The sequence below is a fragment of the Danxiaibacter flavus genome (assembly GCF_041060425.1).
Taxonomy (GTDB): domain Bacteria; phylum Bacteroidota; class Bacteroidia; order Chitinophagales; family Chitinophagaceae; genus Danxiaibacter; species Danxiaibacter flavus.
Genome location: NZ_JAULBC010000002.1, coordinates 682,044 through 739,714, shown reverse-complemented (window position 1 = coordinate 739,714; position 57,671 = coordinate 682,044). Strand labels below are relative to the sequence as shown.

44 protein-coding genes (2 of these 44 cut by a window edge) are annotated in these 57,671 nt (G+C 40.7%); 26 read left to right on the top strand and 18 right to left on the bottom strand.

What is annotated here, in order from left to right; genetic code table 11:
* The 3 genes from purQ to QTN47_RS08695 form a co-directional block, all read left to right on the top strand.
* Window positions 1-535, top strand: partial view of a phosphoribosylformylglycinamidine synthase subunit PurQ gene (gene purQ / locus QTN47_RS08705; protein ID WP_369328963.1) — the 3' portion only. The gene continues 125 nt to the left of window position 1, outside the view; the window shows 535 of its 660 coding nt (coding positions 126-660); its start codon lies off the left edge, out of view; it ends in the stop codon at window positions 533-535.
* A 33-nt stretch (window positions 536-568) separates the two neighbouring features.
* Window positions 569-1,015: a protein-disulfide reductase DsbD domain-containing protein gene (locus tag QTN47_RS08700; protein WP_369328962.1), complete on the top strand. Its 447-nt coding sequence runs from the start codon at window positions 569-571 to the stop codon at window positions 1,013-1,015.
* A 110-nt stretch (window positions 1,016-1,125) separates the two neighbouring features.
* Window positions 1,126-3,105, top strand: a complete 1,980-nt coding sequence (locus QTN47_RS08695; RefSeq protein ID WP_369328961.1) for a protein-disulfide reductase DsbD family protein — start codon at window positions 1,126-1,128, stop codon at window positions 3,103-3,105.
* A gap of 209 nt (window positions 3,106-3,314) precedes the next feature.
* Here the strand turns inward: QTN47_RS08695 and QTN47_RS08690 are convergent, their stop codons facing one another.
* Window positions 3,315-3,896, bottom strand: a complete 582-nt coding sequence (locus tag QTN47_RS08690) for a sigma-70 family RNA polymerase sigma factor (protein WP_369328960.1) — start codon at window positions 3,894-3,896, stop codon at window positions 3,315-3,317.
* A 555-nt stretch (window positions 3,897-4,451) separates the two neighbouring features.
* Here QTN47_RS08690 and uvrA point away from each other — a divergent pair.
* Together uvrA and QTN47_RS08680 are read left to right on the top strand one after the other, a co-directional pair.
* Window positions 4,452-7,277 carry an excinuclease ABC subunit UvrA gene (gene uvrA, locus QTN47_RS08685; RefSeq protein WP_369328959.1) on the top strand — a complete coding sequence of 942 codons (2,826 nt, stop codon included), beginning with the start codon at window positions 4,452-4,454 and terminating at the stop codon, window positions 7,275-7,277.
* 243 nt (window positions 7,278-7,520) lie between these two features.
* Complete coding sequence (locus QTN47_RS08680; protein ID WP_369328958.1) at window positions 7,521-8,267, top strand: tetratricopeptide repeat protein; 747 nt, start codon at window positions 7,521-7,523, stop codon at window positions 8,265-8,267.
* Between the two features lie 272 nt (window positions 8,268-8,539).
* Here the strand turns inward: QTN47_RS08680 and QTN47_RS08675 are convergent, their stop codons facing one another.
* Complete coding sequence (locus QTN47_RS08675) at window positions 8,540-8,953, bottom strand: DUF4293 domain-containing protein (protein ID WP_369328957.1); 414 nt, start codon at window positions 8,951-8,953, stop codon at window positions 8,540-8,542.
* 458 nt (window positions 8,954-9,411) lie between these two features.
* Between QTN47_RS08675 and ffh the strand changes: the two genes are divergently transcribed.
* Window positions 9,412-10,740, top strand: a complete 1,329-nt coding sequence (gene ffh, locus QTN47_RS08670) for a signal recognition particle protein (protein WP_369328956.1) — start codon at window positions 9,412-9,414, stop codon at window positions 10,738-10,740.
* Window positions 10,741-11,063: 323 nt separating this feature from the next.
* On the opposite strand, the gene QTN47_RS08665 is transcribed toward ffh, so the two are convergent.
* The 3 genes from QTN47_RS08665 to QTN47_RS08655 form a co-directional block, all read right to left on the bottom strand.
* The gene (locus QTN47_RS08665) at window positions 11,064-12,173 is read right to left on the bottom strand and encodes a S1C family serine protease (protein ID WP_369328955.1); all 1,110 of its coding nucleotides are present in this window, start codon (window positions 12,171-12,173) and stop codon (window positions 11,064-11,066) included.
* Between the two features lie 2 nt (window positions 12,174-12,175).
* Window positions 12,176-12,742, bottom strand: a complete 567-nt coding sequence (locus QTN47_RS08660) for an RNA polymerase sigma factor (protein WP_369328954.1) — start codon at window positions 12,740-12,742, stop codon at window positions 12,176-12,178.
* 122 nt (window positions 12,743-12,864) lie between these two features.
* The gene (locus tag QTN47_RS08655) at window positions 12,865-13,224 is read right to left on the bottom strand and encodes a hypothetical protein (protein ID WP_369328953.1); all 360 of its coding nucleotides are present in this window, start codon (window positions 13,222-13,224) and stop codon (window positions 12,865-12,867) included.
* A gap of 39 nt (window positions 13,225-13,263) precedes the next feature.
* Between QTN47_RS08655 and QTN47_RS08650 the strand changes: the two genes are divergently transcribed.
* The gene (locus tag QTN47_RS08650) at window positions 13,264-13,575 is read left to right on the top strand and encodes a DUF3467 domain-containing protein (RefSeq protein ID WP_369328952.1); all 312 of its coding nucleotides are present in this window, start codon (window positions 13,264-13,266) and stop codon (window positions 13,573-13,575) included.
* Between the two features lie 181 nt (window positions 13,576-13,756).
* Here QTN47_RS08650 and mutS read toward each other — a convergent pair whose 3' ends face one another.
* Both mutS and QTN47_RS08640 read right to left on the bottom strand, forming a co-directional pair.
* Window positions 13,757-16,402, bottom strand: a complete 2,646-nt coding sequence (gene mutS, locus QTN47_RS08645) for a DNA mismatch repair protein MutS (protein WP_369328951.1) — start codon at window positions 16,400-16,402, stop codon at window positions 13,757-13,759.
* A 458-nt stretch (window positions 16,403-16,860) separates the two neighbouring features.
* Window positions 16,861-18,420 carry a M28 family metallopeptidase gene (locus tag QTN47_RS08640; protein WP_369328950.1) on the bottom strand — a complete coding sequence of 520 codons (1,560 nt, stop codon included), beginning with the start codon at window positions 18,418-18,420 and terminating at the stop codon, window positions 16,861-16,863.
* Window positions 18,421-18,764: 344 nt separating this feature from the next.
* On the opposite strand from QTN47_RS08640, the gene QTN47_RS08635 reads away from it, so the two are divergent.
* The 4 genes from QTN47_RS08635 to ruvX all read left to right on the top strand — a co-directional run bounded on the left by QTN47_RS08635 (window position 18,765) and on the right by ruvX (window position 21,886).
* Window positions 18,765-19,289 (top strand): RNA methyltransferase, encoded by a 525-nt coding sequence (locus tag QTN47_RS08635; protein WP_369328949.1) that lies wholly within the window; start codon window positions 18,765-18,767, stop codon window positions 19,287-19,289.
* A 43-nt stretch (window positions 19,290-19,332) separates the two neighbouring features.
* The gene (locus tag QTN47_RS08630; protein WP_369328948.1) at window positions 19,333-20,265 is read left to right on the top strand and encodes a hypothetical protein; all 933 of its coding nucleotides are present in this window, start codon (window positions 19,333-19,335) and stop codon (window positions 20,263-20,265) included.
* A 24-nt stretch (window positions 20,266-20,289) separates the two neighbouring features.
* Entirely contained in the window at window positions 20,290-21,204 is a 915-nt protein-coding gene (locus QTN47_RS08625) for a UbiA-like polyprenyltransferase (RefSeq protein WP_369328947.1), read from the top strand.
* 265 nt (window positions 21,205-21,469) lie between these two features.
* Entirely contained in the window at window positions 21,470-21,886 is a 417-nt protein-coding gene (gene ruvX / locus QTN47_RS08620) for a Holliday junction resolvase RuvX (protein ID WP_369328946.1), read from the top strand.
* 561 nt (window positions 21,887-22,447) lie between these two features.
* Here the strand turns inward: ruvX and QTN47_RS08615 are convergent.
* The 4 genes from QTN47_RS08615 to QTN47_RS08600 all read right to left on the bottom strand — a co-directional run bounded on the left by QTN47_RS08615 (window position 22,448) and on the right by QTN47_RS08600 (window position 28,858).
* On the bottom strand, window positions 22,448-25,540 hold the full coding sequence (locus QTN47_RS08615; protein ID WP_369328945.1) for an efflux RND transporter permease subunit: 3,093 nt from the start codon (window positions 25,538-25,540) through the stop codon (window positions 22,448-22,450).
* Between the two features lie 161 nt (window positions 25,541-25,701).
* Window positions 25,702-26,748 carry an efflux RND transporter periplasmic adaptor subunit gene (locus QTN47_RS08610; RefSeq protein ID WP_369328944.1) on the bottom strand — a complete coding sequence of 349 codons (1,047 nt, stop codon included), beginning with the start codon at window positions 26,746-26,748 and terminating at the stop codon, window positions 25,702-25,704.
* A gap of 9 nt (window positions 26,749-26,757) precedes the next feature.
* The gene (locus tag QTN47_RS08605) at window positions 26,758-28,140 is read right to left on the bottom strand and encodes a TolC family protein (RefSeq protein ID WP_369328943.1); all 1,383 of its coding nucleotides are present in this window, start codon (window positions 28,138-28,140) and stop codon (window positions 26,758-26,760) included.
* Between the two features lie 82 nt (window positions 28,141-28,222).
* Window positions 28,223-28,858, bottom strand: coding sequence for a TetR/AcrR family transcriptional regulator (locus QTN47_RS08600; RefSeq protein WP_369328942.1), 636 nt, complete (start codon window positions 28,856-28,858; stop codon window positions 28,223-28,225).
* 361 nt (window positions 28,859-29,219) lie between these two features.
* Here QTN47_RS08600 and def point away from each other — a divergent pair, with 361 nt between their 5' ends.
* The 4 genes from def to QTN47_RS08580 all read left to right on the top strand — a co-directional run bounded on the left by def (window position 29,220) and on the right by QTN47_RS08580 (window position 32,669).
* Window positions 29,220-29,798: a peptide deformylase gene (gene def, locus QTN47_RS08595; protein ID WP_369328941.1), complete on the top strand. Its 579-nt coding sequence runs from the start codon at window positions 29,220-29,222 to the stop codon at window positions 29,796-29,798.
* A 146-nt stretch (window positions 29,799-29,944) separates the two neighbouring features.
* Complete coding sequence (locus QTN47_RS08590) at window positions 29,945-30,871, top strand: hypothetical protein (RefSeq protein WP_369328940.1); 927 nt, start codon at window positions 29,945-29,947, stop codon at window positions 30,869-30,871.
* A 319-nt stretch (window positions 30,872-31,190) separates the two neighbouring features.
* A complete protein-coding gene (locus QTN47_RS08585; protein WP_369328939.1) occupies window positions 31,191-31,607 on the top strand; it encodes a MarR family winged helix-turn-helix transcriptional regulator in 417 nt (138 codons plus the stop codon).
* 21 nt (window positions 31,608-31,628) lie between these two features.
* Window positions 31,629-32,669, top strand: a complete 1,041-nt coding sequence (locus QTN47_RS08580) for a phosphotransferase (RefSeq protein ID WP_369328938.1) — start codon at window positions 31,629-31,631, stop codon at window positions 32,667-32,669.
* Between the two features lie 47 nt (window positions 32,670-32,716).
* Here QTN47_RS08580 and QTN47_RS08575 read toward each other — a convergent pair whose 3' ends face one another.
* From QTN47_RS08575 to QTN47_RS08555, 5 genes are all read right to left on the bottom strand, one after another.
* Complete coding sequence (locus tag QTN47_RS08575) at window positions 32,717-33,934, bottom strand: tetratricopeptide repeat protein (RefSeq protein WP_369328937.1); 1,218 nt, start codon at window positions 33,932-33,934, stop codon at window positions 32,717-32,719.
* Window positions 33,935-34,149: 215 nt separating this feature from the next.
* Window positions 34,150-34,965 (bottom strand): hypothetical protein, encoded by an 816-nt coding sequence (locus QTN47_RS08570; RefSeq protein WP_369328936.1) that lies wholly within the window; start codon window positions 34,963-34,965, stop codon window positions 34,150-34,152.
* A 10-nt stretch (window positions 34,966-34,975) separates the two neighbouring features.
* Window positions 34,976-35,497 (bottom strand): hypothetical protein, encoded by a 522-nt coding sequence (locus QTN47_RS08565; protein ID WP_369328935.1) that lies wholly within the window; start codon window positions 35,495-35,497, stop codon window positions 34,976-34,978.
* Between the two features lie 715 nt (window positions 35,498-36,212).
* Window positions 36,213-38,687, bottom strand: coding sequence for a T9SS type A sorting domain-containing protein (locus tag QTN47_RS08560; protein ID WP_369328934.1), 2,475 nt, complete (start codon window positions 38,685-38,687; stop codon window positions 36,213-36,215).
* 314 nt (window positions 38,688-39,001) lie between these two features.
* On the bottom strand, window positions 39,002-40,357 hold the full coding sequence (locus QTN47_RS08555; RefSeq protein ID WP_369328933.1) for an MFS transporter: 1,356 nt from the start codon (window positions 40,355-40,357) through the stop codon (window positions 39,002-39,004).
* A gap of 154 nt (window positions 40,358-40,511) precedes the next feature.
* Here QTN47_RS08555 and QTN47_RS08550 point away from each other — a divergent pair, with 154 nt between their 5' ends.
* On the top strand, window positions 40,512-41,462 hold the full coding sequence (locus QTN47_RS08550; protein WP_369328932.1) for a hypothetical protein: 951 nt from the start codon (window positions 40,512-40,514) through the stop codon (window positions 41,460-41,462).
* 394 nt (window positions 41,463-41,856) lie between these two features.
* Window positions 41,857-42,792, top strand: coding sequence for a hypothetical protein (locus tag QTN47_RS08545; protein WP_369328931.1), 936 nt, complete (start codon window positions 41,857-41,859; stop codon window positions 42,790-42,792).
* A 38-nt stretch (window positions 42,793-42,830) separates the two neighbouring features.
* On the opposite strand, the gene QTN47_RS08540 is transcribed toward QTN47_RS08545, so the two are convergent.
* On the bottom strand, window positions 42,831-43,502 hold the full coding sequence (locus tag QTN47_RS08540) for an FAD-binding oxidoreductase (RefSeq protein WP_369328930.1): 672 nt from the start codon (window positions 43,500-43,502) through the stop codon (window positions 42,831-42,833).
* Window positions 43,503-43,780: 278 nt separating this feature from the next.
* On the opposite strand from QTN47_RS08540, the gene rplK reads away from it, so the two are divergent.
* The 7 genes from rplK to QTN47_RS08505 all read left to right on the top strand — a co-directional run bounded on the left by rplK (window position 43,781) and on the right by QTN47_RS08505 (window position 53,818).
* The gene (gene rplK / locus QTN47_RS08535; RefSeq protein WP_369328929.1) at window positions 43,781-44,224 is read left to right on the top strand and encodes a 50S ribosomal protein L11; all 444 of its coding nucleotides are present in this window, start codon (window positions 43,781-43,783) and stop codon (window positions 44,222-44,224) included.
* Between the two features lie 24 nt (window positions 44,225-44,248).
* Complete coding sequence (gene rplA / locus QTN47_RS08530; RefSeq protein ID WP_369328928.1) at window positions 44,249-44,944, top strand: 50S ribosomal protein L1; 696 nt, start codon at window positions 44,249-44,251, stop codon at window positions 44,942-44,944.
* Between the two features lie 48 nt (window positions 44,945-44,992).
* Complete coding sequence (rplJ, locus tag QTN47_RS08525) at window positions 44,993-45,520, top strand: 50S ribosomal protein L10 (RefSeq protein ID WP_369328927.1); 528 nt, start codon at window positions 44,993-44,995, stop codon at window positions 45,518-45,520.
* A 131-nt stretch (window positions 45,521-45,651) separates the two neighbouring features.
* Window positions 45,652-46,023 (top strand): 50S ribosomal protein L7/L12, encoded by a 372-nt coding sequence (gene rplL, locus QTN47_RS08520; protein WP_369328926.1) that lies wholly within the window; start codon window positions 45,652-45,654, stop codon window positions 46,021-46,023.
* A 652-nt stretch (window positions 46,024-46,675) separates the two neighbouring features.
* The gene (locus QTN47_RS08515; RefSeq protein WP_369328925.1) at window positions 46,676-48,361 is read left to right on the top strand and encodes a hypothetical protein; all 1,686 of its coding nucleotides are present in this window, start codon (window positions 46,676-46,678) and stop codon (window positions 48,359-48,361) included.
* Between the two features lie 384 nt (window positions 48,362-48,745).
* Window positions 48,746-52,549: a DNA-directed RNA polymerase subunit beta gene (gene rpoB, locus QTN47_RS08510; protein WP_369328924.1), complete on the top strand. Its 3,804-nt coding sequence runs from the start codon at window positions 48,746-48,748 to the stop codon at window positions 52,547-52,549.
* Between the two features lie 669 nt (window positions 52,550-53,218).
* Window positions 53,219-53,818, top strand: a complete 600-nt coding sequence (locus QTN47_RS08505; RefSeq protein WP_369328923.1) for a GrpB family protein — start codon at window positions 53,219-53,221, stop codon at window positions 53,816-53,818.
* Window positions 53,819-53,965: 147 nt separating this feature from the next.
* On the opposite strand, the gene QTN47_RS08500 is transcribed toward QTN47_RS08505, so the two are convergent.
* A complete protein-coding gene (locus QTN47_RS08500; RefSeq protein WP_369328922.1) occupies window positions 53,966-55,171 on the bottom strand; it encodes a glycosyltransferase in 1,206 nt (401 codons plus the stop codon).
* A 246-nt stretch (window positions 55,172-55,417) separates the two neighbouring features.
* Between QTN47_RS08500 and QTN47_RS08495 the strand changes: the two genes are divergently transcribed.
* Together QTN47_RS08495 and QTN47_RS08490 are read left to right on the top strand one after the other, a co-directional pair.
* Window positions 55,418-56,608 (top strand): glycosyltransferase family 2 protein, encoded by a 1,191-nt coding sequence (locus QTN47_RS08495; protein WP_369328921.1) that lies wholly within the window; start codon window positions 55,418-55,420, stop codon window positions 56,606-56,608.
* Between the two features lie 51 nt (window positions 56,609-56,659).
* Window positions 56,660-57,671 carry the 5' portion of an acyltransferase family protein gene (locus tag QTN47_RS08490; RefSeq protein ID WP_369328920.1) on the top strand. The gene runs 131 nt beyond the window's last position, so only the first 1,012 of its 1,143 coding nucleotides appear in the window; it begins with the start codon at window positions 56,660-56,662; the stop codon falls past the right edge of the window.

Genomic DNA, 57,671 nt, shown 5'->3' with positions numbered 1-57,671 from the left:
TTCTACCGATGATTGCATTATCCTTCCAGGTGGTTTTTCTTATGGTGACTATCTGCGTTGCGGCGCAATTGCCCGTTTTAGCCCAATGATGCAGAGCGTTATAGATTTTGCCAACAGGGGAGGAAAAGTATTGGGGGTTTGCAACGGGTTCCAGATTTTATGTGAAAGCGGTTTATTGCCTGGTGTTTTACTTCAAAATGCCAACCAGCAATTTATCTGTAAAAATGTTCACATTAGCAATGGTAATGGGAAAGCATATAAAATTCCTGTTGCACATGGTGAAGGACGCTATTATGCAGATGAAAAAACACTGGATGAACTGGAAGCCAACGGACAGGTTATTTTCCGTTACACGCACGAGGATGGCACTGTTGATGAAATCTACAATCCAAACGGTGCAATAAGAAGCATTGCCGGTATAAAAAACAAAGCAGGAAATGTTTTTGGCATGATGCCGCATCCTGAAAGAGCTACTTCTGAAGAACTAAGCAATTTAGACGGCAGGGAAATTTTCAGAATACTTGGCTTGAATTGATATCCTGTCGCGTCAAAAAATTTTACAAGCGTTATGAAATATTTGTTTTCTCTTATTTTAAGCTGCATCGGCCTTACTGCAATGGCGCAAATTAAAGACCCGGTTCAGTGGAGCTACGCCGCTAAGAAAAAGACAGCCAACGAATATGACCTGGTGATAACGGCAACTATTCCGTCGCCCTGGCATATATATTCTCAAAACACTGGCAAAGGGCCAGTACCTACAAGCATTAATTTTAAAGCGAATCCGTTGGTTACCTTAAACGGAAAAGCAAAAGAAAATGGAAAGCTGGAAAAGACTTACGATGAGAACTTTAAAACAAATGTGCTGTACTACTCCAACAAAGTAGAATTTGTACAAACATTAAAACTGAAAAGTGCTGTAAAAACAAATATCAGCGGCACAGTTGAATATATGGTATGTGACGATCACCAGTGTTTGCCGCCCACTAAAAAAGCATTTGACGTAAAACTTGACTAGGGACAACAGATGCTGAAAGGCACTTTATCGTAAATCGTGCACAGTTGGTTTATCGGGTCAAATTGTTGAAGTTTTTAACGAGGGCTGGTATTTATCTTTAATTTTTGGGCATGAAGCGATTTATACTTGTATTAGTACTTCTTACAGGAATTTTTAAAATAGTAGCTGCACAGGATGGTTCAAAACCTGTGCAGTTTTCTTTTTCTACAGAACGGGCGAACGATTCGGTTGTTTTCCTGAACATTAAAGCGATAATTGAAAAAGGTGCGCAACTCTTTTCCACTAAAAAAGTCAACCCAGACGATGCATTTGTGTCTTCTGTTCAGTTTGATTCGACTACCTCTACATTATCTGCAAACAATGATACTGTAGTAGAAAAGGGCGTTTTAAAAACAGCGAAAGATGCAGGAAATCCAGCCTCTGAATACAGGTTTTATGAGGACAGCGTGATATTTAGTTATCCATTACACATAAAAGCTGAAGACAGTGCAACTGTGAAGGGAAGTGTTGCATGGCTGGCGAAAAAGAATGATGAATTTCCTAATGACGAAGCGAAGTTTAATGTGAAGGTCGCCGCTACAGCTGCCAAAGCAACACCTGCCACAACCAACGATCTTGAAGGAAAATCACTCAGCAGCGTTTTCTGGTTGTGTTTTGTTACCGGCCTTGTGGCTATGTTCACACCTTGTGTGTTCCCTTTAATACCTGTTACAGTAAGTTTCTTTCTTAAAAGAAGCAAGACCAAACAACAAGGGATCCGCAATGCCTCATGGTATTCGTTGAGCATTATTCTTATCTACACCATCCCTACAATTATCATCACCAAAATATTTGGTGACCAGGCATTGTATAAGCTCTCTATACATCCTGTAACAAACCTGCTGTTCTTTGCAATCTTTATATTGTTTGGTATTTCATTGCTGGGCGCTTACGAGCTCGCACTCCCCAGTAAATGGGCCAACTCATCGGACCAGCAGGCAGGTAAAGGAGGTTTCAGAGGTATATTCTTTATGGCACTTACGCTGGTGATTGTTTCGTTCTCCTGTACAGGTCCAATCGTAGGATTATTGTTAGGCAGTACTTCGCAAAGCGGTACTACCTTAGCTCCTATACTGGGAATGCTTGGCTTTGGTGTTGGCCTGGCTTTGCCTTTCACCATTTTTGCGTTGTTCCCATCTGTGATGCAGTCATTACCCAAAAGCGGCGGTTGGCTTAACAGTGTGAAAGTTGTTTTCGGGTTTGTTGAACTGGCACTGGCATTGAAGTTTTTGAGCAATGTAGATCTTATCTATCACTGGCAGTTATTAAACAGGGATGTATTCCTTGCCATCTGGATTGCCATTGCATTGTTGCTTACATTATACTTGCTTGGTAAGATCAAATTCTCTCACGACAGCGATTTAAAACATGTAAGTGTAACAAGGTTGTTCTTTGCTATAGCCTCATTTACTTTTGCAATTTATCTCGTTCCGGGATTGTGGGGAGCGCCGTTAAAACCATTAAGCGGATTGATTCCGCCGGCTTCAACACAAAGCTTTAACCTGGACGAATTGCAGTATAAGATTGGTAGTGCTCGGGCTCAGGCAACTTCATCTTCTGACGCTCAGGCAAAGCCGCCGGTTAAACTTACAGATAAGTTGAAAGTACCATTTGGCCTGACAGCATACTTTGATCTTGACGAAGGGCTGGCTGCTGCCAAAGCGCTGAACAAGCCTGTAATGCTTGATTTTACAGGACATTCCTGCGCTAACTGCCGTAAGATGGAAGAGCAGGTCTGGAAAAATCCGGAAGTATTGCAAAGAATGAAAGAAGATTTTGTATTAATTAGTCTTTACGTAGACGAATCTACAGAGTTAACCGATGCTGAAAAATATAAGAACAGTAAGGGCGAATTAATAGAAACTGTGGGTGATAAAAACCTTGATTACGAAAAGCAGACTTTTGGCTTTAACGCACAACCATTGTATATGTTTCTCGATCTTGATGGGAAGCCGTTAAGCGACGTGAAATATGGATACGATTCCGATGTTCAAAAATTCATTGATCACCTGGAAGCAGTAAAGGCAGAGTTTAAAAAAAGACAGAAATAAACAATCGAAATCAAAATCAATCGACCGATAAAACGAAAAAATCCCCTCCTGAAAAAAGGGGATTTTTTTATAGCGGTATTTTCATAAAAAACTGGTTGTTACATTGAGAGAACCAGGCTATTGAATAAACAGGGGGAAACATTAAACCTGCCCGGCTTTCCATGTAACAATGATTTATGTCCAATAACCAAATAAGATTTGAGGTTGAGTTATAATGAAATTTGCTTTTCCATCATCATTTTACGCAAGTTGATCAATCCGTATCTCATTCTTCCCAAAGCAGTATTGATGCTGCAATTAGTAACCTTGGCAATATCCTTAAAGCTTAGGTCTCCAAAATGGCGCAGTACAATTACTTCTCTTTGTTCTTCAGGAAGCAGCTCCAGCATGCGGTGAACCCTCTCATGGCTTTGAGCTTTCATCAACTTTTGTTCCGGCGTTTCATCAGCGAAATACAATACCTCAAATATGTCCTTGTCGTCGCTGGTTACAATCGCCGGTGTGCGCTTAATTTTTCTAAAATAATCTACACACAGGTTGTGCGCTATTCGCATGGCCCATTGTAAAAACTTTCCCTCTTCATTATACCTGCCGGTGCGCAGCGTATCAATGATTTTTATAAAAGTCTCCTGGAACAGATCTTCTGCCAGGTACTTGTCTTTTACAAGGAAAAATATTGATGTATATAGCTTGTCTTTATATCTACTGATCAACTCTTCAAAAGCGGGGATACTACCGTTCTGAAATGCATTAACCAGTTGAGTGTCGGTGGTCTGGCTGAAACTTCTCATATTACGGGGCATTAGATTTTTAATTGTTAAATAATTAAAGCCGGGTAAATGTGTTTGAGTAAAGTTTCAACCTATAGGCAAAAAATTGTTTTGAACTATGTGAAGATAATGTGAATTCCACATATTCCAAATAGGAGCGCTGCATTAAGGTTGCAAAAATTTTGTGAAAGAAATGGGAATGAAATAAGAAATTCTTTTTCATGGTGATATTGGTTTTGTTAAAAGTAAAGCTTGTTAAACCTTCAGATACTTTCTTTGGGCGTTTTTAATTATTTTATAATATGTGCAGGCCTTAACTCCGATCATAATTGGTCCCTATAAATTCAAAACCCTAAAAGCGAACAGTTTGCAGCGGAATCCGACTTCAGAGATAATATATATCAGCTTTAATTCTCCTGAATTCCTGAAGCCTTAAGCCTCATTCCTTTTTTTTCATTTTAACGCCCGTTTTAACATCGTACACCTTACATCGTACATCTAAAATCGTACATCGTACACTCCCTCATTATTTCTCATTTTGCTAAAAAAATTAGATTTATTAATTTGCCTCCTGTTATGGCAGAAAAAACTTCGGTAAAGAATAAAAGGAGTGTTGTTCAGAAGAAGGAAAGCCTCCACGGTTTGGATTCAATAACAGTAAAGGGTGCCAGGGTTCACAATCTCAAGAATGTAACAGTCGATTTTCCAAGAAACAAACTTATTGTAGTAACAGGTGTGTCGGGAAGTGGGAAGTCTTCGCTTACAATTGATACCCTTTTTGCAGAAGGGCAACGCCGCTATGCAGAAAGTTTGAGTGCCTATGCACGCCAGTTCATGGCGCGCATGGTAAAGCCCGATGTGGACTATATCAAAGGCCTTTGTCCCGCAATCGCAATCGAGCAAAAAGTTATTACGCGTACGCCGAGAAGTACGGTTGGTAGTATGACTGAAATATATGACTACCTGCGTCTTTTATATGCGCGGGTAGGAAAGACTATTTCACCGGTAAGCGGGAAAGAAGTGCGCAAAGATGATGTAGCCGATGTTATTAACTATATAAAGGAAGTTCCGCACGGCGGCCGCATTGTTATTATCGTCCGGTTTAAACAGCATGCAAAAAGAGATGCGAAAGAGGAACTGAATATTTTGGTACAAAAGGGTTTTTCCCGCTTGTATATTGACCGGCAACCTGAACGCATTGAAGACCTTCTTGAGCTGACAGATAAAGAACTGAAGAAAAAACTGACAGCCGGTGCGTATGTGTTGGTAGACCGTATTGTTGCCAAAGACTTTGATGAGGACGACATACATCGTTTAAGCGACTCTGTGGGTACCGCGTTTTATGAAGGTGAAGGAGAAATGTTCCTCGAAGTAAACGGAGAAGAACTGCATCATTTCAGCAATAAATTTGAGCTGGACGGAATGCAGTTTGAGGAACCTGTTCCTAATCTTTTTTCATTTAATAATCCCTTTGGCGCCTGCCCAACATGCGAGGGCTTTAGCCAGGTGCTTGGACTTGACGAGGACCTGATCATTCCGGATAAAAGACTTAGCGTGTATGAAAGTGCGGTTGCTCCATGGAAAGGAGAGAAGCTCGGCTGGTGGCGTGATCAGTTTGTGAAAGGTGCAAGATCTATCGATTTTCCCATTCATAAACCTGTAATGGATCTGACGCCGTCTCAATACAATCTTTTGTGGAAGGGACAGGGAAATGTGTATGGCATCGACGATTTCTTTAAAGAGGTTGAACAGAACCTTTACAAAGTTCAATACAGGGTATTGTTAAGCCGTTATCGCGGCAGAACAACATGTCATGATTGTAATGGCTATCGCTTAAGAAAAGAAGCACTGTATGTGAAAGTTAGCGATAAACATATTGGTGAGTTGTGTGAAATGCCGGTAAAGGATCTGAAAAAATGGTTTGATGATATTGCTCTTTCAGCGCATCAGCAACAGGTGGCGAAAAGGATATTGCTGGAGATCAACCAACGCTTGCAAACACTGCTGGATGTTGGTTTGGGTTATCTTACATTAAGCCGTCTTGCCAATTCTTTAAGTGGTGGAGAAAGCCAGAGAATACAGCTTACACGCAGCCTGGGAAGTAATCTTACCAATTCCTTATACATTTTGGATGAACCATCAATTGGACTTCATTCACGCGATACTGAACGATTGATTCATGTGCTGAAACAATTGCGTGATGCGGGCAATACAGTCGTTGTTGTTGAGCATGATGAGATGATGATGCGTGAAGCTGATCATATTATCGATATGGGGCCGCTTGCTTCACATCTTGGTGGTGAAGTGATAGCTGCAGGAAACTATGACGAGATCATTCATAACCCTGAAAGTCTGACGGGTAAGTACTTAAGTGGAGAGCTTTCCGTAAGTACTCCTTCGCGTAGCAGAAGATGGAACCGCAGTGTAAGTATTGAGGGCGCGAGACAAAATAATCTGAAGGATATCTCAGTGGAATTTCCGCTGAATGTGCTTTGTGTTGTAAGTGGTGTAAGCGGTAGCGGAAAAACAACATTGGTTAAGCAGATCTTGTATCCGGGACTAAAGAAACTAAAAGGTGAATTTGTAGATAAGGTTGGCTTACATAAAGCCATCACCGGTGATATTGAGTATATTTCACAGATTGAGCTGGTGGACCAGAATCCCATCGGAAAATCATCGCGTAGTAACCCTGTCACTTACATTAAAGCATACGATGAAATAAGAGATTTATTTGCCAAACAACCGCTTGCTAAAATGCGTGGTTTTATGCCAAAGCATTTTTCTTTCAACGTGGATGGCGGAAGATGTGATGCTTGTAAAGGTGAAGGAGAACAGATAGTTGAAATGCAGTTTCTTGCTGATGTGCATTTGACTTGCGAAGTATGCGGCGGCAAGAAGTTTAAGGAAGAAGTACTGGAAGTAAAATACAAGGATAAAAGTGTGTATGATGTGCTTGAGATGAGTGTTGATGAAGCGATCGATTTCTTCAAGGATGAAAAGGGTCTTGCCAAAGCGCTGCAACCATTGCAGGATGTTGGTTTGGGTTATGTGAAACTCGGCCAAAGCAGTGATACTTTAAGTGGTGGAGAAGCACAACGTGTAAAGCTTGCGTCGTTCCTGGGGAAAGGCAGATCGACCGGGCATATCCTGTTTATCTTTGATGAGCCTACTACCGGTTTGCACTTTCACGATATCAATAAGTTACTGGCATCTTTTAATGCGTTGATTGAGCAGGGACATTCACTCCTTGTGATAGAACACAATACCGATGTTATTAAAAATGCCGACTGGATCATTGATCTTGGTCCTGAAGCTGGTGATGCCGGCGGTAATCTGGTATTTGCCGGAAAACCTTCCGAACTAAAGAAAGTAAAAGAAAGCTATACAGGGAAGTTTTTATAAAATTCAAAAGTAAAAAGTCAAAATTCAAAAAAGTGCGGAATTGATTATCGTTTGTAGCCAGCTTTCCAGAAAAGAGGGCTGTCAGCAAAAAAACATAACCACTCCGAATAACGTTTTGAATTTTGACTTTTTACTTTTGAATTTAAATTTCCTTATAACCAACTTAAGCTTTGCTTTAAGCAGAGAAAACAGTTGCAACCCTAATGGTGAATTTGTACTTTATAATACTCAAAATCCTTCATTATGAAAAAGTACACGTTCCCTATTTGCACTTTCATTTATCTGTGTTTTTTTCTTTCTGCACATGCCCAGCAAACGATGCCTCTTACAAGCTCCTCTGATGATGCTAAAAAACTGGTCGGTAGCGGCATGATGCATCTCGTTAATGTGGAATATGAAGAGGCTTACGATGACTTTGATGATGCCGTAAAATTGGATCCGAATTTTGCCCTGGCACATTTCTTTAAAGGAAGACTCAGCTTCGGGGAATCCAGAACCAAATGCTTTGCTATGGCGCAACAAGCTGCCGCAAACACTACAGATGCGGAAAAGCTCCTGGTATCTGTAGCCGACACATCACTTAACCAGAAAGGCCGCCACGAAATTTTTGCCAAGTTGCATGATATGTATCCCGAAGATCCGGTGCTGGAAGACTTTTATGTAATGTCTGAACCAGACAGCACCACACGGGTAAAACTTTTGGAAGAACAGGTTGCAAAATTTCCGAACAGTCCGGAAGTGTACAATCAAATGGGATATTACTACATGATGGCCAGGAAAGACAATACCAAAGCCAAAGAATGCTTTGAAAAATATTTAGCCATGTATCCTGATGGGTACAATCCTTATGATTCAATGGGTGAATATTACCTGAATACGGGAGACAAGGAAAATGCGAAAAAATATTATTTGAAAAGCCTGGAAAGATGTCCGAGCTCTTTTAGTTCCCAGACAAAATACCAGGAACTCACCAAAGACGATAAAAAATAAAAGGCAAACAAAAGACCTGGCTAATCGAACAATCTGCCAGGTCTTTTGCTCATATAAATAAAGTGTCGGCCGCGTCAACGATTCTTTGTAAACAACTGGTAAAGCTTAAGGCACAAATCCTAATGCTTAAAGCTGAGCGAAGCGAAGTTTTTTAAACCATTTAAGAAATATAAGAGCGAATAAGAATTTTGCTCAGGATAATAACACTTAAACGACAATACATTTACTTAGCAAGATCGGACCTTCACCATTGACCTTGACTATTCACAAATTTAGTTCCTGAGCCTGTTTACACTTTTCACCAGTTTCTCATCCTTATAAATGCCCCGCGCCGCAAATAGCAGAAATACCGGAATTACAAAAACCAAAATGGACAAAATGGAGAGTCCGGCAACTACCGAAGTACCCGGCTGTACCAGTTTTGAAACCGTATTGAGATAAAGAAATATGACAAGCGCACTTATCAACGCGTTAATCAGCGCAATCCGAAGCTGAAGTTTCCTGTTTTTAAACAGAAATATATCTACCAGCGAAATTGTTGCGCAAATAACTGTGAGAATCAAAATAAAAACATTGGTAGTTCCTGTGAATGGGCCTGTGGTTCCGTTAAAAAAGGTAGTTCTCAGTGAAATAAATCCGCAGATGGATGCAGCCAGCAGCCATAAGCTTTGAGCGCGTTGTATCATACAAAAGGTTTAAAATCTGTTACAAATCTAATCTTCCTATTTGAAAAACAACAGGTAACGGAGAAAGTTGTTATGGGAGTTATAAGTTATACGTTTTACGTAATACGTTTATTAAAGCGAGGTTGGCGATCGGTTTTTAACGGTTTCGCACCCAAAACACGCCGTGTTTCTTTTGCCCTCGTGTCTCCGTCTCCGCGGTTTTGAAACCTTTGGAACTTTGCCCCTTTAGTCGCAAACACGCCGTGTTTCTTTGAGCCTCGTGTCTCTGTCTCCGTGGTTTTGAAAACCTTTGGAACTTTGCCTCTTTAGTCGCAAAAACGCCGTGTTTCTTTGTGCCCTCATGTCTCCGTGGTTAAAAACTTCGTGTTTCTTAGCGTCTTAGCGTCTTTGTGGCGCAAAAGCCCAAAATCTCTATATTTGCAGCCCAAATAAGTCAAATTAAGTATTAATCACAATACATGTTTAATAATCTTACAGAACGGTTAGAAACCGCCTTTAAAAACCTGAAAGGTGAAGCGAAGATCAATGAGCTGAATATTGCCAATACGGTAAAGGATATTCGCAGGGCGCTGATCGATGCCGACGTTAACTATAAAATAGCCAAAGAGTTTACTGATAAAGTAAAAGACAAAGCTATTGGTGAAAAGGTGTTGAACGCCATCAGCCCCGGCCAGTTAATGGTGAAAATTGTACAGGATGAGCTTACCGATTTGATGGGAGGAACCGAGGCCAGCTTTGATATTTCCGGAAATCCGGCGATCATCCTGATAGCAGGCCTGCAGGGTAGTGGTAAAACGACCTTCAGCGGTAAACTGGCGAATTATTTAAAAACGCAAAAAGGTAAATCTCCTTTGCTGGTGGCGGCAGATATCTATCGTCCGGCGGCGATTGACCAATTAACTGTTTTGGCTGAACAAATTGGTGTTGATATTTACAGTGAACGCGAAAACAAAGACGCAGTTTCAATTGCACAGAATGCCATTAAGGAAGCAAAAAGCAAGAATAAAAATGTAATCATCATAGATACTGCGGGTCGTTTGGCGATTGATGAAGCGATGATGACCGAGGTTGCCAACATTAAATCAGCTGTCAATCCCTCCGAAATCCTTTTCGTTGTGGACTCAATGACTGGTCAGGATGCGGTGAACACAGCAAAAGCATTTAACGACAGACTGGATTTCAGTGGGGTTGTTTTGACCAAGCTGGATGGTGATACACGCGGTGGTGCAGCTCTTTCCATTAAATATACTGTCAACAAGCCTATCAAATTTGTCAGCAGCGGCGAGAAGATGGAAACACTGGATGTGTTCTATCCTGACCGTATGGCGCAGCGTATTTTGGGCATGGGTGATATTGCTACCCTCGTTGAAAAAGCCCAGGCGCAATTTGATGAAGAGCAGGCTAAAAAGCTGGAAAAGAAGATCCGTAAGAATCAGTTTGATTTCCAGGATTTTCTTGATCAGTTACAACAGATCAAAAAGATGGGTAACCTGAAAGATCTGATGGGCATGATTCCAGGCGTTGGTAAGGCGATTAAGGACGTGGATATCAGCGATGATGCTTTCAAAGGTGTTGAAGCTATTATCCAGTCAATGACTCCCGAAGAAAGAGGTAATCCTGATCTGATCGATCAAAAAAGAAAAGTGCGTATAGCAAAAGGCTGTGGGAAGGATATCGCAGATGTAAACGCATTTATGAAGCAGTTCGATCAAATGCGTCAGATGATGAAGATGATGAATAAAATGCCGATGGGATTTGGTGGAAAGATGCCCGGGATGAGACGATAAGTCAATGTACGATGTTAGATGTACGGTTTTGGATGTAAGGCGTAAGGTAAGAGGCGTGTGGTTTGAGGTGTGAAATTTTTGATGTACGATATTAGATATAGAATGCTCCGGTGACGGGGCATTTCTATTTATACTTTGTTACCTTTTTGCACGTTAGTGTTTTCCTTTAATTCTTAGTGCCTCTTGTGTTCGTCGTGTCTTTGTGGTTCAAAAAACATTTTTATTGTCGCAGCTGATATAAATGTAAAAAGGCTGTCTTTTTTTGAGACAACCTTTTTAGTTATTTGAAAGTCTTCGAAAGACTATGATTTCTTTTTAATCGCTTATTGGTTATAAGCTTTTACCAGGAATACGCAATCAGAAACTTCTTTAATTTGTTTAACCCTGTCAACTCCTTTCAAAGAAGATGAAACCGGTACTTTAATCTTAGACATAGAGCTGTCAGATTTCTTGAGCTCATTTACCATAGAATAGATGCCTTGCGATTTAATTGCAAAAACAACACCTTCTGCAGAAGTCTGACGCGTACTGATAACACCAACAACTTCACCATTTTTGTTGAAGATCGGACCGCCTGAGTTACCCGGATTTACTGTAAGAGAAAGCTGATAACTGGCAGTGTCGCCGTTGAAACCGCTTGCCGCACTGAGGTAGCCCATGTTGTAAACTGCTTCGTCACGAGGGTAACCAAGCGTAAATAATTCTTCGCCAAGATCAACACTTCCTTTTTTAATTCCGTAAGGAAGAGGGCCAAGAGGTTTGAAATCTTTGTCGTTTATCTTCAGGATGGCTAAATCTTTTGTTTGATCAATGTGGATTATTTTGGCAATATATTCCTGTCCTTTATTATTTACCACAATTGCCCCGGAGCCTTTTAATACGTGCGCATTGGTAATAAGATAACCTTTTCCGTCAATTAGAAATGCTGTGCCGCTGCTTAAAACTTTAATATTTTCAGGAATGGTAGTGCTGCCTAATTCATTGATCTTATTTCCCTGGTAGCGTTGAACTTTTTTGATCTGTTCAATGTCGCCACTCAATTGCTGTAATTGCGAATGGTTAACCGATGGCGAAAGAAACGTAACCAGGCCGCTGATAATTACCGCCGTAACGCCGGCAATAGAAGCTGCTATTGCTGTAACCTTTTTATACCTGTGGAAGAGTTGAATAACTTTTCCTCTTGTTGGTACGTCTTCACCTTCATTAATATCACCTCTTTCCAGAAGCCTTGTATGACTTTCGTGTAAAGCGTGTTTAAGATCGCGGTGAAAAGCGTATTCTTCAATCTGGTGCAGAAACAACTTATGTTCAACCACCATTTGATCAATTTCAGGGGTATTCTTCCTTAATTGTTCAAAATAGGCTCTTTCTTCGGGGAGCATATCACCACTGAGGTATCGCTCGATGGTATTTAATAAAACAATGTCTTCCATCACTATTCTCCAATGTTATATTGAGCAAAGAATAACTTTTTGAGACGCATCAGGCACTTATATTTTTGATTCTTAGCGTTGTCAGCGTTTGTGTAACCAAAGTCCTGAGCAATTTCAGTCATGCCTTTTTTTTGTAAGTAGTAGGCTTCTAACAGACCTTTGCAGGGTTCTCCCAGGCTGTTAAGGGCTCGTTCCATTATTGCGAAATCGGCATTTCTTTTTTCGTGAAATTCAAGATCTTCTTCTACCGGAACCGTTTCTTCAAGACTTTCTACCTGTCCTGTGTATCTTCCCATTTGCTGGAGGCGTTTTAGCCAGAGTCTTCTGCAAACGGAGTAGATATATGTTTTTATCTGGCACGTTAAAACAAAAGAATCGCTTTTCGCCTTTTCGTAGAGGGTTATTACGGCTTCCTGAAAAATATCTCTAGCATCATCATAGGTACCATTATTGTTCAGGATTAATGCCTGCACCATATTAAAGTTATCCTTATATATAGTGTCGATTGCCTTCGTGTCGTTATTTGCTAAACCTCTAAGTAATAATTGTTCGTTACTGTCTAGTTTCACTGGTTCCTGTTTTAATACCGGATTGGGCGTAAAAGTAACCCAAAATGGTGCCTGAAAAATTTTTTTAAAAAAATGGGAGACCCCGGGGTTACCTTTCTTTCGTTCAGGTATAAATATAAAATTCACTCACAAAAACATTCAACAAAAATGAAAAAGCTGTTATTCGTATTAGCAATCGGCGCTTTCGCTGCATGTGGTTCTGGCGAATCATCTACAACAACTACTGATTCTTCTGCAGTAAAAGCAGATACTGCTACTGCTGCTCCAGTAACTCCAGCTCCAGATACAACTAAAGTTGATACTGCTGCTAAAGTTGATACTGCTACTAAAAAGTAATTAACTAATTTATTTATAGCTACTTGTGCGTCAGATTTTTGAGGTAAAGCCAGCTTGCGGCTGATAAGTAGTTTGAACTTTTTTTCATATGGCAAGCAATCGTTAGAGGCCGTCCTTATTCTTAAGGAGGGCTTTCTTTTTTTCACTACTCGGCTTCTTTGACCTACATTTGTTCAAAAGATTTTATGGCCGAACAAGAACAGAATAATCAGCTAAACATTGAAATAAGCGAAGAAATGGCCGAAGGTGCTTATGCTAACCTTGCCATTATTACACATAGCCACGCCGAATTTGTGATCGACTTCGTAAACGTAATGCCCGGCACCCCAAAAAGCAGGGTAAAATCAAGAATAATTTTCACCCCTATGCATGCAAAGCGTTTTATGAAGGCATTAGAGGAAAATGTAGACCGATATGAGCAACTGAACGGAAAAATTCAGGATCTGGAGCAGATAGAAATTCCAATGAATTTTGGTGGTCCGACAGCGCAAGCGTAGAAGATTGGAGATTTGAGATTGTTTAGGTCGAGAGTGTAACTGAATTTCAGACCGTTTGAAAATATAAAGCCCGGAAGTTTTTTTAACGCTTCCGGGCTTCTTTTATTGAAATCTTTAAGTTCTTAAAGAATACCGTTAGCAAAAAATAAGGTTTTCCGCACAGGTAATTTCAAATCTCAAATCATTTCAGCAATCCCTTTATCTCATTCAACTTCAACAATGCCTCGACCGGAGTCAGGCGATTGATATCGGTGCTTTCCAGCATTGTTCTGATCTGATCAAAGGTTTCACTGTGTGCATCGAAAATAGAAAGCTGCATTTGTGGTGCGTGCAGTTTTTGTATTTTATTCTGAAGATGTTGCTGTTTGCCGGCAGCTGGTACTTCAGTTGCACTATGTTCAGCTGGTTCATCCACGTGTTTATCTTCCAGTTGTTTTAATATCTCATTTGCACGATCAATTAAAGATGGTGGCATACCAGCCATTTTTGCTACATGAATACCGAAACTATGCGTGCTTCCGCCCGGCGCCAGCTTTCTCAGGAAGATGATCTTGTTGCCGACTTCCTTGTTCGTGACATGATAATTTTTTACGCGGGGCAACTTGTTCTCCAGCTCATTCAGTTCATGGTAGTGCGTGGCGAATAATGTTTTTGCGGTGGTATGTGATCCGTGCAGGTATTCAACAATGCTCCATGCAATCGAGATACCGTCGTATGTAGAAGTTCCGCGTCCGATCTCATCAAGTAAGATCAGGCTGCGTTGCGATACATTGTTGATGATACTTGCAGTTTCATTCATCTCAACCATGAATGTACTTTCACCTCCACTTAAGTTATCACTTGCTCCGACGCGCGTAAAGATCTTGTCAGTAAGCGGTACCCTGGCCGCATCAGCAGGAACAAAGCTTCCCATATGCGCCATCAGTGTAATTAAAGCTGTCTGACGTAAAATGGCGCTCTTACCACTCATGTTCGGTCCGGTAAGAATGATCACCTGTTGCTCTGCAGGATTAAGCGAAATGTCGTTATCAATGTATGCCTCACCTACAGGAAGATTGCGTTCTATAACCGGGTGACGGCTTTTGATTAACTGCAGTTCCAGTCCGTCGTGAATTTCCGGTTTTTTATAATTGTAATGAAGCGCATTATCTGCAAAACAAAGCAGGCAATCCATTATAGCCAACACATTTCCGTTTACTTGGATAGGAGCAATATAGTCTTGCAACTCGAGCAATAATTTATCATACAGCTCCAACTCAATTGCCAGGATCTTATCTTCTGCGCCGGTAATTTTCTCTTCGTATTCTTTTAATTCAGGCGTGATATATCGTTCAGCATTGGCCAATGTTTGCTTGCGCATCCATTCAGCCGGCACTTTATTTTTATGTGAATTGGTTACTTCAAGATAGTAACCGAAAACATTGTTGAATGCAATTTTTAAAGAACTGATACCTGTCTTTTCAGCTTCACGTTGTTGTATGCTGATCAGGTATTCTTTTCCTCCTGAGGCAATCTTTCTGAGGTCATCCAGTTCTGCATGAATACCATCTCTTACAACGCCGCCCTTATTTGCCGCAACAGGAGGAGCCTCAACTATTTCTTTGTTTATTTTTTCAAGGATATAGTTGCAGGGATTTAATGCATCACCCAGTCTTTTTAGGTATTCATTACCGGAAGCGAGCGCAATTTGCCTGATGAGTTCAGTCTGATGTAATCCTTTCGCTAACTGGATCACTTCACGCGGATTGATCTTTTTCATGGGAATCTTGCTCACCAATCTTTCTACATCCCCGCATTGTTTAATAAAATGATGCAACTGCTTGCGGGCATCTACATCTTTTATAAAATACTCAACAAGATCAAGTCGCTCGTTTATTTTCTTTACATCTTTTAACGGAAGTATTGTCCATCGCTTCAACAATCTTGCGCCCATCGGGCTTACCGTATTATCCAGTACTTTTAAAAGATTGTTACCGTGTTCCGTTCCGTTGCCCAACAATTCAAGATTGCGGATGGTGAAGCGATCCATCCATAAATAGTCTTCTTTCTCAATCCGCTGGATGGAAGTAATGTGCTGAAGATTGGGATGCTCCGTGTCTTTCAGGTAATGCAAAACAGAACCTGCGGCAACAATAGCTGCCGGCATATTCTCAATTCCAAAACCCTTTAGTGAATGCGTTTGGAAATGTTTAAGCAGACTCTCTGTGGCAAAGGCTTCATCAAAGATCCAGCTCTCAAGTGTGTATGTGTAAAACCTGGTGCCAAATACTTCTTTGAAATGTTTTTGATAACTGCGCTGAAATACAACTTCTGCAGGTTTAAGGCTTTGAAGTAGTTTGTCAATATACTCCTGGTTGCCTTCCGCAGCAAAGAATTCGCCGGTAGAAATATCCAGGAAAGCTATGCCTAATACATTATCATTAAAGTGAACGCCAGCTAAGAAGTTATTGCTGTTGTGTTCAAGCAATTTATCATTGGTTGCAACGCCTGGTGTCACCATTTCTGTTACACCGCGTTTCACAATTCCTTTTGCTTGTTTAGGATCTTCCAGCTGATCGCAGATGGCAACGCGATAACCGGCCTTAACCAACTTATGCAGATAGGTATCCAATGCGTGATGAGGAAAACCGGCCAGCTCGCTGCTTGAAGCAGCACCGTTGTTTCTCTTGGTTAACGTAATACCTAATACCTGTGACGCAACAATCGCATCTTCTCCGAATGTTTCATAAAAGTCACCCACACGAAACAGCAGCACGGCATCAGGATATTTTTGCTTGATGGCGCGATGTTGTTGCATTAACGGGGTTTCAGAAGCAGCTTTTGCCATAGGCGGCAAATATAGAGCTTAAAGCGGAAAAGCTGTCAGCTATCAGCAATCAGCTGCCAGCTCTTCACCGTCGCATGTTAGTTCCGTCTCCTGCGATATTGATACAGACTGACTTGATGTTTTGAGGAAGCTGCATTTTTCCAGTCAAAAAAAAGTAATCTGATATTGCTGACAGCTCATAGCTACTTCGACTATGGCATTTTTTTCAGGCAACTTTTCCTCAAGGTGCACGGTATTGTAGAGCTTAAAGCGGAAAGCCTAACGCTAAAATCCGTGGTATAAAACAAGCTTGTAGAGTGTAGAAAGTTTTTGGAAAAAAAACTATTAGTTATCAGCAGTCAGCTTTTTGTTCTCCAGCTGTTGTTGCCAGTCATATAGATATTATGACTTAATATTTTGGCTGCTGCTTCTATTTAGCCTGCCAAAAAATTAAGCGGCTGACAGCTGATAGCTAAAAACTATTTAGCTTTCGGCAGTTCCTTCCTCGGCATTTTCTCCTCGCGCTGAGCCGTGTTGTAAACGAACGACGCGACGATAGTAGCCATTTGTTTTAAATCGTCAGCGATCAGGTGATCGTAAGTGTCCATGTTGCTGTGATGTGTACGTTCATTATACTCGATCGGGTCCTGGATAAACTGGAAGCCGGGCAATCCAACCGCGTCAAAGGACTGGTGATCAGTTCCGCCGGTATTGTTGATGGTTACGGTTTTTGCGCCAAGATCATTAAACGGCTCAAACCATTTGGTAAAAATAGCTCTGCACGCTTCATTGCCCTGCAGATAAATTCCTCTGATCTTACCAGTTCCGTTATCAATGTTATAATATGCGGATAACTTTTCATGGGCTGGAAGCAATTGCATGTTTGACGGATCTGCAAATGTTTTTTTCACATATCCTCTTGAACCGAGCAACCCTTCTTCTTCACCGCTCCACAGTGCAATGCGGATGGTTCTTTTTGGTTTAAGGTCAAGGCTTTTGATAATGCGGACAGCCTCCATCATTACCGCACTTCCAGCTGCGTTATCTGTTGCGCCGGTTGCCGTATGCCATGAATCCAGGTGCGCACCAAGCATTACTATTTCATTTTTCAATTTTGGATCAGTGCCCGGAATTTCTGCAATCACATTATATCCCTGCAGATCTTTCGTCTGGAACGCGGTCTTTACATCAACATCCAGTTTAACCGGGTATCCTGAATTCACCAGTCTTACAATGCTCATATAATCTTCAATGCCCAGCATAATATCCAGGAAATTTTCCGGATCAGATCCTTTGTAAGAACCGCCGCCCTGCGTAAACAGTGTACCGTCATGATTTTTGTTGCCCACACTCAAAATAGCAACCGCACCTTCTTCTTTTGCCATGTTTTTGATCAGGATGCTTAGGCGTTGTTGCGATCTTGCAGCATTCATCATCTGCTCCCTTCTTTTGCGCGCCTCCTCTGCATCAACCGGTTTTCCAGCGGTCGCAACAGCCATTGAATCTAATGTAGCGTCAGAAAATCTTAAGGCATCCGCTTTAAAACTTTGTTTGTAAACATCATCACGGTCCGTCATGATAATTTTGCCCGCGAGCTTGCCTTTATAATTAGCAAGTGCCGTTGAGTCTTTTGCTTTTATCACAAATATTTCCGCATTTTTCAGTTGACCGGTGCCGCTGCACCATGCTTTAGGGTAAGCAATCAATGGCTTGTAATAAGGGGCCGTCATTGCCACGTAAGATTTTTCCAGCTCCCAACCTTTGCCAAATTCACCCCAGGGATCAATGGAGGCATTGGTAAGTCCCCACTTCTTCATTTCATCTTTCGCATAGTTGGCAGCACGCATGTAACCGGGAGAATTGGTCAGTCTTGGTCCGCTGACATCAGTCAGATGAAAAGCGATATCCATTACTTTAGAATTTTCCAGTCCTTCCTTCTTTATTTTCTGAATTGCTTCATTATCAATCTTTTCCTGCGAAAAGGAAAGGACAGGAGAGAAGAGCATCGCCAATGCAATGCCAGCAGTAGTCTTTTTCATGTAGTTATTAATTTGGGGATATGAAATAATGTGATAGTCAGGTGAAAGGCAAATAAAATCGGCGGAACGAATGTGTAAATGTGCGAATGTGTGAATGTGCAGATGTGCAAATGGGAGATGTACGAATGGGCAAATATGCAAATGTGCGAATAAGCAAACGTGTGAACAAGTAAATGATTCTAATAACATATTTAATATATTATCCTATGTTTCTCCAGTCTAACACCTTAAGCTTTATACCTCAAGCCTGAAACCTGAAACCTGAAACCTGATACCTGACGCCTCACAGCTAAAAGCTAATAGCTGATAGCTCACAGCCGCCTGCTCTTCCTTATCTTTGCGCCATGCGGAAATTAAGCATGGACGAACTGGATCGTAAGACGGTGCAGGAATTTAAGGAAGCAGAAAAGAACCCGGTGATAGCTGTACTAGACAATATCAGGAGTATGCATAATGTGGGAAGTGTGTTCAGGACAGCAGATGCATTTTTACTGGAAGGCATTTGCCTGTGCGGATATACGCCGCAACCTCCCCACAGGGACATTAATAAAACTGCTTTGGGAGCGACTGATTCTGTTGATTGGATCTACCTTGATGAAACGGTGACCGCTGTTAATCAGCTAAGGGAAAGAGGATTTAAAGTGTATGCGATTGAGCAGGTGGAGGGAAGTATTTCATTGGAGAGTTTTAAAATGAATGCTGACGAAAAAATTGCGGTAGTGTTCGGTAACGAAGTAGACGGAGTTCATGAAGACGTGATTAGACTTTGCGACGGTTGCATTGAAATTCCGCAATATGGCATGAAGCATTCTTTGAATATTTCTGTTGCTGCAGGAATAGTATTATGGGAATTATGTAAATCATTATAATTAAACAACGGCCGGGCATTGACGCTGTCAGGGAAAATAAAATATGTTTAGTTTTTTTAAGAAGAATTCGATAGATAAGAAAATACCTAAAGAGTATACACACTTACTTACGCAACAACAGTACAACAATATGCTTGATATTGTGATGGCGTATTTCCGGGATAAGGGTGAAGAAGTAATAAAACTGGAGGATGGTTATATAACTGTACGGGACGAAAATGAGAAAGAGCTGAAGTATGGTTTTGATAACCTGGTGAGGTTTGTAGCCGGTGCTGAAAAAAATGAGTGGGAATCGGTTATCTACAGTCATTTTAACAAAGTTAACTTTGACGACAGTCCGCTTGTTTACTATCGCAAAGACTATGAAGCTGCAAAACCATTTTTAAAAATGCTCGTTAAGGACCAACTGTTGTTAAGGCAGGAGTTTGGTAAAGAACTGGTTTGGACATCACATTTTCCTGGTACATGTTCGTTGCTTGTTTTTGATTATGACAATCAGTTCAGGTATTTAAAGCAGGAAGACATTGCGGAATGGAATCAGCCTAATGAAGTGCTTTTTGAACAGGCATTAAGTAATGTGGGCGAGGAAGAGATTACAGTGAATAAAGTGGAGCATGAAGACGGAATAGATATGTTCATCTTATTCAGCGGTGATTTTTCTGCATCCTTTGTCGCGGATTTTGACAGAAATCTTTCATCCATCAATGGCGAGTTAGGATCGCTGGTAGCAATTCCGACAAAAGGAACTGCATTTGTTTCTCCGTTGAATGATAAGAATGTTTTGAAGCGGATTGAACTCATCTCTGAACCCGTGATCAAATTCTTTAATGAAGATCCGGGTAATATTACCACTAACCTTTACTGGTTTTACGATGGAAAATTTGAACAGTTTCCTGAAACGCCCGCAAAAGATGGATACGTTTCAATTTCAATTCCCGAAGAATTACAATTATTATTGAACAAAGAAGAAGAATAAACACATAAGTTAATAACTAGTAAAATGCCTACAGTAAAGAACTATTTAAGTCTCGTAAAATTTTCACATACCATTTTTGCACTGCCTTTTGCGATGATTGGGTTTACGCTGGGAGTTTTCTATAATCCCTATCCCAATGTCACAAGCCTGGATAAGGTGATTGATTTGGGAACCGGACTCCCGTTTAAAGAATTGGGAGTAAAATTATTTCTCGTGCTAATCTGTATGGTAACTGCTCGTAGCGCAGCGATGGCTTTCAACAGGTATCTTGACAGAAGTTTCGATGCTAAGAATCCGCGCACAGCAATTCGTGAAATACCACGCGGAATTATTTCTCCAAACAGTGCATTAAGATTTGTGATCGTGAATTGCATTCTGTTTGTAGCTGCAACTTTCTTCATTAATCGAATTTGTTTTTATTTGTCACCGGTAGCGTTGTTTGTTGTTTTGTTTTACAGCTATACCAAACGCTTCACGCCCTTGTGTCACCTGGTGTTGGGATTGGGATTATCATTGGCTCCGATCGGTGCATTTCTTGCTGTTACTGGTAAGTTTGAAGTATTGCCCTTGCTGTTTTCTTTTGCGGTGATTTTTTGGGTGAGTGGATTTGATATTATTTATGCGTTGCAGGATGTTGATTTTGATAATTCTCAAAACCTTTATTCAATACCAACTGCAGTAGGAAAAAGCAAGGCATTACGTGTATCAGAATTACTTCATGTTATCAGTTCAGGGTGTGTGATTGCTGCGGGATTACTGGGAAGTTTTCACTGGCTGTACTGGATTGGGATTGCTGTATTTGTGGGGATGTTATTGTATCAGCATTCAATTGTAAAACCGACAGATTTGAGTAAAGTGAATATTGCTTTTATGACGGCGAATGGTATTGCGAGCGTGGTGTTTGCCTTGTTTGTGATTGCCGATTTAATGGCACTGTAATTGAACCACGGAGACAGGGCGACACGGAGAAACACGGAGTTTTTTTTCGCCACCAAGACGCAAAGGCGCTAAGGTGCACAAAGATTTAAGGGCGCAAGCGCCTATAAGGGCTTAAACGTAGAACGTACAACTTTCAACGTATAACCCTAAGAAGGCGCAAACCGCTGCGTCGCCGCTTCATTGCGAACGCTGCGTGAAACAACATACAACGTAAAACTTATAACCTACAACTTAAAAAAGCTGATAGCTGACAGCTGATAGCTTTATGGCACGTATTATTTGCATAGATTATGGTGGAAAACGCACGGGATTGGCAGTGACTGATCCTTTGCAAATTATTGCGAGCAGTCTTACGACTGTTGAGACAAAAGAATTAATGCCTTATCTCAAGAAATATTTTCTGCAGGAACAGGTTGAATTGATATTGATCGGTGAACCAAAAAATTGGGATGAAAGCGATACGCATGCAACACAAATGGTTCATGATTTTATTAAAAGGCTAACTAAAGAATTTCCTGCCATTCCTATACAAACGGTTGATGAAAGGTATACTTCTAAAATGGCCTCTCAGGCAATGGTTGAAATGGGCATGAAGAAAAAGGATCGTCAGAAAAAAGGGAATGTTGACCAGGTTGCAGCAACCATTATGTTGCAGGAATATTTGAGAAGCAAGGAGCTTTAAGCTGTCAGCTTTGAGCTATCAGCTCTTTGCCAGCTCCTTAGGTTACTCGATTATTGTACTTAGGTCGGTAGTTGACTTTCCATACAACATTATTACAATTATCCTTTTTCATAAGTTCTTTTGGCTTGATCCAAAAGAACCAAAAGATCAAGGCAAACCCGATGCCTCCGGCCGTTTTGCCGGCCCACGCCTCTCCAAAGTGCATCTTTGCGCAATTTTACTTTGACAGGTTTGCTTATCTTTTTATAAAGTGATTTAGGAAAAAGCTCCTTCTAATGCCGGCATTAATTTGGTGTTGTATCATTCTTGTGATTAATTCAGGAAGAATAAATCAAACATCCTCAAATCATCCATCAGCGATTCTCCCTTACATCTAAAATCGTACATCGTACATCTAACATAAAACGGCCTTGTAGATACAAAGCCGTTTACATTCTAACCAAAACCAACTGTAAATAATTGATAAATTCTCTCTCCTAAAAGACAAGGCTGTTACGTTTCATTACGTTGTTGCATTTAAGCAAATCAGACATCCTAAAATCAGCCATCAGCGATAAAAACTTAGTGCGCCGCCACTTCAGCTTTTTTTGCCTTTTCTTTTTTTATTGATTCAATAGACGGCGGAATTAATTTGTAGGCCACAGGTGTAACAATTCTTGAAAGTAATGTTGAACTGATCAGTCCGCCAATCATTACAATCGCCAACGGTGCAATCAACGGATTGGTTGAGATCGCAATTGGCAACAAGCCTCCAATCGCCGTAAGTGTGGTTAAGATAATCGGTAGAAATCTTACCTCACCGGCTTCGCGTATCGCGTCATCTAAAGGCATTCCTTCGGCACGTAACTGGTTGGTAAAATCAACCAGCAAAATAGTATTCTTCACTTCAATGCCTGCAAGTGCGATAATGCCGATCACAGCAACAAAGGATAGTGAATTACCTGTTATTAATAATGCAAGCACTGCTCCAACTATTCCAAGCGGAATTACAGATAGTACGATCAGTGTGCTCTTAAATGTTTTGAACTCCAATATCAACACTGCAATAAATAAGAACACTGTTGTGATGATAATGCTGCCAAATCCGCCGAATGATTTTCCCCTGCTTTCAAATTCGCCGCCCATTTCAAAACTGTACCCTGCAGGCAATTTTATGTTGTGCATGGATGCAATAACATTTTTGGTTACTTCATCATTCAAAAATCCTTTTTGCACAAATGATGTCACAGACACGGTTCGTGTTTTATTAAAGTGATTAATGCTCACTGGTGAAGTCTCCATGTGCATATCCGCAAGCTGATTGAAAGGAATTGCGGCACCTTGTGAATTGTTAATGTACAGGTCATTAAAGACGGTCAGATCCGGGTACATTGGCCTGGGTTTGGAAACAATCACATCATAGTCATCACCTTTTGTATCAGGATTGATAAATGTGCCGAGGTTAATACCTGCAACAGCCATGCGGATGGTGCGATCAATGTTAACTGTCGCAATGCCCAATGATTGAGCTTTGTCTTTGTTAATTGCGATTTTGATATCGGATTTCTGGTTGCGGATCGGGTTGTTGACATACAATGTTCCGGGTACTTTCTTCAGCATTTCTTCTACCTGCAATGATAGTGCATGAAGTGTATCAAGATTCTCTCCAAGCAGACGTACTTCAACAGGCGCAAGTACCGGTGGGCCCTGTTCAAAATTCTTCACTTCGATTTTTGCGCCCGGATATGGCGTCCATTTTTTTCTGAGTGATTCAATGATTTCCAACTTACGTGCTGGTGTAGTTTCCACGTTTAGCTGAACAAATAACTCTGCAAAATCAGCGCGTTCGTTTTGTTGAATAACGTTATAGTAAATACGTGGATTTCCTTTGCCTACATTGGATGCATAATTTTTAACCTCTGGTATTTTTGCCAGTTCTTTTTCAATCTGCTTTGTAATACTATCAGTATAAAAAAGATTGGATTGTAAAGGCGTAACTACGTTTATCAAAAATTGTGGTTTCTCAGAAGCCGGGAACAAGCTGAAGCCTACGACAGGAAACAAACGTAGCGCACCAACAAAGATCAACGCTGCGATAACGACTGTCATCACGGGTTTCTTCAATGCAATGTTCAATAACGGCGCATAGCTGCGGTGAATGGTTTTCTTGAAGGCACGCAGGAACATATTTCCATCAGGATGTCCTTTGTGATTTTTAAGGAACCTGCTCGACAAAAAGGGTACTACCGTTAGTGCCACAATCATAGAGGCTATGATACATGCTATTACAGCAATAGGTAAACTTCTGATAAAATCTCCTGAAGCCTCCGGTAAAAATACAAGTGGCAAAAAGGCAATGATCAACGTGGCTGTACATCCCACAACAGCAAGGCCAATTTGTTTGGTTGCTTTTAACGTCGCTTCCAAAGTAGAATGACCTTCCAGTATCCATCGTTCAATATTTTCAACCACGACGATACTATCATCCACTAATAATCCAAGTGCAACAACAAGTCCGACTATACTTAATTGATTCAGATTAAATCCTGCAAGATTCACGAGAACGATGCCGACTGCGAGTGACAAAGGAATGGAAATCATTACTACCAACGCAGCTCTGAAGCCCAACGGTAACAATGTAATCGAAACCAGTAAGATCGCGATCAGAAAATCTTCGCCCAGCCCCGAAAGTCTTCTGTTTACATTGCTCGCCTGGTCAAAGCTTAACTGCAGATCAATATTGGAGGGCAGCGTTTTTTTGAATTCTTCAATTACAGGCAGATAAGCTTTTTGCGTAGAAGAAATATTTTCGCCTGTTTTTTGTGCTGCTACCACAAATACACTTCTGTGGCCATTCAATCTTGTGATATCTGTTTCAGGTGCAAAATCAAAGTAGACATTGGCAATATCTTTCAGCAAAACATTGCGGCCATTTAAGCTATAAGCAACGGTGTTTCTTATCTCATCAATGTTCTGATAATTGCCGCTTGTTTTTATGTTGAATGATTTTGTTCCTTCATTCACACTTCCGCCCGGAATGTTCGCAATTTCACTTTGTATTGCCGACGCTACACTGCTGAAAGGAATGTGCATCTGGGCCATTTTGTCCAATTGCAGGTCAACCCTAACAACTTGTTTCGGCATTCCGGCAATTTCAACATTCTTTAGGGCGGGCACTTTTTCCAGTGCTTCCTGTAAATCTTCTGCCGCCTTTTTTAATTTTTCACGCGATGCATTTTCAGATACCAATGCAATCTGCAAAACGTTCACATCCGAAGGTGTGATCTTCTTAACTTCTATGCTGCTTACTTCTTGTGGAAGTGTGCTTCTAATAGAATTTATTTCACGCACCAGTTCCTGGTACTTGTCATCCACATTGCTGTTGTATTTGTATTCGACATTTAAAACAGCAAGTCCGTCCTGGATAGATGTCTTAATTTCTTTGATGTTGTCAAGCGCATAGATCTTTTTCTCCAGTGGTTTTACTACGAGCTCTTCAATATCTTTTGGTCCGGCGCCGGGATAAATAACAACAACAGGAAACTGCGGCGACTTAATATCCGGATCCTCTGAGCGTGGCATAGTAAGGATGGTGGTGATTCCAAGCACCACAGCCATGATCACCAGTATCAATGTGAACTGGTAATTTTTAACCGCGTAATCAGATATTTTCATTGTGTTAGATTTATTGTAGTCAATGGTCAATGGTGAATAGTGAAAGATGCAGCAGCGTGCTGTGCGTGTAACACCTCGCTCTTCTTATTAATCAGTTTTTGCAGGTAATGAGCAAGCAGCACCTGCACACATCGTACATCTGATATCGTACATCGTACATTTTATTGCACTATCCTAATCGGTGATTTATCATTCAAATACGCATTGCCTGTAACGATCACAGCCTGTGCATTTTCCAATCCTTCATTAATATGTACTTGTTTATGATCGATGGCTGCGATGGTTACGGGAACTCTGGTTGCGGTTTTGTGATCATTGGTGACGAACACAAATGCCTTGCCTGCATCTGCGTCAAGTATTGCATCGTAAGGAATGGTCCACGATTTGGTTTGTTGTGACGTATTGATTGTTGCCTGTCCGAATAAGCCTGCGGCAATAACCGGAGGAACTTTTCCTGTTAATGTAATATCAATTGTAAAAGTGCCTGTTGCAGGATCAATGCCTTCTGATTTTTTTGAAATAGTTGCATCTAATGACTGGCCAGGAAGCGCATCAGTTTTTACAGTTGCTTTATCACCTGTTTTAATTACACTCCATTCTTTGTCGCTAATACCCGCCTTTAAAATCCATTGCCCCTGATGCGCTCCATTGATCTGTAACACTGCTGCGCCCGCGTTCACCACCTGGCCGTCATTGATAAATTTTTTCAGTACATAACCACTGCTTGTTGCGCGGATCTCAGAATAATTCTGGTTGAACTTTGCTGCATTCACTTGTTGTCTTGCTATGTCCAATGCTGTCTTACTGTTCTGAAATTGTTCGAGTGTGGCTACACTGTCTTTATATAAAGCTGCTGTTCTGTTGTAATCCCTTTGTGCTTTTTCATAACCGAGCTCGGCTTGCTGTACCTGTGCCGAAATCTCTGTTTGATGAAGAGTCGCCAATAATTGTCCTTTAGAAACCGCGTCACCTTCTTTTACATAAACGCGGTTTACAATGCCACCGGTTTTAAAAGAAAGATTGGTTTCGTCATCAGTAGTGAATTGTCCTGATGTGTGAATCGCGCTACCCGAAAGCTGTTGCTGTAGTTCCAGGACTTTTACAGGAATCGTGTCATTTTGTGAAACCTGCTCTTTTTGCTGTTTCGTACCACATGAGGTAATTAGCAGCAGCGTAGTAATTATGGATAGATAAGATAGATGTTTCATACCGGAGAGTTATTTATGGATGTTATAAGAAGCGGTTTGTCTTTCAAGTTCAGCAGCCGCAACAAATACTTTGTAGAGGTTGAGATTTTTTGCGAGCTGAGCTGCTGTTAACTGGTTGCGGGCATCTACACTTTCAATGAATGTATTAGTGCCAGCCTTATAGCCCTTTTCAATCAACCGCTGGTAGCTTTCTGCTGCTTCCAGCTGTTTTAAAGAGGACAGATATACTTTATAAGTCGCGACAAGATTGTTCTTAGCAGTAGACGCGGTGATGGCAAATTGCTCTGTTGCCTGTGTTAGTCCGAGCTTTGCATTTTTTACATCCAGTTCGGACTGGCGGATCTTAATGTTATTTCGATTGCCGGCAAATATGGGCATGCTTAATTGCACTCCTGCAAAGTAATAGCGTGAATCTTCATTTAACTTCCAGCCTTCGGCCTGGCTGCCCAGATCAAGAAAACCGCTTAGTTTGGGAATGGCATAGCTGCGATTCATCTTCTCAACAGTCTCATTTAATCTTACTGCCTCTTTTAGTGATTTAAGTTCTTCGCGGCTGTTGAAATCGGGTTCATTGATCAATAATGTTGAGATGGCTTGCAGACTGTCTGTCGCGTTGAAATTTGGATCAACTGATTCTTCACGCGGACGGTTCAACAAAAAATTGAAATATGCTTTTGCGTTATCTGCCTGCAATCTTGCATTGGTAAGTTGTGCCTGAATGGTCTCAATCTCGCTGTTAGATCTGAGTACATACGCCGGCAATCCCTTACCGTTATTCAATAAACTTTCATTAACCCGTTTTCCTTCTTCTGCAAGCTGTGCAGATGCTTCATAAATCTGAATAGATTGAAGTGCGCCGAGATATGCGAAGTAGGCCGTCTTGATATTCTTTACCAATTCTCTTTGATAAATCTCCACCTCATAATTCTGCAAGGTCACCTGTTGTTCCTGGATCTTTTTATTGTAGATGAGATCCGTATTCAGCAACGGCATGGTTGTATGCACTCTCGCATCATAGAAGTTGGCAGGCAGTAATTGCTGAGATACATTTTGAATCTGTGGAAACTGTTTGCTGTTGGTAAGCTGGTTCAAAGTGGAGTAAACCGGGTTCAACATGTCACCAACCGGAATATCAATACTTCTTCCGCCGTTAGCAGATTGATAGCCGGCCAAAAAATCTACAGAAGGCAGGAAAAGAGATTTTGCAGTTTGCAGATCGTTCAGTGCTTTTTCCAGCGATACCTTTTTCTGCTGCAATACGAGGTTGTTTTTGAAACCTTCATCGATATAGTTTGCAGGCACACCTGTTTGTGCGTTCGCCTTCAGGCAAAGATTTACAGTCAGGAGCAGTATACCCATAGTGGTGCCTGCCCGCTTTAGCAATGTTTTCATTTCATTGAAATTTTTGGTTTAAAGCGAATTAAATGTTCAGTGTTAATTTAGTTTACACTGTTAAGTTAAGGGGCAAAAAAAATCAGGCCATCCGTTCCAGCACAGCTATGAATGTTTCGTATACATAGTCAATTTTTGATTCCACTTCCGGTAATATGTTTTTATTCGATGTCATATGATCCAGCTGGCCGTGGATTTTCATAGTGCAAAGTCCGTGCATTGTGCTCCAGATCATTAAAGAAAGTCCGTGTGCTTCGATATTCGAAAAAAGTCTCTTTTGCTGGCACTCGAGGATGGTGTTGTATAATGCATGATAAACTTTTTCGCCTTCCTGCCAATCTTCGTCCGGGCAACCTTCCAGGTATTGCAATGGTTCTTTCATAATAAACATGAGTTCATAGAAATCACTGTTTTCCATAGCAAACTGCATGTATATGCGGCCCATCGCTTTCAGCCTTTCCATCGGATCTGAGACCATTGCGAGCACCTGGAATTTTGAAGCCAGCATTCTGAACCCTTCCTGGTGCAATGCGTAAATAATGTTATTCTTCTCCTTGAAATACAGGTATAATGCTGTAGGACTGAACTCAACTTTTTCCGCAATATTCCGCATGGAAGTAGCCTCAAAGCCTTTTTCCAAAAACAACTCTTTTGCTGCTTCCAGGATACGCTTTTTAATGTCTTCTTTATGTCGTTCTTTTCTTTCGGCTATTCCCATTGAATTAATAATTCGATACAAAAATAGTTTACAGTGTTAAGTTTCCAAATTTTTGGAGATATTTTTTTATAAACGGTTTTTGGGAACCACGGAGACAGGGCGAAAATAACGATACACGGCGTTGATTTACCATATTTCGGAAGCTCAATACGTACTGGATTAATTTAAAGCTTGCATTACTCGCCGCCGTTCATTTTCAATTTTCAAATGTCAATTGTCCATTAGGAAGCTGTTCGCTGTGCCGTCCTGTCTCTGTGGTTTAACTTAAAGCTTCTCGTAAAGTGCTATCTTTGCAGGCAATTCAATGGTATAGAGTTGAATAGGAATAGTTTAAGATAATATATTTCAATTATTTACAGATATGATTTTACCGATAGTAGCCTATGGTGCGCCAGTGTTAAGAAAAGTAGCAAAGGATATTACCCCTGATTATAAAGATCTGGCGAAATTGATCGCTGACATGTGGGAAACCATGTACGCCAGTAACGGTGTTGGCCTTGCCGCACCGCAGATTAACCGCGACATCCGCATTTTTGTTATGGATAGCGCTCAGATCTTTGAGAATCAGGAAAATGATGAGAAAGGGCAATACCCTGACGAGCCGGGCATTAAGCGTGTTTTTATCAATCCGCATGTTGTTGAGCTGGAGGGCGAGGAGTGGAGCTACAACGAAGGCTGCCTGAGCATTCCGAAAATAAGGGAAGATATTATGCGTCCTGAAACTGTAACATTGGAATATGTCGATGAAAACTTTGAACCCCATACAGAAACCTTCAATGGATTAACAGCACGCATTATTCAGCATGAATATGATCATATAGAAGGTAAGCTTTTCATAGATTACTTAAAACCTCTGCGTAAAAAAATGCTGCAGGGTAAATTGAATGATATCAGCAAAGGAAAGGTAAGGGTTGATTACAAGATGACATTCGCTAAGTAACGTTTTACGTTGTAAGTTATACGTTATACGTCGAAGCCCGGATTTTAGAGTCGCATCAACTTCGCTCTGAAAAACGTACAACGTATAACTTAAAACGTATAACGTCCTCGGGTACGGGTTTTGATTGATTAAATTAAATGATAAAGATGAAGGTTTTCTTTTCTATTGCATGTATGTTGCTGGTAATTGTGGGATATGCTCAGGATACAACAATTTTTTTTGAAGGAAAAAGTTATCGGCTTCCCGACGTAATTGTAAGAAATAACCTTGATTATAAAAGCGTTCTTCAGCGTATTAAAAACGATACAACTTTCTATAAAGCTTTTCGCAATCTCCGCGTCATTGAATATTCGGCTTACAATAATCTTCGTATGCTGGATAAGAATAATGCAGTGGCAGCCTCCTATAATAGCAAGTCTTTGCAACACAGGGAAAAGGGCTGCCGGTATACAACTGTAACGGATCAGCAGGTAACAGGCGATATGCTCGATAACAATGGTGACTTTAACTATATGAGCGGTGAAATGTTCGCCGGTTTATTTTTTTCAAAAGAAAAGATTTGTGGTGAGAACAATATTGTTAACGGCAGTACCATTTCCACCGATGGTAAAAGGGGAATTGATAAACACATAGAACAATTGAAAATGTTGTTCTTCAATCCCGGAAAAAAAATTCCCGGAATTCCCTTTATCGGGAATAAATTGGATCTGTACGACGACAATGCTCACAAGCTGTATGACTATCGCCTGGACTATGTTCCTTATAACGGTGATTACGCTTACGTATTTACAGTAAAAGCAAAAGAAGACCTTGGGATGTTCAGAAGAGATGATGTTGTTATTGATGAAATGACCACCTGGTTCGACTATAAAAACATGCAGGTACTGGCGCGTAGTTACTCCCTAAGCTATAATGCAGCCGTATATGATTTTGATGTAAAGATGGAAGTGCAGATGACGAAGATAAATGGCTTGCTTGTTCCTAAGTTTATTCGTTATAAAGGCAACTTTAAAGCGCTCTTTAAAAAGCGGGAGCGAGGAGAGTTTACGGCTACGTTGTTTGATTTTAAGTAAATTTATCAGGGGGATTCCTTGCATATTTTAATATGCAATCCCTTCAATAGTACCTGGTGCCAAGATGTATTGGTGAAAGTTTTCATTTGTGTAATGATTTATTTCGATTCTTTAAAAGAATACTCCCTTTCAAAAACGTGTTACAAAAGCCTCTCAGATGCCTGCCCAATTAATGCAAAACAGCATAATCCTCTTTCTTGAGGTTTATTTTTAAGCCAATTTAGTTAAGCCTTCATTGCAGGAATTCTTTCAACAAAAATAAAAATCAATATTTTAAAATAATATTTTTTATTTGCAAGATCATTGAGTACTCAATTATATGTCAACTATCGTAAATAACTCATTAAAGCTGTTGCTAAACCTTGCAAAGGCGCAGGTAATTATTTCACGTCGTTTCGACAGGCTGAATATGCACGGTATTGGATTCAGCGACTTTGCACTGCTCTACCTGTTGCATCAGGCACCAGGCGGCAAGCTTCGCCGTATTGATTTGGCGGAACAAACCGGGCTGACTGCTTCTGCTGTTACACGAATGCTGGCGCCGCTGGAGAAAATCGGCCTCGTTGCTCGTGAATCCAACGAAATGGATGGGCGCATTGCTTATGCCGTGCTTACAAAAACGGGAAAGGAATTGTTTGCCAATGCACTGGAAACGGCCAATGCAACAGCCCGGGATATTATTTCAAATGAAAAAGCAAAAAATCTGAAGCCGCTAATAGACTTGTTAGGTAATTAGCCACACTTAAACTATTGTCTTATGGAAACCGGATGCACCAGTTCAATCATTCCCGCTGATAAAGCGACGTTGGTAGCAAGCATTATACAGGCAACATTTGGGCAGGAGGCAAGCGCTGTTTTTTTGTTGAAAGGAGGGTTGTCTGGCGCAATTGTTTACAGAATTGTGGTGAATGGAGAATCGTACGTTTTAAAGCTCGACACCCCAGGAGAAGAGGATATTTATGCAATGAACAAAATTGCTGCAGCTGCAGGTATTGCCCCGGAGATTTTTTACGCAGATCATACACAAGGCATCAGTATCAGTGCATTCATTGATGCAAAACCAGTGAGAGCGCATTTTGCCGATCCGGTGTCGCTGGCACAGGCAATGGGAAAGCTTGTACGTAAAATGCACGATATGCCTGTGTTTAAGAAGCAGGGCGATATGCAGGGCCTGGTAAACGAACTTATCAAAAAAATCAAAGCTTCAGCTTCTGCGGTTTTTGCCGCCCCTGCATTTGATGAAACATTTTGTTATTACGAACAGGTTAACCGCGCTTATCCATGGCACGATACTGATAAAGTTGCCAGTCATAATGATCTTAATCCCAACAATATTTTATTTGATGGAGAACATATCCGGATCGTGGATTGGGACGCGGCATTTGCAAATGACCGTTACGTTGATCTGTCTGTCGCTGCTATTTCTTTTGCGAACGGTGCGGCACAGGAAAATGCTTTGCTGGAGGCTTATTTTGGAGAAGCTTTAAATGATTACAATCGTGCGCGTTTCTTTTTGATGCGGCAGATTTGCCGGATTGTTTATGCAATAATGATGTTTCAATTGGCAAATACAGCTGTCTCCGGAATAATAGGATCAAATCCGGAATCATTACATTTTACAATGGCAGATATAGGAGCATTAGCCCGTTCGGGAAAATTTGATGTAGCCACCAGTGAAGGGCAGTTTTATTATGGCATTGCGTTGTTTAACGATGCATTAAATGCCATGCGGTCAGAACAGTTTGAACCGGCTTTGCGTTTAGTACAAAGTAAGATGTTGGAGAAAAAGGGAAAGTAAAACACTCCCTTGTCCGCGCAATAGGCTTAAGGAAATATCAGGCGAACCTACTTCGCAGCCTGCTTCGCTGCAATTAATGCATCAACTTTCGCGGCCTGATCCATCATCTTCGCTTCTTCATACTTACTCTTGGCATAATTGAGGTAGCGGATATCTTCATTCTTGATGGCCTCTCCCTGATTAGAGACTACATACACATAATTGTCAATTGTTTCAATCACTTCTTTCTGCTTGCCGAGAATATCATATATGCGTGCAAGATTATAATGTAGCACAGATGAATTCGGATAGAATTCCACTGCTTTCTTTTGATAATCCAATGCCTTCAGATAATTCTTCTTTGTATATTCAAGATTCGCGTAAACATTGTAGATAGAGCCTTTGTCAACATCATTCTGACTGGCCTGCAAAGCTTTTTCAATATAAGCTTTCAATGCATCATACTGCTCATCAATAGCCATCGCATCGCCATAAAACCGTGTAAGTGAATCAAGCGCGATTGCAACGATTGACATTTTCAACGTCTCGAATTTTGTGTCCAGTATTTGTCTCGCTACGGCTACGGCAGACGGCTCAAACGCATCGGTCAGGTTGCAGCACAGATCAAGGTGCAGGCTTGAATCGTAATTGATGTTCATAAAGCGTTTGAGGGCATTGGTGGCTTTCTGATAGTCGCCTGAATCCAGCGCATCCCAATAAACGCGATACGGACTACCTGCCTCTGTTTTACTTTCCTTTGGTGCGACTGAAGGGGCACCGTTTGTAGAAAGATTGTCCAGCTTCCGCTCTATGCGGGTAAGCGTTGTTGCAAGTGTATTGAGAGAAAATGTTGATGATTGTGAAGAGTAGCCGGTGTTTTCCAGTTCAGTAATAAATTTTCTCAGGCTGTCAATCGATTCCCGGATCTTTCTGCCGTCAGAAAGATCATAGTCAATGGTTCTTATCCCGGATATATCAAACGGGATCTGTTCGCCTTTTCTTTTGATATGAATATATGGCCGGGCTGTTTCGTGCCTTCTGCCGCATTCATAAAATACATTTGGATTATGGTCGGTTAAATCAATAATACATAACTCCGCGTTTTGGACGTAGTTAATAATGTCGTCATTAATGGCGGATACGGTCAGTAACTTGTCGGCCCTTATAACTTTGAAATCAAAAATTTCAAGTGCCGGCTGTATGATCAGGTCGAAAAGGTCGTCGGCATTTTTTCTTATATCGGAGCCATCCTGTCCAATGGGAGAAATAATAAAGCAGGTTTTCATACCGGACAATTTATTAGTAAGTTAATAAATGGCCCGAACAAATGCAATAGTGCAGGAACACCTGCATTATTGCATTAAAAAGCATAAATACGGTATGTTTGGCGGTGCTTTGTAATGTGACCTTGTTCAAAAAGGTTCAGTTGTTTTGTTGTAACTGCTGATGACAGAGATGATATAACTGTATCCGAAATTTTCTTACCAGTCTGGTGCCTTGTTTATTTTTTTACTGTAACGCCATCTATGTCCGTCACGCTTACAGATCCTACAGTAAGTGTCCGGCTTGCTACGGTTCCGGTTACATTTGACGCAGATGCAATTTTTATATTGACAAACTCGCCTGCCTTGTATTTGTCAAAAGCAGTTGAGGGGATTGTAAATGTTGTTGAGCCAGCAGGGACTTCGAAATATTGAGCCCTGGATGAATCTGGAATTGTTTCTAAAAGAAATGGGGCCATCAGGATATAAGTTCTTATGCCTGCGGGTTGATTTGGAATATTGATTGGATCACTTTGTAAGCGCAGATTTTTTCCATCTGGTATGGCAATCAGCTTTCTGATATCCCATTTCAGTGAAGCACCTGTTGATTTAGAGACACTGAAATCATCACCAAATGATTTCTCGATGTCAATAAAGTTTATTGCAGGAATTGCCGGTATATTTTCTACACCATTTCCATTAATGGAGACCGTTACTTTGTTTCCAACAAAAGAAGCCAATTTTCTTTCAAAAGATGTATCCTTACTATCAGTAGTACTAAAAAAAGATGTGCTGGTGTTTGGTTGTATCTGATAGCCATCCATCGCTACCGAATTGATATTCCAGGATAATGGAAAGGTTGCTGCGACATTTCCTGCACTGCCGAAATCTCCATATTTGTTTTGGTGACTGTTTATGATAACCGTAACAAACGGCTCTAAACTGTTTAGCGAGTCTTTCTCAGTTTTTCCTGCTGTTGATATATTGCCGTGTTTATTACACGCAAAAAACGAACTTACCAGGGAAATGGTAATTATGTAGACTATTTTTTTCATGATTTTCTTTTTAACAACATGATTCTGAATATTTGTCGGCATAGGTCGTAAAGAAAAATACCGATTCTGTTCTCAATGAAAATACTCTGCGCATTACAAATTGTTTGCGCGTTGCTATTCCTCCGTTGCCAGCTACTAAAGTGCAGGCCGCTGCTGATTGAGCCCAGGTGCAATCCAGGCTTGTTAATGAAACTGAAACCTCATAAGCGCCGCTTTGAGGAACCTGTATGTCCACAGGAAAAGAGGACAGCATTTTCGTGTTGATATCCGCACTCATATAAGTTACGGTTGTCGTGGAATACCTATAGCCAGGTTCACCTGGCGGTACCACCGAAACATTAACAGAAATACGTATACCGGGACTTATTCCCGTTACGCGCGCAGGAAAACCTATTTGCTGTTTATACTCTGGGTTAGAGATGTAAATAGTGGTTGTGGCTTTTGTCCCACTCGGGCGAAATAATGGTATGCACGACGTAAGGCCTAAAAGGAAGATGGTAAATACGATGTACGATAAATATATCTTTTTCAAAGTGTATAAGATACTGTTTTACAGAACAAATTATATTCTTTGCAATATCCGACACAAGCTATATAAATAGTGGTCAGACATTATGTCGTATCGTGTTTATTTATATCCATTGGTTGTAGCGTCTTTATTTTACTGAATTTAGCTCGCTAATTGTCATTATCCACTGTAAGTAACAAAAGGTTGCAAAGCCAATCACTGTTTATTTAAATAACGTACTCTTTTAGTTCATTTTTTTACTCTCAAACACCATAAACCTCGCCAGAACTTATTTTTGTGGGATTATGATAAATTGGATTTACAGACGATAATTGAATAGCAATGTTCTATCAGAAACCGGATTGAGGAAAACACTCGTTTTAATAACATTGGCTGCTATAGTTGGCACAACTTATGCCTATGCAACATCTGATTATACAGCGAACGAAGTTGATCCGCACCTTCTGATATCGACGTGTTTTGCAACAAGGGATTATGCTGTTGAGATATGCATCGTGGGGAAGAAATGCAATAGCGACAATGCTTCTTTTTAAGACAAAAGCCTAAGGTTTCGAATGGATCTGTAAGATGTCCTTTCTTGCCTTAAGCTTTGTTGATGCAGTTCATTCCAGGCATTCATTCAGCCAGGTACGGCCACTGCTATCGGTAGTGTCCAGGTGTTAAAACTCTTGGATGATTTTATTGCTTAATTATTTCACTTTTAGATAAAAACAATTTTTTACTGAATAACAACTTTGTGTGTTACGAAAGATCCGGCTGCTGCAATTTTTGCCAGGTAAAGACCTTTGGGCAGATTGCTAACATTAAGCGTTAGCAGGTTGCCTTTGCCGATGGTTTGAAAAGATTGCATACGCATTAATTTTCCTTCCATGTTGTATACTGAAACAGATGCTGTGCCATTAACATTAGATGCCAACTGCACATTTAATGCACCACCTGAAACGGGATTAGGATAAATACTGGTTTGTAAAACTTCTTCTTTAGCAACTGCTGGTACCGCCGCCTCCAGCGTTTGTCTTTGTTGCATAAGCATAGTTCTTTGTGTGGTTGAAGCGGTGGGTGGGTTTTCAACCAGCATTACCCCGTTAATATACGCGTTGTAATTATAGCCAACAATGTTGGATGCTGTTGTTTGACTGGAACCGGTTTCAGTTTTGCTAACCAGATCAACATTCTTATAAGAGGGCGATCCTTTGACCATAAATGTTACTTTTCCTTGCACTGGCTTAATATTGCTAAATTCAATCCAGTTAACAGAAGTAGTGTTGGTGAATAATGTTTTTACGGTGCTGTCAACAACAATAGTCAGGTCTGCCGGTGTTGAAGGAGTGGTGTGGTTATAAGCTCCGAATGCAACCAGTCTGTAAGTTTTCGTATTATCCAGTCCGGAGAATTCATAACAACCTCCAGCTGCCGTTGCAACAAATCCATTTTGCAAAAAGCCCTTTGTAAGGCCGAGATAATTGTGATTAAAGACGGTGTTGTCAGTAGTAAACGACGTAGTTGTGCTCGCCTGTTTTGTAATGGTGAATTTGTAGGTTGAAGTCTGCTTGCTTGTCATATCCTTTAGCGCGGAAACTGTTTGTCCGGTTGCGCCGTTTAGTAAATAGTTATAGGATGCATCTGTAACACTATTGCCGAACTTAATAATATACCTTTTGCCGGCGTTGTTTAACTGTAAACAGGCATTTGCAAGCCTGTCGCTTAGCTTTGTTTTATCATCTCCGGCCGCTAACTGATTTACATAGGTTAGTGCTGTTTGGTATTTAAACAATGCCTGGTCAAACTTTTTTAATGATACAAACCTTTCCATCAACTCTACCTGTCTTGTTGCTGTGTATGCTTTATCCTTGCTGTATTGCAAAAACCAGTTGATAAAATTGAAAGGTGCTTTTGAAATATCGTAGCAGTTGTCGTTCCACACATTTCTACTGTGTGTGCCTCCTTTAATACATAGAAGTTCCATTGGAATGAGGGTTGGATCTTTTCTGGCATTGCTGTAATATACCGAGGTCACGACAGGGATAGTTGTTTTGTCTGTGTAATCAAAAGGGATGGTTACATCTTTATCTCCGCCTATAAACAATACGGGAACATTCCAGAGCATGCTATAATTTGAAGTAGTAAGGCTGGCAGGTCCGTTGTTAAATCCATTGGAAGAAATAGCCGCAGCAACCCTGTTCCCAATACCTTTCAGTGCTTCAAAAGTTCCGTTTGCACCGAGTGAAAGTCCGGTAACATAGATCCTGGTCGTGTCAATTCTGTAATTGGCGATGATCCAGTTCATAGCAACTTCAATCTTTGCTTTAGTCCAGCTGCCATAAGGCAATTGCGGACAAAAGATCAGGCAACTGTCAGGCTTCATTCCGTTATTGATCAGGTAGGGAAGGCCTTCGTTTACCAGCAGTTTAACCTGGTTTCTGCCTACCTCACCGAGGCCATGAAGGAAAATAATTGCCGGGTATTTTCTTTTATTGCCATTATTATACCCGGCAGGGGTGTACATATAGCCTTGCTGATCTACGGCCGTGCTATCCCATGGATTCGCTTTGCCTGAAACAATGTTGAAAGTAGTAGTATAATCCCCATTGTCTGGCTCGGGTGTTGTTGTTGGGATTTGTGTTGAATCTTTCGAAGGCACCTGTGTTGTATCTGTAGCAGGTGGAGTTACTACAGGAGCAGATGTATCTGTTGACGGAGGTGTGGGTAAAGTGTCGGTTGAAGAAGGGGGCGGAGTGGTTGCAGTCTGACCAGAAGTGTCGGTAACCGGCTGCTGTGTTGAAATATTTCCGGGAGGTGTAGCCGTGGGAAGCGTATCAACTGTTTGCACGCCCGGAATAGCATTTACCTCAGGAGAAGATTCTCCATCGCCGCTTAGGTTTACGGCTTTGATGGTGTAAAAATACTGGGTGCCGTTAACCTTGCCTTCATCAATAATTGAGTAGACGGTTGATGCGACAGTTTTAATGAGGTTTTTTGATCCTCCCGCTCGTGTGCCGCGGTAAATCTTGTAGCTTGTAACAGCCGAGCCTCCATTGTTCAAAGGTTGGCTCCAGTTAAGTGTGATTTTAGTATCGCCACCTGTGGCAGTAAATGCAGTTGGAGCAGACGATGGGGCAAATGGATTTCTTTTTGAAAGGGCACATAACGGTAACAATACCGCACATAGTGCAATACAGACAATTCTCTGCATGGGAATGGTTTTTAGAATATTGGATATTAGAATTCGAAAACTCGACTAAGCATAATTCATGAAGAATGGAGACAAACTGATTTAAGGCCTTTCATGAATATGCAAAGCATAGGGATATTGGATGTGCAAATTTAAATTGCAAAATGCGATAAAAGTTTAATGTAATATTTTTTTAATACTACTATATTGACATATGTTGACCGTAAAAAATTGTAACCGATTAACTGCTAGTTACTAAAGACAGTAAGTTGAAATTTTCAGCTTTTTAATTTTTATAAAAAGTTATTGACCTCCATCAATTGCCCTTTAACCATTTATTTTTTCTTAAGGATGGAAATCAGCCAAAGGATACCTGTAAAGGCGTAAAAGGATAAAGTGGTAACAGGTAAATAACTCAGGCTTTCGCCTGATTTGGTTATCTGCATAATTAAAGACAAAATAGAAAGTCCAAGTCCGGCACCCAAAAAATAAGATGTTGTACAAACACTGGCTGCCAACCCGTGTTGATCTGTTGGTATGTGATGCATGCTCATTACAGTTAATCCGGGAAAGGATACAGACATACCGGTTCCGGTTATACAGGCTGCTGACAATAACAATAAGGGAAGATTATAATGAAATTGCATGGATAATATCAACAATAAAGTCCCTGTAAGCATCAATGTCATGCCAAGAATACTTGTTTTTACAAGCGATAACTTTTTTAAAATACCCGGGACAACAAATTTGGAAACCAACGCAGAGCAAATGCTGAAGGGAAATAACAAAAGACCTGCGTGCGCGGCAGTGTATTGCATGTTTTGTTGAAAGACTAAAGACACAGCAAAAAGATAACCACTAAAAATAGCACCCATTAGTATAGTTACACCATTACCTGCAATAGTATGCGTGTCTTTAAACAGTGAAAAGTCGATATATGGTAATGTGATTTTTTTTGAACGGCGGATAAAAAATGCTGCGCCGGATACTGCTGCTAACACCGCGATGCTTAAAGGCAGAATATTGTTACTTATATCTCCCATCCCATGCACAATATAGGAAAGCAACAATATTACAATAATGAGCAAAACCGCAGATACCACGTCCGGGGCGGGTGGCCGGTTTGCGGGTTGATCGTTATCAATATACTTTAAAGCGAGCAGTAAGGCAAGTGCAATAACCGGAACATTAATGAAGAATACCCATTGCCAGCCCATGTGTGTCGCAATAATTCCGCCGACTGATAAACCGCATCCTGAGCCAACGGCTGCAAAGGAGCTAAATATACTGATGGCTTTATTTCTTTCCCGGGGATCGGTAAATGTATTTGTGATGATAGACATAGCCGCGGGCATTACCATCGCGGCAGCAAGTCCTTGCAGACCTCTGAAAAAAACGAGCATACCAAACGATGACGATAATCCGGCTCCAAGAGATGTGACCAGAAACAGTGCAGACCCTGCAACAAAAACTTTCTTTCTTCCAACGGTATCAGAGAGTTTGCCGCCCATTATCAGGAAACCGCCATAGAGTAGTACATATACCGTCTGCAACCATTGCATCACATCATTCTCCAAATGGAATTGTGTGCGAATCAGCGGAATGGCCAGGTTAAGAATGGCAATATCTAACGCTTCAAAGAAAACTGCCGTAGATGCAACAATCAAAATAACATTCTTTCTGCTAAACATATCTTCATCAATTCGGCCGGCAAACTTAGAATTTTATTGTTTGCCGTTGCCGCTGTTTATAATTCGAATTAATATTATTTTTTTGGATATAATATTTTAATGAGATGTAACATAATATTTTACTTTCTTTGCGGCTTATTTAACAAGTATCGCAATGAAAACAAAAAACCTGGTGACCCTTACACTAGTTATAAGTCTGCTCACGATTTTCACCGCCTGTCAGAAAGTGGCGGATATTCAACCAGAAAAACCTGTTCTTCCCGGTTTAAATGTAACCGAAAGCAATTGGGGTTTTCAATTGCCTGACTCTTCATTTGCGGGGGTAGTTGATACCGCATACACTGTAAGCAGTGAGGGCGTTAATAACATTGTTATTCAGGGTTCAGATACTGCAGGAAATTTGATAAGTATAATGCTTAGCACTAAAGAAAAAAAGTTCATAAAAGACGCTTACACTTCTTTGTATGGAAGAGCCTTTATCTCCTTTCAAACGGATACCTTTTATTACGCTTCATACAAAGATTCCGGTTCCTTTACATTCGAGATTACAAAAATTACAGATTCTGTTATAGAAGGAAATTATAAGGCGGTGCTGCTTGATAAGGCAAGTCATAAAATGATTACACTCAAATCGGGAACGATTAAGGCCTTGTTGAATTTGCCGAATAATAACGGGTCGGTTGGTCCTGTAATTCCATCTGAACCTGAAGATAATGACCCAACACATGCCTGGAAAATTAATGATGACTATTATCAAATAGATACGGTATACCGGGATAAAAGGTGGGCGGATATTTATTACGTTCTGGCGGTAGAGTCGCCAAATGCTGATTACTGGCTTGAGGTAATTTTTCAAAGGGATAAGCCTCTTGAGGATGGCATTTACACTATAAAGAACGGGGGCGAAATGGGCGAATTTGATGTTGATGCGGTAATATACAAATCTCTTGGAGATAATAGTTATTACGAATTTGGTCCAAAGGAAGGAACGATAAAAGTGTCGACTGTTGACGGCAAAAAAGTATTGCAATTTTCTAACATGGATTTCGCTGCTGACGAAGAGCATAAAATAGTCAGCATTACTTTTACCGCTCCAAAGTTTTAAATAAAAATCCCGGTTAGAAACCGGGATTTTTATTTAAAGCATATTTGGTTTAAGCGTTCCCGGTATAAGAAAAGCCGTTGTGATAAATGGAATGTGCTATAAACCAATCAAAAATTAATTGCCTGTAACCAAATATTTTCTTTTTATTTGCAATATCATTCTTGTTATGAGCGGAACGGATGCACATCCGCCGACATTACTCTACATGAAAAGTAATTAAATCTCAATACTCCTTTTTATTCCTCTGATCCTATTCTGTTTGTAAAAGACCCCTTCTCAATTCCTGTGTAAAAATGATTGTTCTCTATCCGGATAACCGAATAAACATCATTTTCTAATTAAAAGTTTGATGACGCGAAAGGCGATATTCTATTCGCTCATTTTTAATTACACCATGAAAACAAAAAGCCTATCAGCCCTTGTTCTGGCCTGTTGTTTTTTATTAGGATTTGTGGCCTGCACCAAACAGGTAGATGTTCAATCAGAAAACGCTGTTCCTTCAGGTATTCCCGTGCCCGCAAATAACTGGGCCTTCAGAATATCAGACGCAGCTTTTGGCGGAACTATCGATACTGCTTACAAAACAAGCAGCGACGGTGTTAACTCTATCATTATCCAGGGAACAGACGCATCAGGCAGTATACTAAGTATTATGATAAGCACGAGGGAAAAACATTTTATAGCAGATGCTTATACATCGCTGTATGGCCGGTCTTACATCGTATATCAGAATGATACGGCTTATTATGCGTCATATAAAGATTCCGGCTCCTGCAGTTTTGAGATAACAAAGATCACAGACTCGGTAATTGAAGGAAACTATAAAGCAGTATTGCTGGATAAGAGAACACACAAAACGATGAAGATAACATCCGGCTCAGTGAAAGCATATTTCAATGTTTCGGGCGGCAAATCTCCGAAACCAGGCCAGTCCGGAAGTGAATCTGCCGATTGGACAATCAACGGAGCTCCGGTTGTTATTGATACAGTATACGCTGGTAAAGACGAGTTAAGCGGAGATTATGTGGTTACCGTAGAATCTCCGGATGGAGATGACCAGATAGTATTGTCGTTTCCGGGAAGTAATACCTTGCCGGCCGCTGTTTACAAAGTTGTTAACGGAAGTTTTACTGCTGAAAACCAGGTGATACCCCGTCTATGGCAATACAATGGTTCAACAGGTTCTTATCATGGATATCGCGCTGTTGATGGCCAATTAACTGTGACCTTTAAAGGAAAGGACAAAATATTTCAGTTTGTTGGGTTAGGTTTCACAGATTCAAAGGAGACGAAAAAAATAAGCATCATATTTACATTGCCTCACCAGTAAAGACAGTAGGCTTACAACTAAAATTGTAAGCCCATTTTTTATTTTTCGAAGACAAGGGCTTCTGCATTTGCCCCTAATTCTTTTAACGCCTGTAAAATACTTTCGGTAAAAGCATCCGGGCCGCATACATAAAAATGCTGCGAGAAATCCTTTATATGTTGTGTCAGGTATTCCTTATTAATTCTTCCTGTAATTAACGGGCTGCTTACAGTCTCATTTGTAATGATATTGACAAAATTGTCTCCAAGCATTTCCTCAAACTCCTCCTTTAAAATAATGTCCTTTGAAGTCTTGTTGGAAAATAGCAATTTATTATTGCCAAGCTGGCTTGTCTCTTTCAGGTATCTGAAAATGGCAATAAAAGGCGTTACACCCGCGCCGCCCGCAATAAAAGTACCTTCACCTTTGTATTCAATGGCACCCCAGGCATCGGAAATTTCCAGGTGATCGCCCGTTTGGGCATGAAACAGCTCGTTGGTCACTCCATTATGATCCGTGTAAGATTTAATGGTGAATTCCAGATAGCCGGCTGATGGGAGACAGGTAAATGTAAAAGGCCGTACTTCTTTTTCCCAACCTTCCTTAAGGAGTGAGACGTCGGCCGCCTGTCCCGGAACAAATTGAAAACCAGCAGGTTTTTCAAACCTGTAAGTTCTAACATTGTGTGTTCTGGGAATGATTTCCTGAATTTCTAAGCGGTATGTTGCCATCATTATATCTTTGATGCTTTAAAGTAATCATTTTTATTGAGTTGAGTTATAGGAACATGCACTTGACCCATATCGTACACCTAAAATCGTACATCCAAAATCGTACATCGTACATATTCGCGGTACATCTTACATAAAAATGATTTCCTTCTTGTTTTTTCCAATCCTTTTACTACCTTTGCGTCCCCAAAAAGTTCTTTTTTAGTAAGAATAATTGAATTTGGGAGTCAGGAAGCTATAAAAGCTGAAAGACGTTTGAACCAATTAAATTGTAGACAATGGCAAAAGAAATCTCTGGTTTCGTAAAGTTGCAGGTAAAAGGCGGTCAAGCCAATCCTGCGCCTCCGGTAGGTCCTGCCCTTGGTAGTAAGGGTGTTAACATCATGGAGTTCTGCAAACAGTTCAATGCAAGAACTCAGGATAAAATGGGAAAAGTACTTCCTGTTTTAATCACAGTTTATACTGACAAGTCTTTCGACTTTGTTATCAAAACTCCTCCAGCTGCTGTTCAGTTAATGGAAGCCGCAAAAATTCAGAAAGGTTCTAAAGAAAGCAATCGTGCTAAAGTAGGTAAAGTTACCTGGGCTCAGGTTGAAGCTATCGCTAAAGACAAGATGCCTGATCTTAACTGCTTTACAATTGAAAGCGCGATGAAAATGGTTGCAGGTACTGCCCGTTCTATGGGTCTTAATGTTGAAGGTGCCGCTCCCTGGGACAATTAATTAAACTCCTAAAACTGAATTGAAATGGCAAAAATTACCAAAAAAAGAAAAGTAGCGGACGCGAAAATCGATAAAAATAAAATCTACTCTTTAAAAGACGCATCTGCTCTTGTTAAAGATATCAATACCACTAAGTTTGATGCTTCTGTGGATCTGCACATCCGCCTGGGAGTTGATCCTAAGAAAGCTGATCAGCAGGTTCGTGGTACTGTAACCTTACCTCACGGTACTGGTAAAACAAAACGTGTATTAGTTCTTTGTACTCCTGATAAAGTTGCTGATGCTACTGCAGCAGGCGCTGACTTCGCTGGCTTGGATGAGTTCATCCAAAAAATTGAAGGCGGCTGGACAGATATCGATGTTATCATCGCTACGCCTGCAGTAATGCCTAAAATAGGTAAATTAGGTAAAGTGTTAGGTCCTCGTAACCTGATGCCAAACCCTAAAACCGGTACTGTTACCAACGATGTAGCAGCTGCTGTTAATGAAGTAAAAGGCGGTAAAATCGCTTTCAAAGTTGACAAAGCTGGTATTGTTCACGCTTCTATCGGCCGTGTATCTTTCTCTGCTGATAAAATTGCTGCAAACGCTACAGAACTGGTTAACGCCATCATTAAGCTGAAACCATCTGCAGCTAAAGGTATCTACCTGAAAGGTGTTAGCATGGCAAGCTCAATGAGCCCCGGTATTACAATTGAAACAAAAGCATTAATGAACTAATCCTGGTGATCCTGAAAGGGAGATGACCCGGGTTCTTAAAAGTTAGTTATGACCAAAGATCAAAAAAATGAGGTGATTGAAGTTCTGAAAGAGAAATTCAGTCAGTACAATAACTTCTACGTTACAGATACAGAATCTTTAACAGTAGCACAGATCACAAAATTACGCCGTGCTTGTTTTGATAAGCAAGTGGAAATGAAAGTGGCTAAAAACACTTTGATCCGCAAGGCGCTTGAATCAATCGACGCTGAAAAATATTCTGGCGTTTATGATTCTCTGCACAACGTAACTGCGTTGATGTTCTCTGAAAATCCTAAAGAACCAGCTTTGATTTTAGCAGGTTTCCGTAAGGATAGCAACGGTACAAAACCTGAGTTAAAAGCAGCTTTCATCAACGGCGATATCTATGCTGGTGACGATAACCTGAAAGCATTAACTCAGATCAAGACGAAGAACGAGCTTATCGGCGAAGTTATCGGCTTGTTGCAGTCTCCTGCTAAACGTGTTCTGGCTGCTTTGTTGCACCACCACGAAAAACAGGCTGAAGGCGCTACTGCAGAACCAGCAGCTGAATAGTTTTCAATTTTGGATTAACTGAAAAAGGCAATCAAATAATATTGCTGATTTCAAATCAATAAAATCAAATTTTTTTAAACAGTCCGACGGATCCGCCTGGCGGATATGAAGCCGGAAAAAATTTAAACATTATGGCAGACGTAAAAGCTTTAGCCGAACAACTAGTAGGCTTAACAGTAAAAGAAGTACAGGAATTAGCTGATGTATTAAAAGCTGATTACGGTATTGAACCAGCTGCAGCAGCAGTAGTAGTAGCTGCTGGTGGTGGCGATGCTCCTAAAGTTGAAGAAAAAACTGCATTTGATGTAGTATTGATCAGCGGTGGTGCTAGCAAACTGAACGTAGTTAAAATCGTTAAAGACTTAACAGGTTTAGGTCTGAAAGAAGCTAAAGAATTAGTAGACGGCGCTCCAAAACCAGTTAAAGAAGGCGTTTCTAAAGCAGAAGCTGATGAAATCGCAGCTAAACTGAAAGAAGCTGGTGCTGACGTTGAAGTAAAATAATTAGCTATATCTTACTTTATAAAGGGCCTCGTTCTGAATGGAACGGGGCTTTTTATTTAGGCACGTTCATAGCAATAGAGTCAGATAGTGAATGGTCAATAGTGAATAGTGAAAGATGAGAAAGGCACATTAAATGCATGCAGTAATCTGTTAAAGGAGCATTTGGATCAGGCCCTTAGCACAGTTTTCAATTAGCCAGAAAGAGGATCCGGCATAAACATGCGGGCGCACCAACTCAACTTTATGTTCAATTTCAGATAAGCACAGAAAGAACGCTGGTGTTAGGACTGATCACGCTTTGTGAGTTTTTCAGCGCTGCTATTTTCAAGCCCTGAAAGGGCGATTAGCACAAGCACAGGGCAACGCCCTGTGGACTAGGGCGCAAGCCTTATCATCATGCCAATGTGCAATTTTTCGTTCACAGTGCGGCTAAATTTTCCGTAACGAAACCTTTATACCCCGAAATAACAAGTGGTTTCTTTTCAGTTGTATTAACATCAGACTAACATCTCCATATTCAATTCCAACCTTTTCCTGCTTATTTCGTTTATGTCTGTAAAGCGGGCATTATCAGCCAGGTAAGAATAACCTCGCAGGCTTAATGCACAATAGCCCGGGCTGGCCTTGGTATAGTTTTAGAATTAATGTTGGCATGAAGAAAGCGTTACTTATAGGAGGAGGGATATTAATTGCTCTGGCCATTGGCCTGTTTTTTTATTTGAAAAACAGGAAACTCACCGATTTCAATCCATTAATCAGAGAGAAGCTTCAATCACTTGTTTTAAAAGGTTCGGACAGCCTGTACCGGTTAACTTTCGATACACTTATTGCTGACGTTATCGACTCAAGGTTAACAGTCACAAAGATCGTCTTAACACCAGATACAACCGTACTTCAGAAGATGCGCAATACCGGCAATGCGCCCAAAGATATTTTTAAAGTAAGCCTTGATTCATTGGTTGTTGACGGATTAAATATTGCAGACTTTACTTCTAACAAAAATGTGGATCTGAACGTGCTACATGTGCGTCAGCCTTCTGTTGAAGTGTTTCACGCAAAAACGCCCAAACAAGATTCGGCAGACAGGTTAAAACTCAGTACGCTGCGGATACGCATCGCGAAGCAAATGAATCATCTGGCTATTAATAAGGTACAAATACTTGATATGAATGTGCAGTTGCACACACTGAGCAATGACACGGTACAGAAGACCAGCAAGTTTAGGAATGTAAATTTTCTGCTGGACGATGTTTTAATTGATTCGGTAGCTGCAATTGATTCCACCCGCTTCATGTATTCAAAGCAGGCGCTTATTTCACTTCAGGATCTTAAGTTTCGCACAAAAGATAGCCTCTACCTGATTGGCCTTGATTCCATCACCATTAATGCTTCAGAAAAAAATGTACTGATAAGCAATTTTTATATAAAACCAAACGGAACAAACAAAGCGTTCAGGAACAAATTGAAATTTATAAAAGAACGGTACACCGGCCAGTTTAAAACCGTAGAGTTAAAACAAATAAGCTGGTGGAGCATCGCTTCTTCCGACTATTTCAGGGCTGATGAAGTGCATATGAACAATGGCTCTCTTGAGGTTTATACTGATAGAAGTCTTCCGCCGTTTCCCAGGTCTAAAGTGGGAAACTTCCCTCATCAACTGCTTATGAAGTCACCTTTTCCTATCAATCTGAAAAGGCTGAAGGTCACCAATTTTGATCTTAGTTACCAGGAGTTTAATCCTAAAACGGACGAAAAAGGAGAAGTAAGTTTTAAAGATATTAACGGGACACTCGAGAATATTACGAATGACCCGCAACTTATAGCCCAAAACAATATAATGAAACTTGATGCAAGTGCAAAGCCAATGGGGGAGGGGAAACTGGATGCAATATTCAAATTCTATCTTGATAAGGCTAAAGACGGTATTTTTTCAGTTGATGCCTTTCTGCATCCGATGGATGGCAGAGCATTCGATAAAGCCACACGTCCCTTAGGCATGTTTGGAGTTGAAAAAGCGACAATAAAGGGCATGGATGTACATGTTGACGGGACAAACTATAACGGAAGAGGAACCGTTGTCCTTAAATATGATGATCTGCAAATTGCAGCGCTCAAACAAGACGGTGATAAGTTGAAAAAGCGCGGCTTTTTAAGCTTTATTGCCAATAGTTTTGTGCTGATCCCCTCCAATCCAGAGAAAAATACCCCCGTCCGCAAAGCATCGGCATATTACCGGCGAGACGTCCACAAGTCCTTTTTCAGCATCATATGGAAAACTATATTAATAGGAATTATGAAGACGGTGGGGTTTGATAGCGGGGTGAAAAAAGTGAAATAAAATTTGGATATCGTCGGGATTTGGATTTATGGGATTTATAGATTAAAAGATTTTTCTTTTTACAGGATTTGGGAATTCTTCAAACCAGCAATGAAAAGACTGTACTTCTTATAATGCCGTACCCCATCCAACAATCCTCAAATCCAATAAATCCCGATCCAGACAAAAAAATCAAATTAATTTGTTAAAAATCCCTTGTTATCTAATCCCAATCCCTTACATTTAAAATTGATTTTGCTTGTTCGCGTACAATGATTAATTTTGCCATCCTTTTATTTTGGGATAATTAGCAGTTTGACATTATAATAATGGCCATTTTAATATTATAGCTGCCAAACACTGAAAGTCTCAAAAGTTATTAGACAAAACCGGTTAAATACAGATATGTCATCAACTAAAGTTCAAAACAGGGTCAGCTTCGGTAAAACAAAACACCTTGCTGAAACTCCTGATCTATTAGACATTCAGTTAGAATCTTTCAGAGAATTTTTCCAGTTAGAAACCACCCCGGATAAGCGTAATAACGAAGGCCTGTTCCGCGTATTTAAGGAAAACTTTCCTATCACAGATACACGTAACATCTTCGTGCTGGAATTCCTGGATTATTTTATTGATCCTCCGCGTTACACTATCGAAGAGTGTATGGAGCGTGGCTTAACGTACGCTGTGCCATTAAAAGCCAAGCTGCGCTTAAGTTGTAATGATGAAGAACACGTTGACTTCCAGACAATCGTTCAGGATGTATTCCTGGGTAATATCCCTTACATGACTCCGCGCGGTACCTTTGTTATCAATGGTGCTGAGCGTGTTGTTGTATCTCAGTTACACCGTTCACCTGGTGTATTCTTCGGTCAGTCAGTTCACCCCAACGGAACCAAGATCTACTCTGCAAGAGTGATCCCGTTCAAAGGTGCGTGGATGGAGTTTGCTACAGACATCAACAATGTGATGTATGCTTACATTGACCGTAAGAAAAAATTCCCCGTAACAACTTTATTGCGTTCAATCGGTTTCGAAACAGATAAGGACATCCTTGAACTGTTCGGAATGGCGATTGAAGTTAAAGCTGATAAGAAAAGCCTTCAGGAGCATGTTGGTAAAAAGCTTGCTGCCCGCGTACTAAGAACATGGGTGGAAGACTTTGTGGATGAAGATACCGGGGAAGTTGTATCTATCGAACGTAACGAAATCGTTATGGAACGCGATACGATCCTTGATGAAGAGGCTATTGATAATATTTCCGACCTGGAAGTAAAAAGCATTTTCGTTCAGAGAGAAGATGTTGGTGGTGATTATGCAATCATCTACAACACTTTGAACAAAGATACTTCAAACAGTGAGCTGGAAGCGGTTCAGCACATCTACCGCCAATTGCGTGGTGCTGATGCTCCGGATAATGAAACTGCACGTGGTATCATTGATAAATTATTCTTTAGTGACAAACGTTATGACCTGGGTGAAGTTGGCCGTTACAAGATCAACCGCAAACTGGCTGTGACTACCGATCTTAAAACCAAGGTGTTAACTAAAGAAGACATCATCGAGATCATCAAATACCTGGTACGTTTAACCAACGGTAAGGCTGAAATTGATGATATCGATCACCTGAGCAACCGTCGCGTACGTACTGTAGGCGAGCAGTTGTATGCTCAGTTTGGCGTTGGTCTGGCACGTATGGCCCGTACCATACGTGAAAGAATGAACGTTCGTGATAACGAGGTATTTACTCCTGTTGATCTGATCAATGCAAGAACACTTTCTTCTGTGATCAACTCATTCTTCGGTACATCTCAGTTATCCCAGTTCCTTGATCAGACAAACCCGTTAAGTGAAATCACACACAAACGCCGTATCTCAGCGTTAGGCCCAGGAGGTCTTAGCCGTGAGAGAGCGGGTTTTGAGGTTCGTGACGTGCACTATTCTCACTACGGCCGTCTTTGTACAATTGAAACTCCGGAAGGTCCGAACATCGGTCTTATCTCTACACTTTGCGTTCACGCCAAGATCAACGAGATGGGCTTTATCGAAACTCCATACCGTAAGGTGGATGAAGGTAAAGTTGACCTGAAAGAACTGACTTACCTGAGTGCAGAAGAAGAAGATACAGCTAAGATCGCACAGAGTAACTCTGAACTGGATGAGAAAGGCAATTTTGTTGAAGACAGAATTGTAAGCCGTGAAACCGGTGACTTCCCAATCCTTGAAAAGGGTGAAGTTGAATATATGGACGTGGCTCCTAACCAGATCGTAGGTTTGAGTGCTTCATTGATTCCGTTCCTGGAGCATGATGATGCCAACCGTGCACTGATGGGATCAAACATGCAACGTCAGGCAGTTCCTTTGATCCGTCCTGAAGCACCAATCGTTGGTACAGGTCTGGAAGGAAAAGCTGCACGTGATGCACGTATCCAGATCCACGCTGAGGGTGATGGTGTGATTGAATTTGTTGATGCTAAAGAAATCCATGTTCGTTACGACAGAAATGATCTTGGACGTTTGGTAAGCTTCGAAGATGATCTGAAAGTTTACAGATTAACCAAATTCATCAAAACCAACCAATCAACTTCAATCATCCTTCGTCCGGCTGTTAAAAAAGGACAGCAGGTGAAGAGAGGCGACTTCTTAACTGAAGGCTACGCAACTAAAGATGGTGAAATTGCATTGGGTCGTAACCTGCAGGTGGCATTCATGCCTTGGAAAGGTTACAACTTTGAGGATGCGATCGTAATCAGTGAGAAAGTTGTTCGTGAAGATTTATTTACTTCTATCCATATTGAAGAATATGAGCTGGAAGTTCGTGATACTAAATTGGGTGAGGAAGAATTAACACCAGACATTCCGAACGTATCAGAAGAAGCTACCAAAGATCTTGATGAGAATGGTATCATTCGTATTGGTGCAACGGTTAAAGAAGGTGATATTCTGATCGGTAAGATCACTCCTAAAGGTGAAAGTGATCCTACACCGGAAGAAAAACTGTTACGTGCGATCTTCGGTGATAAAGCCGGCGATGCAAAAGATGCTTCTCTGAAAGCTCCGAACGGTACTGAAGGTGTGGTTATCGACAAGAAATTGTTCCAACGCGCCAAGAAAGACAAGAACTCAAAAGTTCGTGAAAAATCATTGCTTGAAAAAGTAGAGAAAGTTCACGAAAAGAATACAAGCGACCTGATGGAAGTATTGTTGAGCAAGTTGCAGACATTGTTGAAAGACAAGCCTTCAGCTGGTGTAAGCAATAACTTCGGTGAAATGCTGATTGGTAAAGGTGCTAAGTTCAATCCGAAAAATCTGGCTTCTATCGACTACCAGAACGTTAATCCGTTAGGCTGGACAAGCGATGCTGAAACCGATGATCTGATCAATACACTGTTGCACAACTACAACATCAAATACAACGAAGAATTAGGCCGTTACAAGAGAGAGAAATTCAATATCTCAATAGGTGATGAATTACCTGCTGGTGTATTGAAACTTGCTAAAGTTTACCTGGCTGTTAAGCGTAAGCTGAAAGTGGGTGATAAGATGGCGGGTCGTCACGGAAACAAAGGTATCGTTGCTAAGATCGTACGTGCTGAAGACATGCCTTTCCTTGAAGATGGTTCTCCTGTTGATATCGTATTGAACCCGCTGGGCGTACCTTCCCGTATGAACCTTGGACAGATCTATGAAACTATCCTTGGCTGGGCTGGTAAAAAACTGGGTGTTAAGTTCGCTACTCCAATCTTTGACGGAGCTACCCCTGATGAAATTGCTGAGTACTGCCAGAAGGCTGGCATGCCAATGATGGGTCACACTTACCTGCAGGATGGTGAAACCGGTGAACGTTTCCACCAGAAAGCGACCGTGGGTGTTATCTACATGATCAAACTTCACCACATGGTTGACGATAAGATGCACGCGCGTTCTATCGGACCATACAGCTTGATCACACAGCAACCGTTAGGTGGTAAGGCTCAGTTTGGTGGTCAGCGTTTTGGTGAGATGGAGGTTTGGGCACTTGAAGCATATGGTGCAGCTAACATCTTACAGGAACTGTTAACCATTAAGTCAGATGATATCATCGGACGTGCGAAAACTTACGAGTCTATCGTTAAAGGTGAAAACATTCCAAGAGCAGGTATTCCTGAGTCATTCAACGTGTTAGTTCACGAGTTGAGAGGTTTAGGTCTGGACCTGAAATTCGAATAGTTTCAATCTGAATATAACTTGATAAAAAGGCTGTCTCGCAAGAGCAGCCTTTTTTAATTGATAGTGGAGAATTGAAAATTGACAATGTGCGAATATGCAAATGTGCAGATATGTAAATGTGCAGATATGCAAATGTGAATGTGCAAATGCGCGATAAAAGGTGATCAAATTTGACAGTGCATGGAATTGCTGACGGCTGACGTGAGAATGTCTGATCTTAAAAATGTTGGAAATGTACGATTAGCAAAATCCCGTTCATTTTTTAATCTGGTTGTGGGACTAAATTCAACAAATGAGTCGCGATAGACACACTTCCGTCAAGGAAATCCCGAAGGGATGGAATTATTATAGGAGGATATCTACCTGAATTTAACCCCGAAGGGGTGGCATAATAAAATGTCACCCCTTCGGGGTTTTAGGCGTGGTTTTGGCTTTTGCTATAATAATTCCATCCCTGCGGGATTACACAGCTTCTGCTTAATCTTCGTAATTAAAAAATAAACCATCTTAAAACTTGGCAGACAACTTCACTTGTACACTTTTGGGGAAGAAGAAAGATTTTTAATCTTTTATTCTCATTCTCTTGAAGCTTGTGCGTTTGATATTTGCCCTTATCCTTATTCTTATATTCTGCCTGCACTTCTACACTACCTTCCGTATTTTTAAGCTATGATTTTACCGTTCGAAAGTTATAATTCAAAATGGAAAGAGCAGTTTGATGCGATCAAACATGAGCTTGATGAATTATTAGGTTCTTTGCAGGTGGCCATTGATCACATAGGCAGCACTTCGGTAGAGGGGCTTTCAGCGAAGCCCGTTATAGATGTTTTGGTAGGTTTAAAGCACGAAGACGATTTGAATAAAGTGCCTGAATTGCTTGCAGGAAACAATTATGTTTATTACGATAAATACAATACAGATATGCCGTACCGGCGCTTCTTTATCTTACTTAGAGAAAAGCCAGCTGATTTAGGAGTGCCTGCCTGTATTGGCGTGACAGATGATATTCCGGAAAAACTGCATGATCATGCCCTACGCATTGCACATATACATGTAATTCCTATTGCTTCAGAACATTGGCTGCGGCATATTGCGTTCCGGGATTACCTGCGTGTTCATCCTGAGGTAAGAGAAGAATACCAGGCGTTAAAAGAAAAACTTATAAAACTGCAATGGACAGATGGCAATGATTACAACCGGGGGAAAGATCCATTTTTAAAAATCGAAGAAAAGAAAGCAGTGGAATGGTATGAGAACAAGATGCATTAATGTGCGAATGTGCAAATGTGCGAATAGGCGAAGGTGTACATTTTCTGCAGGTTTTTTTACAATGGATCCGACAGGCTAAGCCTGTAAAAATTTTTTCGCATTTGCACATTTACTCATTTGCACATTTGCACATTCGCACATTCATTTTCAATTTTCAACTTTCAATTGTCCATTAGATTCCAGCTTCATAATGATATCCGAAATCTCTTCAACCCTGGTTTCCCACGAATTGCTCTCTGCAACTGCAAGACGTTCCTTCTTTTTTTCAAGTGTATCAGTGGCCAGTTCTTCTTCAATGAAATTTTTGAAAAGTTCTTTTGAAGAGGCAATTCTCGCTACATTTTCGAACTCGTTCAGATAGCTGAAGTCAGTGGTAACTACCGGAACTCCGGCAGCAAGGTATTCGTTGATTTTAAGGGGGTAAATTCCCTTGGTAAACTCATTTTTGGCAAATGGTATTATTCCGAGCGAAAAGCGGCTTAAATAGCCCGGTAATGAGCTCACAGGCCTGGCGCCTTCCAGTTTAACATTGCTGAATTTTCGAAGTACTTTTTCTCCGTTCTCATCAACGATCCTTCCCACAAACAAAAAATCAATATCAGGCATGCTGCCGATAACATGTTCCAGCAGTTCATAGTCAAGACGGTCATCAATACTGCCGATATAGCCGACGGTTTTTTTATTATGGATCTCGGGAGTAAAAGCCTTTTTAAACAAGTCTATATTCACCGCGTTTTTTACAAGAAAACAGTTTTTGGTAAATCCTTTTTTCTTTTCATACAATCCTTGTGAAGTAACAATGGTGGCATCAACTTTCTTCATGAATTCTTTTTCCTGCCAGGGACCATGCTTCTTCATCCAGTTAGCTGCTTCAATTGCATCATAGCAATGATAGATCAACAACTTTTCATTAAAGTTTCTTCCCGCATGCATACCGATGCCGGGATTAAAGGCAACTATATCGATCAGATCGTCATTCATGTTTAATTCTGCCAACGCTTTTTTAATGCTTCTTGTGGTGATCCATCCGTTTAGCTGCAACAGCTTTTTATACATTGTTCCGCGTGGCAAAAAATTAATGGTGAGTGTAAGCGGCGGAGTAAGCACATAAACTTCCTCGCCGGTCTCTGTAATAATTTTTCGTAATCTTTTTTCCAAACCCAGTGTACGCTTCACCGGGAACCCGTTTTTATGCCTTACCCCGTCGATGAGATCTTTAACAGTGTACGGATTATCAATGTAAAGCACTTTGTTTTTTCTGGCCAATACTTTCATTAGTTCAACAATGGTTTTCGCGTAATCTCCTTCCCATAAAGGATTTGAGATGCAAAGAATATTCCTGTTGGTCAGCATGTATTTAAAATTTCAAAGGTTTGTTTAGATAAAAGTAAGTTTTTTGAAAGGTTTTTTTATTTTTGTGAAAGTACGGTTCACGTCTAACAATCCTTCGAAAATCTCAATTTCTTAAAATTCACTGTCCTTTTGTAACAAAGATCAACTATCCTCATATCTTTTTGATGAGCCACTCGTGTTAAGAATATTATTCTTTTCAATGAAAGTAAATATCCGGGCTTCCTGTTAACCTTTAACTAAGAAAAGATGATCATATTGTTGCAAACTATCTTTTGGCTAAGCATATTTTTTCTGTTTTATAACTATGTAGGCTACGCAATAGTTACATGGGTTTTAATCAAACTATCTTCAAAACGGAGGGCATACGATTATGATGTTGATGCGCCCGGTGTTACAATGATTATAGCTGCATACAACGAGGAAAGCTTTGTTGAGCAAAAAATACTGAATACACTCGCGCTTGATTATCCGAAAGACCGGTTGCAAGTGATCTTTATTACGGATGGATCAACGGACTCAACTCCGGATATTATCCGCAATTATCCCGAAATAGAATTATTGCACAAGTCTGAAAGAAGTGGCAAAACAGCAGCTTTAAACAGGGCCGTTCCATATGCAAAGTACGGCATTCTTGTAATGTGCGATGCCAACACAATGCTTAACAAAGATTGTATTAAAGAACTTGCAAAGCATTACCAGGATGAGACAATAGGTGCAGTTGCAGGAGAGAAGAAGGTATTGTCTGCAGATGGTTTAACCAAACAGGAAGGACTATACTGGAAGTATGAATCTGCATTAAAAAAACTGGATGCAACTTATCAAACAATTGTTGGCGCAGCAGGCGAGCTCTTTTCATTAAGAAAGAATTTGTGGCAGCATGTAGAAGAGGATACGATACTTGATGACTTCATGATCTCTATGCGCATTGTTCAACAAGGCTATCGCGTTCATTATGAACCGCGAGCCTATGCAACAGAAACAGCTTCTGCTTCTGTAAAAGAAGAAGCCAAAAGAAAGGTGCGTATTGCCGCGGGCGGATTTCAATCAATGGCACGATTGCTTCCTATGCTGAATATTTTCAGGCACGGTAAATCATCATTTTTATATATTTCACACAGGGTGCTGCGTTGGGCCGTTTGTCCTTTTTGCCTTGTCCTGTTATTGCTTAGCTCACTGGCATTATTCTTTGTAAGTGATCAGCTGATATTCAAGATTGCTTTTGTTATGCAGGTATTTGTTTACGGTCTGATGATTCTCAACAGTGTGCTTTCACCGAAGGGTGTAAAGATTCCGGTGATACAACCCTTACAGTATTTTGTATTTATGAATATATGTGTGATCAGAGGATTTTTCCGTTACATGAAAGGAGAGCAATCTGCCACATGGGAGAGAGCTCAACGGCAGATATTGCAAGAGGCCGCGGAAATTAACCGGTGATCCGAAACAATTGGTACTTGTGAAAATAAACAACCTGATAAACTGAATTACATGAACATTGATCTATCTGCGACACCAACGAAAAAACGTTTTTTTTCGCCCGTACAAATAGACTATGATAACAAACAGTACATTCCTGCTTTTGACGGGTGGCGCGGTGTAGGTGTGATACTCGTTATGCTGGCACACTGTTATCCTAATATGATCACGAGACCATTTTGGGTTGCAATGGATCTGTTTTTTGTGATGTCCGGTTTTTTGATCACAGGTATCTTGCTTGATTCCAAACAAAGTCAGCACTATTACAAGAACTATATTGTAAGAAGGGTTTTGAGGGTGTTTCCTTTATACTATTTTGTACTTGCTATTTCTTTCCTGGTAATACCTTATACTATTCCCGGTATAATGGGCGTTAACTATGATTTTTATACGAAGAACCAGGCCTGGTTTTGGTTATACGGGCAAAACTGGTTGTTCTCTATAAAAGGCTTACCAGAAATCAATCATAGTATGGTGCATTTCTGGTCACTCGCAGTGGAAGAACAGTTCTATATTTTCTGGCCATTGCTTATCAAGTTTTTCAGTCCGAAAAAAATAGTAAGAATCTGTATCGGAATCATTTTATTTAGTGTGTATTTCAGGGTAAGTCTGGGATTCAAACTTGGTTTGGTTCAGCCGTATCCTTACATGAATACTTTTTCGAGAATGGATTCACTTGCCATAGGATCAATCATTGCGGTTGTTATCCGGTATAATAAAGCATGGCTTGAAAAATATTTGAATGTTATTGCAGTAGCATCATTCACCTGTATGCTGCTTGGTTTTGCATATTTCAGAACCGGAACTTTTCTGCGGTTATATCCGATCTTTACATTTGTAGATATTTTTGCGGGATGTATACTTCTTTATTCATTGTCGCCGAATAAGTCAGCGCTAATACGTGTGGGCGATCATTCTTTATTCCGTTTCCTCGGTAAATATTCTTACGGCATTTACATCTATCACTATATTATTTTCAATAGTCTTGATCAACATTTTCATCCCTTTGTACTAAAGCATATTA

Excerpts from the sequence above, each read along its gene's own strand:
- QTN47_RS08700 (WP_369328962.1), top strand. The coding sequence starts at position 569 with ATGAAATATTTGTTTTCTCTTATTTTAAGCTGCATCGGCCTTACTGCA.
- QTN47_RS08695 (WP_369328961.1), top strand. The coding sequence starts at position 1,126 with ATGAAGCGATTTATACTTGTATTAGTACTTCTTACAGGAATTTTTAAA.
- QTN47_RS08690 (WP_369328960.1), bottom strand. The coding sequence starts at position 3,896 with ATGAGAAGTTTCAGCCAGACCACCGACACTCAACTGGTTAATGCATTT.
- uvrA (WP_369328959.1), top strand. The coding sequence starts at position 4,452 with ATGGCAGAAAAAACTTCGGTAAAGAATAAAAGGAGTGTTGTTCAGAAG.
- QTN47_RS08680 (WP_369328958.1), top strand. The coding sequence starts at position 7,521 with ATGAAAAAGTACACGTTCCCTATTTGCACTTTCATTTATCTGTGTTTT.
- QTN47_RS08675 (WP_369328957.1), bottom strand. The coding sequence starts at position 8,953 with ATGATACAACGCGCTCAAAGCTTATGGCTGCTGGCTGCATCCATCTGC.
- ffh (WP_369328956.1), top strand. The coding sequence starts at position 9,412 with ATGTTTAATAATCTTACAGAACGGTTAGAAACCGCCTTTAAAAACCTG.
- QTN47_RS08665 (WP_369328955.1), bottom strand. The coding sequence starts at position 12,173 with ATGGAAGACATTGTTTTATTAAATACCATCGAGCGATACCTCAGTGGT.
- QTN47_RS08650 (WP_369328952.1), top strand. The coding sequence starts at position 13,264 with ATGGCCGAACAAGAACAGAATAATCAGCTAAACATTGAAATAAGCGAA.
- mutS (WP_369328951.1), bottom strand. The coding sequence starts at position 16,402 with ATGGCAAAAGCTGCTTCTGAAACCCCGTTAATGCAACAACATCGCGCC.
- QTN47_RS08640 (WP_369328950.1), bottom strand. The coding sequence starts at position 18,420 with ATGAAAAAGACTACTGCTGGCATTGCATTGGCGATGCTCTTCTCTCCT.
- QTN47_RS08635 (WP_369328949.1), top strand. The coding sequence starts at position 18,765 with ATGCGGAAATTAAGCATGGACGAACTGGATCGTAAGACGGTGCAGGAA.
- QTN47_RS08630 (WP_369328948.1), top strand. The coding sequence starts at position 19,333 with ATGTTTAGTTTTTTTAAGAAGAATTCGATAGATAAGAAAATACCTAAA.
- QTN47_RS08625 (WP_369328947.1), top strand. The coding sequence starts at position 20,290 with ATGCCTACAGTAAAGAACTATTTAAGTCTCGTAAAATTTTCACATACC.
- ruvX (WP_369328946.1), top strand. The coding sequence starts at position 21,470 with ATGGCACGTATTATTTGCATAGATTATGGTGGAAAACGCACGGGATTG.
- QTN47_RS08615 (WP_369328945.1), bottom strand. The coding sequence starts at position 25,540 with ATGAAAATATCTGATTACGCGGTTAAAAATTACCAGTTCACATTGATA.
- QTN47_RS08610 (WP_369328944.1), bottom strand. The coding sequence starts at position 26,748 with ATGAAACATCTATCTTATCTATCCATAATTACTACGCTGCTGCTAATT.
- QTN47_RS08605 (WP_369328943.1), bottom strand. The coding sequence starts at position 28,140 with ATGAAAACATTGCTAAAGCGGGCAGGCACCACTATGGGTATACTGCTC.
- QTN47_RS08600 (WP_369328942.1), bottom strand. The coding sequence starts at position 28,858 with ATGGGAATAGCCGAAAGAAAAGAACGACATAAAGAAGACATTAAAAAG.
- def (WP_369328941.1), top strand. The coding sequence starts at position 29,220 with ATGATTTTACCGATAGTAGCCTATGGTGCGCCAGTGTTAAGAAAAGTA.
- QTN47_RS08590 (WP_369328940.1), top strand. The coding sequence starts at position 29,945 with ATGAAGGTTTTCTTTTCTATTGCATGTATGTTGCTGGTAATTGTGGGA.
- QTN47_RS08585 (WP_369328939.1), top strand. The coding sequence starts at position 31,191 with ATGTCAACTATCGTAAATAACTCATTAAAGCTGTTGCTAAACCTTGCA.
- QTN47_RS08580 (WP_369328938.1), top strand. The coding sequence starts at position 31,629 with ATGGAAACCGGATGCACCAGTTCAATCATTCCCGCTGATAAAGCGACG.
- QTN47_RS08575 (WP_369328937.1), bottom strand. The coding sequence starts at position 33,934 with ATGAAAACCTGCTTTATTATTTCTCCCATTGGACAGGATGGCTCCGAT.
- QTN47_RS08570 (WP_369328936.1), bottom strand. The coding sequence starts at position 34,965 with ATGAAAAAAATAGTCTACATAATTACCATTTCCCTGGTAAGTTCGTTT.
- QTN47_RS08560 (WP_369328934.1), bottom strand. The coding sequence starts at position 38,687 with ATGCAGAGAATTGTCTGTATTGCACTATGTGCGGTATTGTTACCGTTA.
- QTN47_RS08555 (WP_369328933.1), bottom strand. The coding sequence starts at position 40,357 with ATGTTTAGCAGAAAGAATGTTATTTTGATTGTTGCATCTACGGCAGTT.
- QTN47_RS08550 (WP_369328932.1), top strand. The coding sequence starts at position 40,512 with ATGAAAACAAAAAACCTGGTGACCCTTACACTAGTTATAAGTCTGCTC.
- QTN47_RS08545 (WP_369328931.1), top strand. The coding sequence starts at position 41,857 with ATGAAAACAAAAAGCCTATCAGCCCTTGTTCTGGCCTGTTGTTTTTTA.
- QTN47_RS08540 (WP_369328930.1), bottom strand. The coding sequence starts at position 43,502 with ATGGCAACATACCGCTTAGAAATTCAGGAAATCATTCCCAGAACACAC.
- rplK (WP_369328929.1), top strand. The coding sequence starts at position 43,781 with ATGGCAAAAGAAATCTCTGGTTTCGTAAAGTTGCAGGTAAAAGGCGGT.
- rplA (WP_369328928.1), top strand. The coding sequence starts at position 44,249 with ATGGCAAAAATTACCAAAAAAAGAAAAGTAGCGGACGCGAAAATCGAT.
- rplJ (WP_369328927.1), top strand. The coding sequence starts at position 44,993 with ATGACCAAAGATCAAAAAAATGAGGTGATTGAAGTTCTGAAAGAGAAA.
- rplL (WP_369328926.1), top strand. The coding sequence starts at position 45,652 with ATGGCAGACGTAAAAGCTTTAGCCGAACAACTAGTAGGCTTAACAGTA.
- QTN47_RS08515 (WP_369328925.1), top strand. The coding sequence starts at position 46,676 with ATGAAGAAAGCGTTACTTATAGGAGGAGGGATATTAATTGCTCTGGCC.
- rpoB (WP_369328924.1), top strand. The coding sequence starts at position 48,746 with ATGTCATCAACTAAAGTTCAAAACAGGGTCAGCTTCGGTAAAACAAAA.
- QTN47_RS08505 (WP_369328923.1), top strand. The coding sequence starts at position 53,219 with ATGATTTTACCGTTCGAAAGTTATAATTCAAAATGGAAAGAGCAGTTT.
- QTN47_RS08500 (WP_369328922.1), bottom strand. The coding sequence starts at position 55,171 with ATGCTGACCAACAGGAATATTCTTTGCATCTCAAATCCTTTATGGGAA.
- QTN47_RS08495 (WP_369328921.1), top strand. The coding sequence starts at position 55,418 with ATGATCATATTGTTGCAAACTATCTTTTGGCTAAGCATATTTTTTCTG.